The following is a 57,671-nucleotide window of genomic DNA, read 5'->3' on the forward strand; positions in this document are numbered from 1 at the left end:
GCACTGCAACGAATGTAACAGGTGCAACCGCTGTAAACAGTATTAAGCACTCACTGCCACGCTTTATCGATTGTACTAATTAACATACCAAATACCCTCAACAGCTAGCGGCTAGCACTGCAACGAATGTAACAGGTGCAACCGCTGTAAACAGTATTAAGCACTCACTGCCACGCTTTATCGATTGTACTGATAACATATCAAACGCCCTTAAGAGCTAGCGGTTATGACAGTAAGCGGTACTGCGGTCTAACTGCGACCAAATGCACTGTGCTAGTCGTTCTTTCTAAAAATCCGCCCTCACAGTAGCTTAGATAAAACTTCCACATACGAATAAAGTCGTCGCCGTAGCCAAGCGCTTTTATTTGCGGCAATGCCGCATCGAAGTTATTGTGCCAATCTTTTAGGGTTTTAGCATAATCTAGCCCCATATCGTCCACCGACCAAGTGACAAAGTCGGTATGCTTAGTCAGCTCATTGGTCATACGGGTCACCGAAGGCAAGCAACCTCCCGGGAAGATATAGCGCTGAATAAAATCAGCCCCTTTACGGTAGCTATCGTAACGCTGATCAGCAATGGTAATCGCTTGAATAAGTAAACGCCCATTCGGTTTAAGTAAGCTTTGTAGCTTTTTAAAGAAACCGGGCAAATATTCATGCCCTACGGCTTCAATCATTTCAATAGAAACCACTCGGTCAAATTCACCCGTTAAAATACGATAATCATCTTTAAGTAAGCTAACACTATCCTCTAGCCCCTCTTGCTCAACACGGTTTTTCGCATACTCAAACTGTGCATCGGAGATGGTGGTGGTCGTCACCTTGACCCCATAATGCTTAGCAGCATAGATAGCCAATGCTCCCCAACCGGTTCCGACCTCCAGTAAAGTTTGCCCTGGCGTTAAATCTAAGCGCTCACAAATGGTCTTAAGCTTATGTTGCTGCGCTTCATCAAGTGTTGCACCGCTATGAGGATATAAGGCACTGGAATACAACATCTCTTGGTCGAGAAACTGCTGGTACATCTCATTACCTAAATCATAATGGGCAAGAATATTACGCTTTGACCCCGCTTCAGTATTACGATTAACCAGATGCGATAAGCGGCTAAATGGCGCGGTCAACCATGATAACTTTTGCTCTAATTTATCCAGTAGAGGCAAATTTCGAGCAAATAGCTGCACGACTTTCGTTAAATCAGGGCTAGACCAGTGATCTTGAATATAAGCTTCACCAGCGCCAATGGACCCCGACAATAACACTTGGCGATAAAAACGGGGTTTATGCACCACTATCGTGGCATGTAAGTCAGACTCTTTGCGGCCAAACTCATAACTGTTTTCACCATCGATAAGACTTAAGTGGCCCTCAGCTAAACCTGGCAGCACATTGAGGAGTAACTTTCTTGCGAGGCTATCAGGCAAGCGCTCAGTAGCCAGATTGTGTTTAGTGGTTATATTTTCCATTATGATTTCTCCGCTGGCTTATCTGGGTGGCCAATAAATGGCACGCGCTTAATAAACAGTTTTAGTGCTTGCCAATAGATCCCCTGAACGATTTTTAAGGTCATAAAAGGAAACTTAAGCAGCATTGCCTTTAAATTTTGAGCGCTCATCTCTCGCTTAAATAAGCATAAATTGGCATCGAACAGTTTCTGCGTATTACGGTTTTCAATCCCGACTCTAACGTCTGAAGCTGGCGCCTTAATCCGCCATATATATTTCATATTCAAGTCCATAAAGGGCGAGACATGAAACGCTTTATCTGTTGGCTCAGGCTTTTCAAGGTCAATCAAATAGTAATGGCGTTCATTCCAAGGTGTATTGCTCACCTCAGCGAGTAAGTATTTCGCTTTAGTATCCCTGTAACAGAAAAAGCAATTTATCGGGCTAAAGTAGAAACCGAAGTGACGAACTTGGCCGACAAATACCACCCTATTACAAGCCTGATTAGCACCAAGCTCTGATGTCTTAAGCAATACTCGGGTTTTTAAATCCGGTTGCTCTGCCACCATCTGATTCAAGTAGTCAGTTTGCTTAAACCTTAGCGGCGCAAAATGCTTAGATGAAAATACCCAGCTCATGCTTTCTAATTGGTTTAATTCATCAAGATCGATACCAAGCATCGCCATCGGATAATTAAATCCATGATGACTTGGTTGGTAACGTCGGTGCATGACATTGCCTGTATAGACACCGCTGACCAATGTCTTTAGCGCATGGCTCATAAACGCATCCCAAAGTGTTCACATACATCAAATGCACTGTGTACACCGTCCTCATGAAAACCGTTGTACCAATATGCCCCCGCAAAATGGGTATGGTTAACACCTGAAATCAGTTCTCGCTGAGATTGAGCTCGCATGCTCTGCTCATTAAAAACCGGGTGCGCATAATTAAAAGTACGCAGTACCTTATCTGGTGAGATCAACTCTGATTGATTTAATGTCACGCAAAATGTCGGAGCCGATGCTGGCAAACGCTGCAAAATGTTCATATTGTAGGTTACAGATGCTTGGCGCTGAGTATTACCGTCTAAGCGATAGTTCCAGCTTGCCCATGCAGCGCTTCGCTCAGGCATGAGCTTTTCATCTGTGTGCAAGACGACTTCATTATTCTGATAAGCCAATTGGCTTAGCACTTGCTGCTCATCGCCAGTAGCATCTTCAAGCATGTTTAAGGCCTGGTCGCTATGACAGGCCAAAACCACCTCATCAAACTCCTGCCACTCACCTTGATCAATTTTTAACTCAACTCCCTTGTTAGTTCGCTTTATCGCTGTGACAGGGCTATTTAAATGAATCGACTCTTTAAAGGGGGCGATTAGATCAGGGATATAGCTGCGAGAGCCCCCTTCAAGCACATACCATTGCGGTCTGTCGGCAATATTTAATAAACCGTGATGTTGAAAAAACTGAATAAAGAAACGCAGTGAAAAAGCGCGCATATCGTCAATACTGGATGACCAGATAGCCGCGCCCATCGGCAAAATATAATGCTCACTAAAGAAGTCGCTAAACCCCTTCGCATCTAATAGCTCACCTAATGTTTGATATTCATAGCTATCGTCGGCAAAAGCTTGTTTACAGAGCTTATTAAATCTTAAAATCTCTAAAATAAATGACCAGAACTTAGGCCTAAATAAGTTACGCTTTTGAGCAAATAAAGAGCTCAAGGTATTACCGTTGTACTCCAGTCCAGTATTGGCATTATGTACACTGAAACTCATCTCTGTGGCCAGCGCGTTAACATTTATCCTTGCCAAAAGTTGCTCAAACCTTGGGTAAGTGCGGTCGTTAAACACGATGAACCCTGTATCAATAGCATACTGCTTTCCCGCGACTTCAACATCGACCGTAGCAGTGTGGCCGCCAATATAGTCATTCGCTTCAAATACTGTGACGTCGTGCTTTTTAGATAAAATATGCGCGCAGGTGAGCCCCGAGATCCCGGTACCTACAATCGCTATTGTTTTACGCTGCTTATTATTTTCTACGATATTCATTAGCGTACCTTTTTAGCGGCTGTTGGCTTATCTGCTTGTTGTTCTGCATTCTGAGACTTCGCATTTGTAGATTCTGTATTCATAGACTCTGTATTTTCAAGCTCTGTATTTATAGACGGTGTACTTTTAGCTTGGGCCGTCAAAGGTTCAGGCGAAGCCGAATGTGGGGGACGATTTAATCTCTCCCATAGGCTTCTTGGGAGTAACGAGATGAGCTTTAGAAGTAAGGTGAATTTTTTCGGAAAATGAATTTCTCGCGCTCCTTTTTCTAGCCCGCTGCGAATCGCCTGTGATGCTTGCTCTGGCGTTTGCTGCATCGGCATTGAAAAATTGTTTTTATCCGTTAGCGGGGTTTTAACAAAGCCGGGGCAAATAACGCTCACACCGATATTGTGTGGCTTTAGGTCGATAGCAAGAGTCGCTGCTAAATATTGCACGGCGGCTTTAGATGCACCATAAGCTTCAGCGCGCGAAAAAGGCAAATACACAGCACTTGAGCCCATTAAAGCCAACCTGCCGCCCTTTGCAATCATTGAGGTAAATGCCGATAAGCAATAACCCATGGCAATCAGATTAGTACGGATCACTCGTTCAAAAAGCTCACCGTCAAAATTGAGTGCGTCATCTATGTATTCACAACTACCCGCGTTTAAAATAACTAAGTCTAGCGGGCGCGATAGTTGCGACTTCACTTTAATCGCTTGTGCTGCAACCTGTTCATTGTCTGTTATGTCAAATATAAGCTTTTCAGCCCCATGTAGCTGAGATAACGCCTGCTGATTACGTCCACAAGCAAATACCTTCCAGCCATCGGCTAAGTAGTCTTTTGCTAACTGCAAACCAATGCCAGAGCTTGCTCCAGTAATCAGCACGCTTTTTTGATCCTTGGGTGAGATTGTGGCCGCGTTCATGTTGAAGCCCTAGCCTTAATCATCTTCACTGCACTGCCGAGCAAAGGAATGTGCTCGTATAACATCGCGCCCACATCGAAGAAGTCCTGATGCTGAGTAATTTTGCGCTCAAGCCCAAGTAAACTGACCCCTTCGACTGAGATCTCTGCGCCGCCATTAAGTTTAGGGTGTACAAACTTCATGGTCCATATGAGCGTTGCAGCTCCCTTGGCATGTATCACCTGATGGATATCAAAGTGGATGAAATCGATATTCTGATAAAGTTTACCGAAATACTCGGTAAGCGCTGCAAGACCAGACACATGGTGCAGCGGATCGCTAAACTGAATATCTTCACTATAGACTTGTGCTAACTGATGCAAATTATCTTTATTAAGCACCTGATACAAAGCAATAAAGTTATCAACGAGTACTTTCTCATCGGCAAGCTGGTCACTGACATCACAAGGTGTCTTATCTGAGGTGAACACTTCAATATTGGACATCATCCAAAAATCTCCTTATCTAAATCCACAGTGCCAGTGTTAACGAATTCTTTGCTTGTAGAACGCTTCATTACGGATAACTCGGCGATAGCTCTATTTCTAGCAAACTTGTGCTCGACTATGGGTGGAACATAAACGGGTGGAACATAAAAGCTACTATCAAAAAGCTGCGCAGGTGATGGCATTTTAAGCTTATGAATTAATTTCAAATCTACGCCATCTAGCTCAGGTAAATACTTACGGATGAAAGCGCCTGTTGGATCAAACTTTTCGCACTGAGAAATAGGATTAAACACCCTAAAATAGGGCTGAGCATCACACCCGGTCCCCGCAGACCATTGCCAGCCGCCGTTATTCGCCGCTAAATCACCATCGATCAACTTTTGTTTAAAATACCCCTCCCCCCAACGCCAATCGATAAGCAGATGCTTGGTTAAAAAACTCGCAGTGACCATACGTAAGCGATTATGCATCCAGCCCGTTTGATTGAGTTGCCGCATAGCCGCATCAACCAGTGGGTAACCGGTGCGCCCATCACACCAGGCTTGAAATTCTTGCGGATTATTACGCCAAGCAATGTTATTGGCGAGAAGGTTGAAATTGCCCTGCTTGGATAGTCTTGGAAAAGCCACCAGCAGATGACGGTAAAACTCACGCCAAATGAGTTCATTGAGCCAACATCGAGCGGGGCTTTCATCGTGAACGAGGGCATCTGGAAAATGGCTTAGCAATACTTGCACACATTGGCGCGGGCTAAGCACGCCTATCGCCAGATATGCAGAGATTTGACTGGTTCCATCAAGCGCGGGAAAGTCTCGGGTCTTTTGGTAGTCGACCAACTTGTGGTTTGCAAATTGACGTAACTGCTCTTGAGCCGCTTCCTCACCCGCTGTCCATGCTTGGCTCGACTGTTTTTCACAATGCAAGTTTAAGTGATTAGGTTTAGGTAGCGCTGCCGATACCGCTTGTGGCTTAGCTAAAGTCGTTATCTGATTTTGTGCCGCAATTTGACGCCACTTTTTTGCGAACGGGGTAAAAACCTTATACATCGCCCCCGATAGATTAAGCACACTAAGAGGTGCCAGCAGGCAATGCTGCTGGTAAAGCTCAATATTAATCCCGGATACTGCGACAGCATGATCTCGTTGCTGCTCGTTAAATTCTGGCTCACTGCTGGCAAAGACTTTTTCAATCTGCCAATCATTGATGTATCTGCCTAACCATTGAGGGATCTCATCGAAAGTCTCTAGATGACAAACATCGAGAGGGATCCCGAGCTTGGCAAGCTCTACAGCAAGCAAGTTAAGCTGCCTTTCAATAAAGTCTAATTGGATCGGTGCGACATCATGGGCTTGCCACTGCGTTGGTGTAGCTAAAAATAACGCTCTGACACTGGCACCGCGACTGCTTGCATACTCACAAGCAGCCATTAAGGCTTGGTTATCTTGTAAACGCAGGTCATTTCTAAACCAAATCAAGGCGTGACCAAATGGTTGCTGATGCTCACTCATTAGTCTCTCCTGTGCTCAAATATCATCTCTAATAGGCATAGCGTAATTTTAGCTCTTGAGGGTGCGGGTTTAGATAGACTTGGTTTTCAATATAAGGCGTTGGAAACTCTCTTAGATAATGATTAATAAGCGTCATCGGCACCAAAATAGGTTGTAAGCCTTGGTTATATTTAAGGATGGATTCGCTCAGCTCAGACTTTTGAGCACTCGATAAATGCTTCTTGAAGTAACCTTGGATATGCTGCAGCGCACTCGTGTGATTTTTACGGGTCGCTCTGATCTTTAAGATCTGCATAAAGCCAGTAAAGTAATCGTTGGCGATTTGCTCAAGGTCGCCAGTCAAATCGGCTAGTAAAGGCCCGAGTTCTCTATATAGTTTGGGATTATGTGCCATTAGCATATATTTATAACGAGCATGAAAATCGAGGAGGTTACTTTTGGTAAAGCCTGATACTTTTAAGCAATGCCAGTCATGATAGGCATAAACGCGAGTAAAGAAGTTTTCACGGATCCGTAAATCATGCAGCCGCCCCTCCTCTTCAACAGGCAATAAAGGGTATCGCTCCATTAATTTTCTAGCGTAAACACCAATGCCAGATTTCCAGCCATTATTCGTCCCATATTTATATTCAGTCACCCGCTCCATACCACAAGTCGGTGACTTAGCGCACAGGATATAACCGCCCAAAAAATCCAATTGTTCAACTTTTTTCTCGCTAAATGCGTTCAATTTGTCAGTCACATCCACCGAACCATCAGCGCTTTTTACAAAGATGACGTCACCGTCTTTTTCAAGGCGAATCGATTTTCTTGGCGCCCCCATGCCAATCGCCATTTCAGGGCAAACTGGCACGTAATGAAAATGCTCAGCAATCTCTTTACGACAATAACTCGACGCTTTATGACCACCATCGAAACGTACTTTCTCTCCGAGTAAACAGGCACTAATTCCGATTTGGATTTTATCTGGATTAAATTGGCTCATGGTCAAACTCCTCTATTAAGAAGTACTTACGTTTCCAACTTACACAAAGATCACTTTTGCTACAATTTATATTAATAAGGACACATAAAAAACGCCAGCTATTATGCTGGCGTTTCAAGTACTTACTTAACTAGTAATCTTAACTAACAATATGCTTAACGGCTCTTTTGCGCAAAACGCTCCAAGCCCCATACCAATAAAATACCGGCAAACATGGCGATAACGGCATAAATCACCAACGAAGGTTGACCGGTAAGGTGTTCATACTGCATTGGCGAAATGATACGCTCATCAAGCGGCACCATTTGGCCTTTTGAGTTTTCGCGAAAAGTCAGCACCTCTTTCCAAGGCCAAATTTTACCTAAGGTACCCAGCATCAAGCCCGTTAAAAATACCAACGTGGCGTCATGATACTTTCTCAGCAGCGCTGACAATACGTGACTAAAACTGAGTATGCCGATTGCCGCACCTGCGGCAAAGGTCGCCATAATCGCAATGTCAAAGTTCTTCACCGCGCCAATCACTGGCGTATATAACCCCAGGAGTAACAATATAAAGCTGCCTGAAATCCCAGGCAAAATCATTGCGGTAATCGCAATACAGCCACCAAGAAAGACATTCAGATAAGTCATTTCAAGCGCTATAGGGTTTAGCATGGTAATACCCCACGCAAAAACAACGCCTAAAACAAATAATACTAAACGTCCTATGGTGATCCCCCGTACCTGCTTAAGCATGTGCACAACTGAGATAACGATAAGACCAAAGAAAAACGACCACACAGGAATTGGATGAGTATCTAGCAGATAAGTGATCAATTTAGCCAAGGTAAGGATACTGGTTAAGATCCCGCCAAAAACACACACTAAAAACGGACCATTAATATGCATGAAAGCGGCTTTTACACCTTGCTCTTTTATTACAGTCAATAAAGAGGGTCTAATCTTCTTTATACTTTCTAATAGCGGATCGAGGATCCCGGTAATAAAGGCAATAGTGCCGCCTGAAACACCAGGAACCACATCGGCGGCTCCCATTGCCATCCCTTTAAGGTAGGTCTTTAAATAATTCACTTTATTCCTTAATTCACACAAAACTTTTTGTCGGCAAAATTATACGTCCCATTTCCATAAAAAAGGAAATGAAGTTTACTTTTCTAAAGCTAAATTAACCTACGGCTGGCATTTATTGTTAATTCAATGTTAACCTCATCCGACCAGTAAGAACCACGTAAGATATACAAGGACAAGCAACTGATGAGCAACATCAATACTAATAACAAGCCCACTAAAGTCATGTCTCTCTATAACCGTGTCACTCGGTTGCCATTTGGCAATAAAATATTCTCGCTAATGGTGAGCCGTATGGCTCCTTATTTTGGCACAGTAAAGCCCATCATCAGTGAATTAAATGTGAATCGCTGTGTCTGTCAGATAAAAAAGCGCAAAGCAGTACACAATCATATCCAAACTGTACACGTTATTGCGATCTGTAACGGACTTGAGATGGCAATGGGCGTGATGGCTGAGGCTTCTATTCCACATCACTTAAGATGGATCCCAAAGGGGATGAGCGTGGACTACACCGCTAAGGCTGGCAGCGATATAACTTGTATTGCACAGGTGAAGCCTGAGCAATGGACTCCAGGTGATATGTTAGTCCCTGTCACCGCCTATGACACAGATGGGGTTGTCGTCGTGCAAGGTACTATCAAACTTTGGATCTCAGAAAAACCTGCGAAAAACTAACCTAAAAAAGCAAAAGTTCTCGACCGATACAAATAGCACTTGTCGGTCGCTGTTTTCCTGCTATCATTTCGAATAATACAGAAACATAGTCATTGTTTTTAAGCTGCGTTAACTAAAATACTTAATCTACACGCTGAATTTAAACGCTAAAAATAGCCACTCTAGATCGACTCTGCATATAGCCACTGACTATAGCCACTAAATTTTGACACTGAATATGGACACTGAATATGGACACTGAAATTGCCGCCAAAGCCCTAAAAGAGCTGGGTCACCCAACGCGCTTGACCCTATTTAGATGTCTTGTCAAAGCGGGCCATAAAGGGCTGCCGGTAGGCCAGCTACAAGAATTGTTACAGATCCCAAACTCTACCTTGTCTCATCACCTTTCAAGTTTAATGTCTGCAGGCTTGGTCAAGCAACATAGAGAGGGGCGTGTACTGCATTGCATTCCACAATTTGACTGCTTAGATGGCCTAATACAATTCTTGCAAGAAGAGTGCTGCACTGACGAGTCTTGTTAACTGGCTTTGTAATCAACAGCCTCAATGACCGTAAACTAGAGTGACAATTTAACTCAACAATCGTCCTGCCAATAGAAGCAAATGAACTCGATGACAAAAGTAGGCATAACACGTGGCACAATAGACAGTTGGGATGATACTAAGGGCTTTGGCTTTATCCAAATCCCAGGGCAAAAACTGCAAGTATTTTTACACATCTCAGCCCTCGTCAATAACAGCCCACGGCCACAAGCGGGCAATCGAGTCCAGTTTCACCAGAGCAAAGATAGACAAGGCAAATTACAAGCCCAGCGAGTGCAATTGCTGAGTACAGGCGAGGTCAAACCTAGCCGAAAGTTCACCAGTTCACGCAGTCGCTTCAGCATTGGAGTCGCCCTAAGCTTTATCTGTATCTTGAGCTTCGGTTACTCACAACAACATATCCCACTCTGGCTTTTGCTCTATTTTATCATTACAAGTCTTGTGACGTTTATCGCCTACGGCTGGGATAAGCGTTCAGCACGTAAAAATCGATGGCGCGTCAGCGAATTTAAACTACACCTATTAAGCTTATTAGGCGGCTGGCCAGGAGCACTACTGGCTCAACAATGGCTCAGGCACAAGTCATCTAAAGGTCGGTTTAAGTTTATCTTATGGCTTACTATCAGCTTAAATCTCGGGCTGATTTACCTTGTTTATTCAAAGACATTAACAGCACTATTGACTTAAGTGAGTAAACTTAAGGTTTGCATCCCAATTAAGCTCTGCTTAACCACGATTTTCTGCACGGATTTACCTCTAGAGAGGGATTCGTTATCATGAGTGTCTAATCAAACCAAAGTGATTCAAAAATGAAAGTTATTTTAGCTGTTGTGATTATTGCCTGTGTTGTTTTCTACTTTTTCTCCTCTATGAACAACCAAAAGGCGTCCAAAGAGAATATCGCTATCGGCAGTGCTTTCTTAGCCGATAACAAACTAAAAGATGACGTAACAACCACAGCTTCAGGCCTGCAATATCAAGTGCTTGAACCAGGTACTGGCACTGTGCACCCGAAAGCAAGCGATACTGTAACCGTACATTATCATGGCACCTTGATTGACGGCACTGTTTTCGACAGCTCAGTAGATCGTGGAGAGCCCATTGCCTTTCCACTTAACCGTGTAATCAAAGGCTGGACCGAAGGCGTACAGTTGATGGTGGTTGGTGAGAAAGCGCGTTTCTTTATACCAAGTGAATTGGCATACGGTAACCGCAGTGCAGGCAAAATCGCAGGAGGTTCAACCCTAATTTTTGATGTTGAGCTAATCAGTATCGATTAATCGAACTGGCTATTTGTCCGAGAAAACAAAGCCCGAATAGTTAGCTATTCGGGCTTTCTGTTTGAAATTAATTTGAAACGTTACGCTTCGTGGCCAAATGGGTCGTCGATTGAGTGCGCTGGCTTTGTGAACCACACAGGGCCTTGCTCTGTCATATACTCTTGTATAAATAGATGGTCTTCATGGCGCACGCCAAACTTACCCGGTACACATAACCCTTGCGACATAAAAAAGACGCCTCATTACTTATAACGAGGCGTCTTTGATGACTCTTTGATAATCTAGCTTAGCAATTTACGCTTCGTAGCCAAATGGGTCGTCAATTGAGTGAGCTGGCTTTGTAAACCAAACTGGGCCATTCTCAGTCATATAGAAGTGGTCTTCATGACGTACCCCAAACTCGCCTGGTACACACAGCATTGGCTCGTTACTGAAACACATACCGGCTGCAAGTGGAGTGTGATCGTTCAGTACCAAATAAGGCCATTCATGAATATCTAAACCAACCCCATGACCAGTACGGTGTGGCAGACCCGGTACATCATAACCAGGGCCAAAACCAGCAGCTTCTAGTACATCACGCGCTGCGCGGTCAACGCTGGCACAGGTTGCACCTATTTGCGCAGCTTCAAACCCAGCTATTTGTGAGTCTTGCTCAAACTGCCACAACTCACGTTGACGTGGGCTAGGCTCACCATATACGTAGGTTCGAGTAATATCTGAGTTGTAGCCATGTAGCTGACAACCTGTATCAATCAATACCGTATCATTAAGCTCTAGCGCCTTTGGTGATTTAACGCCATGCGGGTAAGCACTGTCTTCACCGAAAAGCACGATACAGAAGTAAGAGCCCGCAGGAATGCCAACCTTAATATGTGCAGCATTGATAAAGGCTTCCACTTCGCTAGTGGTGATACCTTCATGCAAAATACGCGCTACCGCTTTATGCACTTCCATTGTCATATCTTTAGCGCGTTGTAGCAGGCTTATTTCTACAGCCGACTTGATCATGCGACAACCCGCTGTTACAGGCTTAGCATTAACATAGTTATATTGAGGATGCTCTTGGCGTACGCCATCGAAAATAAAGAAGGCTGCTGACTCATCAATGCCAATATCGCCCGATGTGATCCCCATGTTCGCCAGTACATTACCGAACAATGCAAACGGGCTTTCATCTTCTTGCCAAGTATTAACTTTACCGCCAATGACCATGTAACCATTTAAGGTATCAACTTCAAACGCTGGTGCAATATATTCAAGCGATCCCTTAGCTGGAAGAATCGCCCCCACCATACGCTCGCTGGCATACCAACGTGTACCGGTGTAATAGTAAAGGTTAGTGCCTGCATTAAGGTAAATAGCGGCAATTCCTTGCTCGTTCATAATAGCTTGCGCTTTAGCGATACGAGCTTGGTACTCTTCACGACTTATAGCCTCAACACCTTGAGTCATATTCGTTAATTTTGCTAATTCCTGCTCTGCGGTAGAACCGCCAACACCTAAGGTCATATGCTTACCCTTCACTTAATTATTTATATTTAAACCTAAACAAGGCTCATTCATTTGAACCAATGACAATGACACACTTTTATGACCCACTTTCTAGCATAAAATATACAAAGCGTCAGTAATAAATAGGACAAAATGCAAATAATTATCGATCCCAGTAATCAGTTTTGATCGCAATTAGGAGGACTAATTTTGAGGAACATGGAGGAACTTAATTAAGTAGCTATATTAAAGAGCTATATTAAAGGACTGTATTAAAGGACTAATAAATGAAGATAGTGAAATAATAGCGTGACACCAAAAATGCTGCCACATCCATTCACAGACAGTAGCGTCTGATTCATCTAAACACTATTTAGCCAGCATCACTTTTAAACCACGACAAACAATAGTCTCGCGGTCATCAACACGATTAACTTTCACTTGTGCCATAGGGATCGCTAAAGCCATCTCTTTTATAGAAGCCAAGCAACCTTGATAGTAGTGGGGGTTGCTCATCAAATTCCCCGCAAGATGGATCCGTGATGGGTTAAATAGATTTACAACCCAAGCTAAGCTGGTGCCAATATAACCACCAGCTCGAGTGAGATCTTCATTACGTACTATATTGCGACGTTTGATTGCCGCGCCGCTCGATAGCTGCTCCAGACTAAACTCTCCCGACTCGGTCATCAAACGACAATGCCCCAATTCACCAGCCATTCCAGAGGCACCAGTAAAAGGTACGCCATTAATCGCAATAGACATACCAATACCCATATCGCACATAACGAGTAGCTCACATACTTGCTTAGGGTCTATCAGCGCCTGTAAGCCAGCATCGCAGTCATTGGCAATCAGTATACGCGCAGCTTTAGTCATTAACTTATCGGCATTTAAGCCCTTAAGCCCGGGTAACGACTGACATGAAACTAATTGCTGCTCCTGTACTAACCCTGGAAGCGCAATGCCTAGCGCGTAGTCATTTAAGCCATAATCTTGCTCTAGCTCTATGATCTGAGTATTTAAACTATCTATGTTAAAGCTATCTGCCACAGCGATTTTGTACTGCTCGATTCGGCCTTGAATTTTTATCTCAAATAAGGCTTTCGACCCACTAATATCGATTGTTAATGTTTGCACTCAGCCCCCAATGACACGGTTATACCACGACTAATACCCATCCCCACGAACAAATAAAATTCTAACATAATAAAGACTTACAACCCTACACTGGGGTTTAGAATAAACGTTAACCGCGTTAATATTGAGCAATTACTCTATAGTTATCGACACGATTTCCCAAGATTGCTCAAGCTCAATTCAGCACTTATTGATCAAATACAGCTTTTACTCGGCACCACTTCCACCAAGCGATAAGGACTAGCAGTGCGGCTATCAAAGGCAAACAGCTGACCAGTAACACGCTCCAACCTAGCTTATGGATCACTAAGCCCGCACTGAGTGATGCCAGCGCCTGCGCACCAAATACAAACGTGTCGTTAAATGCTTGCACCTTGTAGCGCTCACTCTTGCTATAACAGCGTGGGAGTAAGGCTGTACCGGCTACAAATAGGAAGTTCCAGCCTATACCAAGTAGTACTAGCGCAGCCCAGTAGTTAAGTAGATCCCGCCCCATAATCGCTGTCACTATGGTGATAAGGTAAGCGCAAAGACCCAATAACATCATCTTAGATACCCCTAAACGGGCAATGAGTATGCCGCTAAATAACGAAGGTAAATACATCGCGATAATATGACTTTGGATCACCCATTTTGTATCGGCGAGGGAGTGATGCTCAACATGATGCATATGCAGCGGCGTTGCCGTCATAACAAAACTCATCATGGCATAGCCTAGGGTCGCCCCCGCAATGGCAACCCAGATCTGTGATTGGCTTAATATGTTCATTAACGGTCTAGCATCAACTTTTTCAGTCTTATTTTCTAAGGCTTGTTCGAGTTTAGGCTCTCGGTAGAAACTTAAAATTAGCGCTGCAATGAGGCTAACGACGGTTAGGCACAAAAACGCACCAACATAGGCCTGTTGCCAGACGGTTGCTCCCCACACAGCCAGTTCGGGTCCTATAACTGCCGCAGCAAGGCCGCCAAGTAACACTCTAGATGCTGCTTTCGCAGCCATAACCTCACTGACCGACTCCATAGCCGCAAATCGATACTGCTGCACCACAGCACCTGCAGCCCCAAGTAATGTGCCGCTAACGCAGAACAAAATGAAATTATGCTGAGATGTCGCTAATGCCGCAAGCAGCCCAGACATTGCCGCAACTAAGGCGCCACAGATAAAAACCGGCTTACGCCCAAAACACTGCATCAACTTAGAGACAGGCAGCACAGACAAGGCGAGTCCTATCACCATCGAGGCGATGGGCAGGGTCGCCAACTCAGGTGATGGCGCAATTTCAGCGCCAATCAAGCCACCGAGCAGCATCATCATAGGCGTGGCACTCATGGCAAATGCCTGTGCTAGCATTAATATCCAAACATTAAATGGCATAAAATAGGTATTCCTTAATGCTGCAAAGTGTAAATATTGCGCTGTGTTTATAACCAATTTTTATATTAAGCCATAGTGACATGAACACTTGGCTTAATAAACAATTCGTCCAATTAGCTTCACACAGATACTGACTCCCGCAGATAAATTTACAGCTCTTAACCTCCCAAGCAAAAGCGCTTTATGGTAATCTCCGCGCTAAATTCGTACAAAAATAAACAGCCTATAGCCAGTACAACACGGCTTTTACGCTGATAACGGAGTTTGAATGTCAAATACTATTGCAGCACGCCTCAGCGCGATTCGCACTGAAATGGCTAAATCTAATCTGGACGCTTTTATTATTCCACGCGCCGACGAGTACTTGGGCGAGTACGTGCCAGAGCATAATGAGCGCATGTTGTGGGCCAGCGGTTTTACCGGTTCAGCTGGCGCGATTATCATACTTAAAGACAGCGCGGCAATCTTTGTCGATGGCCGTTATACCGTGCAAGTACGCCAGCAAGTAGACGCCGATTTATTTGAGTATTTAAGCCTTCACGATACGCCACAGGCGCAGTGGCTAATCGAGCAGCTTGGCACGAACGCTAACGTCGGCTTCGATGCCCGCCTGCATACTCTAGCCTGGTTTAACCACACCCATAGCGAGCTTGCTAAAGCGCAAATAAAGCTCACTCAGGTCCAGCAGAACCCAATTGATCTGCACTGGACTGACAGACCATCTCCAGCAAGCCACCCTATCATGCTATTTAGCGCGCAAAGCGCTGGTCGCAGCAGCCTAGAGAAACGCAAAACCATTGGCGCTGAGATCAAAAAACAGGGCGCCGACATTGCCATTATTTCAGCCTTAGATTCTTTCTGCTGGCTACTCAACATTCGCGGCAAAGATATCCCATGCCTACCTGTGGTGTTAGGAACGGCATTACTGCACGCCAATGGCGATATGCTGTTATTTACTGACACAAACAAGCTACCAGAAAACATCCTCGAGCATGTGGGTGAAGGGGTTAGCTTTAAAAATGAGTCAGAATTGGCAGCTGAACTTGCCACACTAAGCGGCACTAAAGTGCTGGCAAGCCCAGAGAGCTGTAACGCTTGGCTGCAACTTACAACTCAGGCGGCGGGCGCACAGCTTATCGCTGGGATCGATCCGGTCGCCTTACCTAAAGCGCAGAAAAACGAGGCTGAGCTTGCAGGCATGAAAGCCTGTCATATCCGTGATGGTGTGGCAGTAAGCCGTTTTCTTGCTTGGTTAGATCGCGAAGTTGCCGCTAATCGCCTATACGATGAAGCCGTACTTGCAGATAAACTGGAAAGCTTTCGCTTAAGCGATCCCTTATACCAGGAGCCGAGTTTCGATACGATTTCAGCCACAGGCGCCAATGCCGCCATGTGTCACTATAACCACAATAATGGCACCCCAGCTCAGATGACAATGAACAGCATCTATCTTGTCGACTCTGGTGCTCAGTATTTAGATGGCACCACAGATGTGACTCGCACCATTGCCATTGGAGATATTACCGATGAGCAGAGGAAGATGGTCACTTTAGTATTAAAAGGTCACATTGCAATTGACCAAGCTAAGTTCCCTAAAGGCACTAGCGGTATGCAACTAGACTCCTTTGCTCGCCAATATTTATGGCAGCATGGCTTTGACTTTGACCATGGTACCGGTCACGGCGTAGGTCACTATTTAAGTGTGCATGAAGGTCCGCAAGGCATCGCTAAGGGGCGCTCAAACGTTGCCCTACTCGAAGGCATGGTGTTATCAAATGAACCAGGCTATTACCGCGCCAATGAGTTCGGTATTCGATTAGAGAACTTAATCGCTGTGCGTCCATGCCAAACACTAACCAATAGCGAACGGGAAATGCTTGAATTTGAAGCCATGACCTTTATCCCTATGGACTCGCGACTCATCGACAAACAGTATTTAACCGAGTCTGAAGTCAACTGGTTTAATCAATATCATCAACAAGTTAAAGATAAACTATCGCCTTTTATGCAAGGTGATGATTTAACTTGGCTAAATAAAGTGACCACGGCTATCTAATCATTTTATCTGTTCGAACTAACAAGCAGCGTTTAGGCGCTGCTTTTTTTATGCCACTCCCTAGGCCTACAACTAAAAAGTGCAGGTTTTAACCTAAAAGTTTGCTATACTCCGCCACCGCCATTTTAATGGTATAGATAGCTGCTAGCGTTACCTGTTAGCAATTGAATTGTTGAACATAGGACTCCTCAATCATGAGATTTGAATCTTTTAGTTTTGCTCCCGAGATTTTGCGTGCAATCTCTGAATGTGGTTATGAAAAAATGACACCAATTCAGCAGCAAGCGATCCCTGCCGTTCGTCGCGGACAAGACGTACTTGCTAGTGCCCAAACAGGTACGGGTAAAACGGCCGCTTTTGCGCTGCCAATCTTGCAAAAAATGCTCGATAACCCAAGCACGACCGCTCGCTCAAATGCTCGCGCATTAATTTTAACCCCAACGCGCGAACTTGCTGCGCAAATCGCTGACAATATTAACGATTACGCTAAGTACATCGACATGAAAATCGTCACCATTTTAGGTGGCGTAAAAATGGACAGTCAGGCGACTAAACTAAAGCGCGGCGCAGATATTATTATCGCAACACCTGGCCGCCTACTTGAGCATATCGTTGCCTGTAACCTAAGCTTATCTAACGTCGACTTTTTAGTCTTAGATGAAGCCGACCGTATGCTAGATATGGGCTTTAGTGCCGATATCCAAAAAATTCTACAAGCGGTCAATAAGAAGCGTCAGAACCTATTGTTCTCGGCAACCTTCTCTACCGCAGTAAAGCAGCTGGCAAACACTATGATGGTTAAGCCAAATATCATTGCAGCCGACAAGCAAAACACTACCGCGGTTACTGTTAGCCAAGTAGTTTACCCTGTTGAGCAGCGCCGTAAGCGCGAACTATTGTCTGAGCTAATTGGTAAAAAGAACTGGCAACAAGTGCTCGTCTTTACTGCCACTCGCGACGCTGCCGACAAACTTGAAAAAGAGCTTAACCTTGATGGTATTCCAACTGCGGTTGTTCACGGTGAAAAGGCACAAGGTAGCCGTCGTCGTGCACTACGTGAGTTTAAAGAAGGTAAGATGCGCGTGTTAGTGGCAACTGAAGTTGCAGCTCGTGGCCTTGATATTCAAGGCTTAGAGTACGTAGTTAACTACGACCTGCCTTTCCTTGCAGAAGATTATGTTCACCGTATTGGCCGTACAGGTCGTGCTGGTAAATCAGGCGTTGCTATCTCTTTTGTGAGCCGTGAAGAAGAGCGCACTCTTGCCGATATTGAAAAGTTAATTGGCCAGCAACTGCGCCGCATTAGCATTCCTGGCTATGAAGTGGGTAGCCGCGATCTATTGATCAAACAACTACAGAAACGCCGCAGTTTTGCTAAAAAACAGCAGCGTGTCGATAACGCTGGCGCACAGGTTATTGCAGAGAAAAACATGCAAGGCCGCCGCGTAAAGGTAAAAAATGCATCACCAGCAAAAATAAAGAAGATAAAATAATCGCAGTACGGACATCGAATTATTTTATAAACAAAAAAGGCACCTAATGGTGCCTTTTTTGCGCTAAATGCATATTCCTTCAGCATTGAAATTAAAGTGACACTTTCAAGGTCTGGTAGCTACGTACCATCTTTAGCCTACGAAAAGGAACAATCATGCTAAAAAACACCTTTGCAGCTATTAGTCTACTACTGCTCTGTTTACCTACTTTTGCTAAGCCTATTGCCAGCGACGAGCTCAATGTAACGCCTCTGATGAATGGCCAAACGATCCCGGCAGCTAGCCTTAAAGATCTTAATGATCGCAACAGTGATCTTGCCAAGCTCACCCAAGGTAAACCAAGTGTGATATTTTTCTATCGCGGTGGTTGGTGCCCATTTTGTAACTCACAAATGGGGCAACTCAAAGCGATTGAACCTAAGCTGGTTGAGATGGGATTTCAACTGATTGGGATCTCGCCAGATACTCCAGCTAAACTTAAAGAGTCGATGACGGAACATGAGTTAAAATACACTTTATTATCTGATGCAGACTTACATGCCAGTAAAGCATTTGGTCTGGCTTATTTTACTAGCAAGAAAGTCACCAATCGTTATTTAAGCAAGTTGAAACTTGAAAATAAGCTATGGCAAACACCACAGGGTGAGCAACGTTTAGTATTACCTGTACCAGCCATCTATATAACCGATAGTGATGGTTTAATACACTTTCAATACGTGAACCCCAATTTTAGAGTCCGTCCGGCACCAGAGTTAATCATGACTGCGGCCAGTTTAATTCCATAATGGATAATAACGGCTCGCTAAACGCCGATAGCGATCGAAAAAATACGTTTAGCGAGCAAGTAAATTTCATACTTACAACGCCATTAGGTATAATCCTCTCGCCGTCTCACTTATCACATCACCACGGCGGAGAAACAATGTCAGATATCACCTATAACCAAGCTGTTTTAGAGTTCGCCATCGCAGGACTAGACGCACTGTCTGAAGCTAGCGCTAAAAGTAGTAGCGTAAGAACGCCTACAGCTGAGAGTCACTTCCTTTGCAGCTGGATGGTAACCGCATTAAAGCAACGCACTTATTCAAAATTGGTCGCCAATGATTTAACCCTGTGGATCCGTCAGGCTCGCAGCATGGGGGCGGGTGCCGAATTAAAAACATTGCTAGAAAAAATTAAAGCTCAATACAGCTACATTAGTGACAAGCAATCGGGTTTAGGCCAGTCGCTTAAGGCCATGCTAGCTGAGCTAGAAAGCCAAGAGTGGTTAATCATTACCGATCAAGAGGTGACCCAAAAGCTCAAACTTGATAGTGATGGCTGTAACAGCTTAATTATCTCAGATGAGCAGATGGCTCAACGCATTCAAGGTGATGAGTTAATCAAACCTCTTACCTTATACGTGCGTGCAGATGAAGCCACATTCGCTAAAGCAGCTTACCAACACGGTTTATTGTTGAGCCCAGGTGATAAAAAAGCCTCATTGATTAAGCACCATAAAGCTTATCAAATTTGGCCTAAAAACCTGCAACCTGCGCTGACGATTTTACAGCCGATTTAATCTCACCTTAGCGATAAAAAAGGCCTGCAATTGCAGGCCTTCTTATGTTGAGTAGCATTATAAATACTTAGAAAGTGACTCTGACATCCGCGCTACAAGTTGATGTTCCTGCATCACAGGCTTTATAGGTATAGGTTCCGCCACCTTTAGTCGTAATTCTGTCGGTATAGGTCGCTGCACTAGAGGCGGTATCGATTTGAGTACCGTTGCGGTAAACATCAACATTGTTACCCGCTGCGCCACTAAAGTTCAGCTCTACAATCTTAACGCCTCTTTGCTTGTAGTGATTAGTGGTTACGGTCAGTCCATCACCCGTCCCCGGATCGCCCCCCGGATCGCCCCCGCCATCACCGCCTGCACAACCATTTGCAGTCAGGTATGTATCTGCAGCCTCTGCATTAATAATACCGTGTCCAAAGTAGACATCGTGGCCGCTAGCGCCAGAATCCCTAGCACTCGCGTTGAGTGCCGCACGGATCTCTTCACCTGTACACTGATTATGATTAGACCAAACCCGTGCTGCGATACCTGATACTGCAGGCGTCGCCATTGAGGTCCCACTCATAAAGCCGTAATCAGATGTGCCAATTGAGAGCTCAGCACTCGCCGCCCCTACGACCAATGCTCGGTCCTCAAATGCTGCGCCAACCGCTGGAATTGACGTAGCGTTTGTATCACCTAACGTGCCATAAAGCATGCCAGGTTCATTGTTGATGATAATCGCACCGACACCACCCGAGGTTTCGCAATTGAGCACCTTGTCATGGAATGAGATAACGCCGCGATCGATAACACATACTTTCCCATTCGCACCTGAATCGATTGCTTCGGCGGTGCCCATGAAGTAAGTACTGCCATTTATAGAACCCGCGTTCTCCATTGCTGAGCTGGCTAGCGGATTGCCATCAACACTCATATTTGAAGCCGTCGCCATCCCCGCGGGGTACGTCGAGAGGGTATCGACACCACCTGCAGCAATTTCGACACAGATACTGGTGTCGGTGCGCTGCTTTTTACCTCGGCCTGTCGTACAACTTGGAAATTGCGAGAAGTCAGCAATCGCGTCATTAGCATCATTGGCGCCCACCATCATGACTGATGGATAGCCCGCGGGATAAGATCTAACACTATTACCGTCGTTACCTGCAGCAGCGACCACTAAACCACCTGCATCACTGAATGATTGGAATGCATTAGACTCGGTAGAGTTGGAGCCTCCACCACCTAAACTCATACTAATAATGTTAGCGCCGGCTTGGCTACATAGATTTGCTGCATGGGCAAGATCAGATGAATACCCCCAGCCATCAGCGTTAAACACTTTGATGATGTGCATATCGACACCCGGTGCCATGCCCACTACGCCAATACTGTTATCTGCAGCACCAATTGTTCCGGCTACATGAGTACCATGTGGCCCACCATTTTGGTCCCAGCTATCTGTGCCGCTATCGTTATCACCATCAATATTATTCCAAACAAAATCAGGGTTACTTCTATCTAAGCCTGAGTCAATAACGCAGACCTTCATACCAGCACTAGCATTAAAACTAATATCGTTGACGTTTGATTGCTTAACCGCATATGGCGTAACTTGCTGCGTCATCACTAAATGACATTAAGAAACGGGGCTGATCCACTTCGACTAATCTAACATGCGGGTTATTTAATAGGCCTTTAACCTGAGCTAAATCCTTGCCTGAAAATGTCGCAGCAATAAAGCCATTGCCCTCTAGGTTTAGCTCTCCCCCCACTTTCTTAGCTAAAGCTTTAATCACGCCTTTCTTATCATTATCGACCTGAATAACATATCGCTCACTTGCCATAGCACCTGCAGACATGCCAAGAGATAAAGCGATTAACGCCGTAGCTACTTTTGTTAATTTCATATTTTTGCTCCAAAATTCAAACATTAGACCGAGCACTGCGACCCACTCTGCTTTTAGTTTTATAAACTTTTTTATTATTTCTTTTTGGTGAAAACAACTAAATCACAAAATAAAACCTAGCACACGCCCGCGCCGATAATAATTCGTTAACAAGCGCTATAGTGATAACTTAAAGTAGGACTGAATAATAGTTCAAAAGTATGAGGTGGGGGGAGGAGGCTGATAGGTCACATAATTTCACTTAATTATTTGACCCTTAAGCTACAATAGCCCAGCACACAAACCCGTTAGCTCAATCCATTTAATAAGCACAAAAAACGAATTTATATGCACAAATAATTTATGCGTTTTTTAAAATGCTACGAGTAAAAACGACTAAATCAGTCTAAACCTAATGACTCATCCTCTACCTCAATAGCTCTCAATATGACTGACTTCCCGTTATGGTTTCGACTCATGGCACGCTGGATGGATAAATTAGCGAGTAGATCTACTGACAGCATAGACTGGAGACATACCTAAGCTTTTTAGCGCTTAATGGACGCAAAATTACGTGCTAGCATAGCCGTAAACCTTTCGATCGAAATAAACATTATGAGCAGCAACACAAACCCGCACTATGAAACCTTAACTCAACACTTTCAAAGCATTAGCCATTTTGAGCATCTAAGTGCGTTAGGTGATTGGGATCAGGCCGCCATGATGCCAATGGGAGGGGGTGACGCTCGCGGCGCGGCAATGGCCGAACTTGCCAAACATATTCACTCATTAAAAACAGCGCCAATGTTAGCTCACACTATTGAGGAAGCTGAGCAGTTGCCACTCACTGTGCAGCAGCAAGCTAACTTGCGTGAAATTCGCTATCAGTACTTACAAGCTAACGTGGTTCCCGGAGACTTAGTCGAAGCCAAAACTAAGGCGGCTTATCACTGTGAACAAGCCTGGCGTGAGCAACGTCGTAATAACGACTGGCAAGGCTTTAAGCCTAATCTTGAAAGCCTTATGGAGTTAGCCAAAGAGGAAGCCAATATTCGCGCCGAAGCACAGAATGTTAGCCCTTACGATGCGCTCCTCGATAAATTTGAACCCGGAATGACCACCGCTAGCCTCGAACAAATCTTTGGTCAATTAACGTCATGGTTACCAGGCTTAATTCAAACGATTCAAGATAAGCAAAAGTCACAACCCCGTTTTACTATTCCGACTGCCAGTGCTGATAACCAAGCTAAGCTCGGCAGAGAGGTAATGAATATTCTCGGCTTTGACTTTAACCATGGCAGGCTCGATATCAGTAGCCATCCTTTTTGTGGTGGCGTCGCCAGTGACGTGCGCCTAACGACTCGCTACGATGAGGCTGACTTTACCAGCGGATTGATGGGTATAGTGCATGAAACGGGTCACGCTAAATACGAGCAAGGCTTACCACTAGCCTGGCGCGGCCAACCTGCTGGACTTGCGCGCTCAATGGCACTGCATGAAAGCCAAAGTCTATTCTGTGAGATGCAATTAGGCCGTGGCCCTGCGTTTCTAAAGCTTATTCAGCCACACTTAACAACACTACTTGGCTGCGAGCTAAGCCACCAGCAACTGACAAACATCTACTCACGAGTCAAACCGGGACACATCCGAGTCGATGCCGACGAAGTGACCTACCCTTGTCATATTTTGCTGCGCTTTGAAGCAGAAAAGGCCCTGGTCACAGGTCAGCTTGCGGTCGCAGACTTACCCGACTTCTGGTCTGCTCAAATGCAGGCGTTGTTGGGGATAAACACTGACGGTGATTATAAGAATGGTTGTATGCAGGATATTCATTGGGCTGTAGGCGAGCTTGGCTATTTCCCGAGTTACACACTAGGCGCTATGTACGCGGCCCAATTTAAAGGCGCAATGGAACAAAGTATCGGTAACTTAGAGGCCTTAATTGACGCAGGAAAACTCGCAGATGTCACCGGCTGGTTACATGACAATGTTTGGTCGCAAGGTAGTCTTTTAGAGACCAACGACTTGATGCGTCAAGCAACGGGTGAAACCCTTAATCCTGCACACTTTAAGAAGCACTTAGAACAACGCTACCTTTAAGCTAGTTATAAATTACAGGCTACCGCCATTCTTCCAGCGCTTGTGTTCAAGGTGCTGGAAGTAAGGGCAACTAACAGGACACGGTATGAAGTTACGTCAGATCCAACCTCTAGATTGGGGCAATATTCTAGCAATCCAACTTGAGTGCTACCCGCAAATCGAGCCTGAATCACTCGATGTTTTGCAAAGTAAGTGGCGCCACTCTCCAGAGAGTTGCTTTGTCATTGAGTCACAATCGCAAGTGATAGGTTACTGTTTATCACACCCTTGGATACTCGATACTCCGCCCTCTTTAGAGCAAGTATTATCAGAGATAGAAGCTGAAAATACCCTGTATTTGCATGATATTGCTCTTTCATCTAAGGCTCAAGGTAAAGGAGCGGGTCGACTCGCTCTAACGGCCCTTGTTAATTTTGCGAAGCTACAGCAATACGCAACGATCTCTTTGGTAGCCGTTCAGGGCGCACACCATTACTGGGCGAAACAGGGCTTTCAGAGCAAGCCTATCGAAAAGGATCTTTCTAGCTATACCGAGGATGCCTGCTATATGGTTTATACCTTATAGCCGAGATTTGGTATCATAAGGGCAATTTCATTAGAGAAGCTAAAAATGGCAACCAGAATCACCTATAAATTTAAGAACCAAGCAAAAGAGATTAACTTTGCTTACGACAAGTTTCATGACATCTACGAAGCAGTAGCTGCAGCAGAAGGCGTTGATTTAACACAATACCTGATGATGGAGCAGCAAGTTGCTATGACCTCAAAAGGCTCCTCTGCTGTTAAAGACTTTCGCGCTAAAGAGTTCGCACGCTTTGGCTTTAGTGACATCTACTACCATAAAGATGAACCGAAAAAGTCATAACGTGTGAGCCAGTAACTGTTTATCACCATCCAATAAACCTAATAAAAGTGATATAAATGACGACTTCTTATATGCCCAATAATGAACACGCCAACTTTCCACGCGCGAGCTTTATTAAGCGCTGTGGTGCCAGTGTTTATGATCTTCTTCTCGCTGTTGCCGTTTATATGGTTGCGGGCGCGATTGGTTTCGGTATTTTTACCGGCTTAACTGCCAGTGGCCTAATCGATATGGCGGGGTTTGAGCACGTCTCAGACTTGCTTAATGAAACTGCACTATATAAAGGCATTTATCAGTTTTGGATTGTGCTATGTGTGGGTCTGTTTTATATCAGCTTTTGGAGCAAGGGGGGACAAACATTAGGGATGAGGGCTTGGCGCCTTAAAATCCAGCATCCTAATGGGCAAAACCTTAGCATGGTGACTGCGGCCGCTAGACTTGTTTGGTCACTACTTGGAATTGGTAACTTATGGATCCTTATCAATGGCGATAAGCTTGCCTTGCAAGATATGATGACTCGCTCAGAAGTTGTCGAATTGTCTAAAGAAGCAAACCAAATGCGTAACTGGCACGGCGTGTAATACACAGCTTAATGATAGGCGCTAATCAGTATTTGTCGGCTACGCCTTATACCAATCAGCACGAAATGGCTAATGGTTGCTAAACGTCGAGTGCTAATGCTAAGTGCCAGTAACAAGTACTAGTAGCAGTGCTGAACGTTAGCACAGGTACTTACAGCATACTCTCTAAAGCCTTTGATAATCGCCCACAAAAAAAGCCAATCACACCCCTTTAAAATCGGTGTTGATTGGCTTTTTTAATGGCGCTTTATCAGCTTATACTCTGTAGAGCATCAGCTTCCTAAAACGGTTGTCAGCGTGATTGATTACGCTAATTTAAAATCGCTACTTCCTGATAAAGTAGAGCGCTCCAATACTGAAAATCAATGCAGGCATAGCGGCACTAATAAACGCCGGCAAGCCATAAACTATACTCAATGGGCCGAAAATCTCACTACAGATATAGAAGCTAAACCCGGCTACAACGCCTAGCAATACCCGTGCGCCCATCGTTACCGTTCTCAGTGGACCAAATACAAATGAAAGCGCCACTAACATCATCACGGCGACCGTGACAGGCTGCAGCAACTTACGCCACAGGGCCAACTCATAACGTTCTGACGCCTGATTATTGCTCTTTAGATAATCCAAGTAATCAAGTAAACCTTCAATTGACAAAGATTCAGGCTTAACCGACACCACACTGAGTTTTTCCGGTGTTAGCGACGAAATCCACTTATCTTCCTCTAAGTTAGTTAGCACTACCTGATTATTGTTAATTGTGGTTCTTCTGACATCATATAACTGCCAATAATTCTTCTTATATTCAGCTGAGTCCGCATGCACTGTACTGGTTAAGTTAGTGGTATCATCAAATTCATACAAGGTGATATTACGCAAACTATCGCTATCGACAACCCCTGCAATGTTAACAAACAGGTCACCATCTTTAGCCCAAATGCCCCGATTAGAATCGATTAAACTGCCACCGGATATATTGGTTCGCTTGATCTCTTTAGCGCGCAACTCCGCTACAGGAGCAACCCACTCTGTGAGCATCATTACGATGATCATCAATGGGATAGCCGTCTTCATCGCCGACATGGTTATTTGTAGGCGCGAAAGTCCTGATGACTGCATCACCACCAGCTCAGAGTTTGACGCGAGCATTCCCATACCAATCAAAGCGCCGAGCAAAACGGCCATAGGGAAAAACAGTTCAATATCTCTTGGGATCAAAAATAACACGTAAACACCAGCATCCATCATGGTGTAAGTGCCTCGTCCCACAAGGCGAAGTTGGTCGACCCACTTAATAATACCTGACAAACCTGTGAGTACTAATAATGCCAATGAAGAGGTACTAATCAGTACGCGAGCAATATAGATATCTAAGATCTTCATGCTTTGGCCGCCTTTTTACGCTTAAACAGGCCAGTAACCTTCGCCCCTAACGGCCGCTCTTTACCGAGCAGTAATATGCCAATCACCAGGGCGGAAGCATGGATCCACCACATGCCTAAATACTGAGGGATTACGCCATCTTCTAAGGATTTACGGCCAGCAACCATCAAACCAAAGTAACCAAGATATAACAAAATAGCCGGGAACATCTTAGCAAACTTACCCTGACGATTATTCACACGCGCCATTGGCACTGCAATTAAGGTCATCAATGGGATCGCCAGCGGAATTGCTAGTCGCCAGTGAAATTCAGCTGTCGCTTCTGGGCTATCTATATCCATAAGCTGACCAATTGGCATGGCCGATAACTTACGGCGCCGCTCATCAACCTCTTGTTCTTTAATCTGCATTTGATAGCCACCAAACTCGACGACTTGGTAATCGACACGTTTCGGACTGCCTTGATACTGCACGCCATCTTCTAGCTGCAAACGCTGGCCACCCGTTCCGTCTTCAACCACTTTACCAGAGCGCGCAACGACAACATTGGCGACGCCAGTTTCATCGTCCGGTTCTGGCAACTGAGCCACAAACACTTTATCTAACTTGTTATCACGACCAATGCGCTCAACAAACAGTACCGCTCGTCCATTTGGACTCGTTTGGAAACGTCCTTGGGTTAATGCCGCCAGTCCCGCTTCGGATTTGGCATGTTCAAGCACTTGGTTTTGCTGCTCCTCAGCCCAAGGCGCAACATAAATTGATAGGAACGCGGTAAACACCATATTCATCACAGCAAGCAATAGTGTGACTCGGGTGATATACCACTCACTGATCCCTACCCCATGAAAAATAACCATCTCATTTTCGGCATACATACGTCCATGGGCTAATAAAATGCCCAAAAATAGACTCAGCGGTAAAACCAAAACAGTAAGAAACGGCAAGTTAAGACCCAGTAAGGTCATAACTAACGAGGCAGGAAATTCGCCGTCAGAGGCATCAGCAAGCACGCGGACAAAGTGTTGGCTAATAAAAATAGCTAACAACACCAAAAGTACCGCTATTTGCGCTTTAAAAACTTCTCGAATCAGGTATCTAAATACAATCACAGTGAGGATCCGGTCTCCAAACGTTCATTTATGCTGGTATCAATACAACTTTCATGTAGACTGTCTACTTTTAGTAGTTTTGTTACCAACAAGTACATAACATGGCCAGGGAAAACACCTGAAAAGAAAATTATAGGGTGCGCCATATTCGAGCCCTTTTGGGCACAAGCAGACATTATCTAATAAATAATAAAATTTGTCTTTAAGAATCTAGGAGAGCTCATGGAGTTTAGCGTAAAGAGCGGTAGTCCAGAGAAACAACGCTCAGCTTGTATCGTCGTAGGTGTATACGAACCAAGACGCTTGTCCGGTATCGCCGAACAGTTAGATAAAATCAGTGAAGGCTATATCAGCAACTTACTTCGTCGTGGTGATTTGGAAGGAAAGCCAGGACAAATGTTGTTGCTTCATCACGTACCGAATGTACTAAGCGAACGCGTTTTGCTCGTCGGATGCGGTAAAGAGCGCGAACTTGATGAACGTCAATACAAACAAATCATTACGAAAACAATCAACACTTTAAATGAAACGGGTTCAATGGAGGCTGTATGCTTCCTTACCGAGTTACATGTAAAAGGACGCGATACATACTGGAAAGTACGTGAAGCCGTTGAAACCACACAAAATAGCCTATATTGCTTTGACGCGCTAAAAACCCGTAAGGGTGAAACTCGCCGTCCACTGCGTAAACTAGTATTCAACGTACCCACTCGCCGCGAGCTGACGGTTGGTGAGCGTGCTATTGAACACGGTATGGCCGTTTCAGCAGGTATGCACCTTTGTCGCGACGTAGCGAACATGCCACCAAATATCTGTAACCCTGCTTACCTTGCTTCACAGGCTCGCCAGATTGCCGAAAACACTGAAAACCTAACAGTGACAACTATCGGTGAAGAGCAAATGGAAGCGCTAGGCATGAATTCATACCTAGCGGTTGGCCGTGGTAGCGATAATGAGTCAGTAATGACCATTATGGAATACAAGGGCGCCATTGATAATACAGAAAAGCCAATCGTGTTAATCGGTAAGGGACTAACTTTCGACTCTGGTGGTATTTCACTTAAACCTGGCGAAGCCATGGATGAAATGAAGTATGACATGGGTGGTGCTGCCGGTGTTATTGGCGCCATGAAAGCCCTGTGTGATATGCAGCTGCCTATCAATGTCATTGGTATTTTGGCTGGTTGTGAAAACATGCCATCAAGCAATGCTTATCGTCCAGGTGACATCCTTACCACTATGTCTGGCCAAACCGTTGAAGTGCTAAACACTGATGCCGAAGGCCGCTTAGTATTATGTGACGTGCTCACCTATGTTGAGCGCTTCGATCCTGAGCTTGTGGTCGATACTGCAACATTAACTGGCGCTTGTGTTATCGCACTAGGTAAACACGCATCAGGCCTGTTTTCTGGTCACAATCCACTCGCGCATGAGTTATTAAATGCTGGCGAGCAAAGTGGCGACCGCGCATGGCGCATGCCGTTATGGGATGAGTACCAGGAGCACTTGGAAAGCCCATTTGCTGATATGACTAACTTAGGTGGCCGCGCGGCAGGTTCAATCACTGCAGCTTGCTTCTTGTCTCGCTTTGCCAAGAAGTATAACTGGGCCCACTTAGATGTGGCTGGTACAGCTTGGAACAGCGGTGCCAACAAAGGGTCTACGGGTCGTCCAGTTCCGCTATTGACTCAGTTCTTGCTTAACCGAGCAGGCATAGAGCAAGGCGAATAACCCCACGCGAACACTTACATTAAGGCTAAACACGGTTTTCACTCTATAATCCAGCCGGTTTAGCCTTTTTTATTTCAAGCTTAAGCCCTACGTGAATAAACATCCCTGCAAGCTCGTCATGAGCAAAGAAACTCCTTTTGCTGAAAATATCTTCAAAATGAGAGCTGCCTGACATAATTATTATCACAAGATATCGACAATTAATGAATTGAGCTTACAATACGCAAAAATTCACAGCCTCAGTTTTTAAGCTACTTAATCTCGCGCAAAACACTGACACCAGCCACTTAATCTTAACTAAGACTCTACTGCGAACTCCCCTCGTTAGTAGTCGCTGCCTGTGCATCAACATTTTATTTATTACTGCCGTAATCCAACATAGGCTGCAATATGCGTAACGCATTTCTGGTATTTTTTCTGTTTGTTTTTTCTTTACCCGTCATAGCGGATCAAGAAAATAAAGACTCGCACTTGCCCAATGCAGAGCAAGTGATCAGAGTCGGCTACCCAGTAGCTGACTGGCAGCCTTTTACTTACATTGGTAAAGATGGAAATGCGATCGGTTTGCTGCCGTCAATTTTACAAGAGATCACTAAGAACAGCGGCTACCGCACAGAGGTCGTGACTTATCCTAACTACCAACAAGTGACTCAAGCACTGCGTAATCGTGAGATTGATATCATTATGGGGGCGTCAAAGACTCCTGAGAGAATGACTTGGCTAAGTTTTAGCTCGCCGCTTATGTTGGTACCGATTGCAGGGATCACTTATCAAGAAAATACCAATAGCCTTTTTGAGTTAAAAGGCCTGCGCATCGCGACCGAAAAAGGCTTTGCGATTAATGAGCAACTCAGAAATGGCCTTAATAGTGTCAAAGTCATCAACTACACCGATAGCCTATCTGCTTATAAAGCGGTGCTCAATGGTAGTTCAGATGCCTACATAAGTAATGCGATCACTCTTGATTACTTACTTACCCACCAATATACACCGAAAAAATTAAATATTCGCCTGCTTAACGACATGCCTCTTGAAAGTTTGCACTTCGCGGGACTCATCGAAAATAACAAGTTGATCGAACGATTAAATGATGGCTTAAAACAGATCCCTACAGAGGCCTTCGACAAACTCTATGAAGCCTGGCTGACCAGCTCTCAAGTTAAATATATTTATCAGCATCAAGGCTTAAACCTTACCGAATCAGAGAGCAATGCTATCAGAGATAAAAAGGTCATTAAGGTGCTTTACTCTGCTGACAGTTACCCATTTACCTTCACCAATGACGCTGGAGAAATGGATGGAATGGGCGCCGATATCTTAAAAGCGATATCCAACAAACTAAATCTAAAAATTGAAGCCACTGAATTCAATGGTCAAAATATTGAAAAGTACCTTGCTGAAAATGAGTTTGAACTCATTCCAGCCTTTACCTGCGTGCAAGGAAAACATCCATTTACGCAGTGCACAACAGCTTATATACAAGATCCTTGGATTGCGGTTGCCGCAACGAACCTGGCTACTGGTCAGCTAGAAACGACTAAAAGACTGGGGGTTTTAAGCAGGCATGAGCAGCAAATTGACACTAAAAAAGATTTTCCCTATGCCAATGTAACCAGGTTTAACACCACTAAACACCTGCTTAATGCCGTTATTAACGGTAAAGTTCAGGTCGGTATTTTGCCGCTATCGAAGGCGAGCAGAGTCATTAGCGCGCGTTACTTAGGGAAAATTCAGATCCTAACAACCCCGATAGAGCAGCAGAGCCGCCCCGTCAGCTTTGCAGTGAATAAAATTAACCCCGCTCTATTATCTGTTATTGATAAGACAAAACACGCTATTGATAAGGATGAATTACAGGCTATTACTCATAAATGGAATAATGTCAGTATCGATAGTGACTTCTCCTTTGAAAAAATACCCAACTGGCTATTGCTAGTACTGGGTGGCATTTTTACGCTTTTTTTAGTCATAGCCTATTCAAACAGAAAGTTAAAAGCTGAAATAGCTCAGAGACAGAGTATCGAAAAAGAGCTACGACTGGTGAATAACAACTTTGGTGGCGTCGTTGCACAACTAATACGCTATGGCGATGATATTGAAGATATTTCTTGGAGCTTTATCAGTGGTAATATCGAAAAATACTTTGGTCTAACCCCTAATCAACTCTATCAAGCGCCGCATCTGCTTATGGAATTTTTAGCCATGCACGCAGACGAGCATGGGTTCTTAACTGATATTGAAGAGTCCCGATTCCGAGATTCACTTTATACAACAATGAAGCTTAATATTGACGGTAAGATCTCTTGGTATCAGCTCACGGGCACCTGTACAAAAGAGGATAGAAATAAGCATTGGACCTACACTTTAGTCGATATCACGGTCATTAAAGAGAAACAGGCTGAACTGGACGAAGCTCGATTGATTGCTGAGTCTGCAACGGTAGCTAAATCACGTTTTCTGGCCATGATGAGCCATGAAATTCGTACGCCAATCAGTGGCATTTTAAGTCTATTAGAGCTCATGGCTCCGCATCTAAACAGCAACGAACTTTATGGGATCCATAAAAACCTCACCCATTCAGGTAGCAACTTGCTCAATATTGTTAATGACGTTTTAGATTTTTCGAAAATCGAGGCTGGGAAATTAGAACTAAGCCCAGATGTATGTCAGTTAAGCAGTTTTATCGGTGAGTTAGTCCAACCACATATTGCCCATATTGAGCGAAAAGGCCTTAAATTCAAGCTTTGGCTTGACCCAAAACTGTCCTATTCGTTAACTCTTGATAATTTGCGGCTTAAACAGGTATTGAACAACCTGCTCAATAACGCATCGAAATTTACCACAGAAGGTGAGATCTGGTTGTCCGTCGGGCTGTTGAGCGCAACCGACAAAGAGCAAACCATCACTTTCGCTGTAACAGATAGTGGCATAGGGATCCGAGAGGAAGATATTAGCAAATTATTTTTGCCATTTGAGCAAGTTGACCTCAGCAGTGAGCGACGCTTTAATGGCACAGGCTTAGGCTTATCTATCTGCGAGCAACTGGTTAAACTCATGGGTGGAGAAATATCGGTAACCAGCACCAACGGCCAAGGCAGTACTTTTCGCTTTAATCTGACCTTGCCAACCGTAGCAGTTGAAATCCCCACTATCGTCAACAAGCGTTGCGGCATCATTGTCACTGATGAAAGTAACTACAATCTATTTAGTGAATACTTAATCAATTGGCATTGCACCACTTTTAATCTATTAGGCACAGATAATAAAACGGGGCTTGCAAGCTATGTCGCCACGCAAAAGCTCGAAGTATTACTGCTATGCGAAGCATGGTGTGAACAGCAATCGATGACCCCTAGCTGGATTAACCACAATATACCCGGCGTACAAGTCATCTTACTTAAAAACAAGAGTATGCTGTCGCCAACACCGGCAACACTAGGTTGGGCACTGTCAGTCAACCCTTTGATCCCTTTGCACTTGCTGCACCTTATGACTAAGCCAGAGTTCTTTAAAAACCAATATATCGGCATGAAGGGAGACATAAAGTTAGCCCTGACCCGTGAACAAGCCATTGCACAAAATAAGCTTATTCTGGTCGCAGAAGATCATCCAATCAATCAAGATGTCATTAGGATGCAACTCAGTAAACTGGGTTACTTTGCAGATATCTTTGATAATGGCCAGCAGGCATTAACAGCTTACCAGCAGACGAAATACATGCTATTGCTTACCGATTGCCATATGCCCGAACTCGATGGTTACGGCTTAGTAAGCGCTATCCGCGACAATGAAAGGCAAAAACAGTTGCCTCGTCTACCCGTAATCGCTCTCACTGCTAATGCCATGTCCAGTGAAAGAAACCGTTGCCATCAGCTTGGTTTCGATGACTATTTAATTAAGCCGGTCACATTACAACAGCTACAAACGGTACTGAGCAGCCACATTAAAGCCGCTGCAGACAATGTAGCTCATCTTGAGAATGCCGAGAACGTTGATAATGCCACTTATCAGCCTTGCGTAGCGACAGAGGAAACAGTCCAACTGATTATCGATATTGCTGCACTTGAAGCTAATTTCGGCGACTTAGCGATATGTATCAGCTTACTCAATAAGTTTGTCACCACCAGTGTTCAAGATATTGCAGCACTCAACCAGGCTGTCGTAGGCCGAGATTTTATCGCTACCGCACATCACGCCCACAAGCTAAAAGGCGCAGCTGGCGTCATTGAGTGTGAACGTTTAGCCACATGTTGCAGTGAAATCGAAAAAGCAGCCTCGACTCAAGATATCGACACGGTGCAACGACAACTTGCACAATTGAAACAGCTAATGAGCCAGATCTCGACTCAGGTAAAGCGATTAACATGAAAATCCTACTGATTGAAGATCACCAGTTTCAGCGTGAAGCTATGCTAATGCAGCTAGAGCTGATTAATATGCCTCACATTGCGCAGATTAAAACCGCCGCTTCAGGTGTTGAAGCATTACAAATAATGGCAAGTTTTAAGCCCGATATCTTACTGTGTGACTTAAAAATGCCAGAAATGGACGGTATCACTTTTTTAAGTCATATCAGTGAGCTGTCTTTTACTGGCAGCATTATTATCACTAGTGCCAGTAACCAGATCGTACTCGATACCGTAAAGAAAATGTGTATGAACTATCACCTTAAAGTGATTGGTGCCATCAGTAAGCCGGTGAAAATGAATACACTAAAAGAGCTACTCGACTTGGCCAATGTTGAGCGGCTTAGCAGCGCCATGACGCCGATTCATAGCTCATCGGTATTAGACAAAGTGTTTACTGAACAGGAGCTCGAACATGCATTAGAGCAGGGTTGGATTAAGCCTTATTTTCAACCTCTGGTCACATTAGATACCGGTGAATGGCGAAGTAGTGAAGCGCTGATCCGTTTTGTACACCCTATCTTAGGTGTATTACCGCCAGCATGTTTTTTACCCTTATTGAGCAAAATGCAAAAAGATGCGCAATTAGCCCTATTAAGCATCAACTATGTGCTACAGCATCAACATGAGCTAGGCGAACGCCCCGTTGCAGTTAATATTACACCTACCACTCTGACGCATAATCATTTTGTTGACCAAGTGCTCTCTTTAGCAGAACAGCAACCTAACCTTTGCAAACAACTCTATTTTGAGATCACTGAAACTGACGCCTTAGAAAATACGGGCAGAGCATTAGAGGCAGCGTCGCGTCTCGCGATGCACGGCTTTAGTTTATCAATTGACGACTTCGGTACGGGTTACTCATCATTATCACTGTTAGACACCTTACCATTTGACTCTCTCAAGATAGACATGAGCTTTATTCGAACAATGGAAACGAGTAATACCGCCGCAGCGATTGTAGAAGCCTGTCTATTGTTAAGCCGTCGTTTATCGCTAGAGTCTGTTGCCGAGGGAGTAGAAACATTGCCTCTGTGGCAGCGCTTGCAATCATTAGGTTGCACCTTAGCCCAAGGTTATTATATCGCTATGCCAATGCCTGTAGAGCAATTACACGACTGGCATGAGAGCTGGAAAATCAAAGCAAATAGCATTTCCAGCAAGGCTTAACCTCAGCACAAGAAAGCCAGCGACTTAGCGCTTTAATTCAATCAAGGCGAATGATGGCTGTTCCCCTGGTAAAGTCATTAACGCAAAGGTTATTAATACAGAAGCCATTCAATACAGAAGTCGCCAGCAAAAAAAAACGGCTGAGTCTAAATAGACTCAGCCGTTTTCATATGTTCCATATGCAAATAGATTTACGCTGATCGCTTATGCTTAAGCGTTAACCTCTAGAGTCTCAGTGGTCTCTTCTTCAATTCGCGTAACCAAAAGCTGGTCGACCTTATAACTATCAACATCAACCACTTCAAACTTAAAGCCTGCATGATTAACCGAGTCGGTGCACTTTGGAATTTTGCGCAGCATAAACATCATAAAACCCGCGATAGTCTCGTAGTTATGATTTTGAGGGAACTCCTCAATATCCAGTGCTCGCATCACATCGGTAATCGGCGTCACGCCATCCATCAGCCACGAACGCTCATCGCGAGCAATAATCTGCTCTTCACATTCAGGCAAAGACCACGCGCCCATCACTGCATCTTGCAGATCCTTCGCAGTGACTACGCCCACAACTAAGGAGTATTCATTCATCACTACCGCAAAGTCTGCTCGGCTATTCTTAAAATAATCCATCGACTCAGACAAGCTTAAAGTGTCAGGAATGATAAAGCAGTTACTCACAAGGCTTTTATCTTTAAGGCTGATTTTTTCACCATTAATCAAGCAGATAAGTAGCTTTTTCGCATTGACGATGCCCACCACAGTATCTAACTGCTCGTTACAAACAAGAAAGTTAGAATGAGGCTGCTGTGCTATCTTATGCTTAATTTCATCTTCACTATCTTGCAGAAGAAAATAAGCTAAGCTTTCACGTGCTGTCATCGCTGCCGTGACGGGAATGGTTTGCATTTCAAACACTTTTTCCATCATCAGCTGATCGCCTTTATCTAGCACCCCCGCTTCTGCACCCGCATCCATCACCGCATAAATGTCATCTGAAGTCACCGCATCATTACGCGCCGTTTGCACTTGAAACACACGGAATACGAAGTTAGCAGAGCCGTTGAAGAACCACACCAGCGGTTTAAGCACCACGATGCAGACCATCATAGGGCTAACAAAGGTCATCGCCACTTTTTCAGGAAAGGCCATCGCTAAGCGCTTAGGGATAAGATCGGCAATTAAAATAAATAAGCTGGTCACAATCACAAATGACAGTAGAAAACTCATTTTGTCTAACCAAGGTCCACTCAACCAAGACGATAGGAATGCGTGAATATGAGGCGTAAACGCTGACTCACCCACGATACCACCCATAATCGCCACGGCATTTAAACCTATCTGCACCACAGTAAAGAAATTACCTGGCTGCTCTTGCAGCAACAGGACTTTATTGGCGCGAATATCACCTTCAGCCGCAAGCTGACGCAGACGAATTTTACGCCCTGCCGCCAAGGCTATTTCCGACATAGAAAAAAAACAACTCACCCCAATCAGGAGTAATATAATTACAGCATTATCAAAGAAGCTCATTTAGCACCTTTATCAAAACTAAAAACAGACTTATCCCTTTACTGCATATCATTATTTCTTCTTGGCAGTATTTATCTTTCTCCAAGTAGAACTTTGTATAATGACCAACCACTATTGGCGCGATCGCGGAGTATATCCGCAATACAGACAACTCACCAGCTAATAAATTAGACAATGTGAGCGTCTATTTTTTTATCACTGAAACAAAAAATATTGGCTTAACTTAAGCCTATGTTTGTACGAAAAATAACCACGTAATTATAACTAACTATATGGTCTAAACCTGCCGATATAATTTCTCAAGCAACACCAGCATTACGTTAAAGTTGAGTAAAGTGAGGTACTCAAACCTGCATTTATAAAGATTAAGGATAATCGATGAAGTTTATTGGATGGCTAGTACACACTTTACAATGGTTAGCAGTAGCGTTACCCCCCACATTGGTAGGCGCTTTTATTGGCATAGGTACCAGCCTGCAATTAGGTCAATTCAAGCTTATATGCTGGCACTATGGCTGCAGTAGGCTTTCTTATTGGCGCTTTTTGGGCTGAGCATATACGGAAACTGTCGGCCTATCATTTTTTATCGGGCGCCTTGCTGGTGCGAGAGACATTCCCAAAAGCAAATAGGTTATTTTACTTTCCAAATTGTTTTTTAGCAGCAAAGTCCTTGGCACTGCGCTTACTCTGGCTGCGACGGTTGGCTGTTTTATCCCGAGGTGCCCTTTTACTCTGACCCGACGCAGGCTTATCTGTCACCTCAAACCCTTCGAGCGATTCAAGTTTCATTTCTCGCTTAGTTAATAGCTCAATCGCCTTCAAGTTATCGGACTCGCTATGACACACTAACGAGATAGCCACCCCATTGTCACCCGCTCTAGCAGTACGACCAATACGATGCACGTATACAGGTGCGCTAGCGGGTAAGTCGACATTAATCACTACAGGCAGCGCATCGATATGAATGCCGCGAGACAGTAAATCAGTTGTCACTAACACTTGCAGTTTACGCGTTTTAAAATCTTCCAATGTTTGCTGCCGCTGAAGCTGCTCTTTATCACCATGCAAGGCCGCCGCATTAATACCTGCTTTAACGAGCCTTTTTGCTAACTTATCGGCATCATCTCGGGCATTAACAAAAGCTAATACCTGTGACCATTGATGCATTTGGTTCAATGCAATCAACGCTCTCGCTTTATCGCCCTTGTTGACAAGGAACAGTAACTCTTTAATGTCACTCGTTACACTGTTCACAGCTTGGGCAGCCAACTTTTTCGGAGCATGTAGTAACTTCAACGCCTTGTCATTTAATTCAGGGGCTAACGTCGCTGAAAATAATAAGGTTTGTCGCTTTGCAGGAATACATTCAATAATGCGTTCGATATCAGGCCAAAAGCCCATTTCCATCAGCCTATCGGCCTCATCTAGCACCAACTGCTTTACACTTTCCAATGTAATAAGTTGCTGGCGTAGAAAATCGAGTAAACGTCCTGGTGTTGCCACAATAAGCTGAGGCTGTAGCTCAAGCTCTTCAAGCTGCTTGGCCTTATCAACACCACCACATAATACCGTCAACCGAATATTAACTGAGATATACTTAAGCGCCTCACCGACTTGCAACGCAAGCTCTCGGGTAGGCACCAGAATCAGCGCCTTTACTTTACCGTTTTCAACGCCATCATTAGTGATGATTTGCAATAAAGGTAAACCGAACGCATAGGTTTTACCGCTGCCCGTTTGTGCCAATGCTAAGAGGTCTTTTCCCGCTAATATTTCAGGAATAGCAAGTCTTTGGATTTCAGTGGCTACAGAAACACTGCTTGGCAGTTTAGATAGGGTTTCAACGCTGAGGTTAAGGTCGGAAAAATTCATAGTATCGGCTAATATCGGCAAGTGCATGGAGTGTAACCACAGCGACGTGATTAGTAAAATTAACTCTTTACCCCATCACCAGCCCACTCTCGATGCAAACGTGGCAACTAACCACACCGATTAACTGGGTGCATCAATAAATAAATCAGTGATTAGAGGCTGATCTCTGAGCGACTTTTAGTGTAAAATCCTCTCTTTCGTCAGCCAAAAAGCTAAGACAATAGCGCCAACAACCCACTATGCCGATAACCCACTATGTCTTTTAGTCAGTCGCAAGCCCTGTTTTACATGATGCCAAAGGACGCAAAACCTGCATCTAATGCGCCTAAATCTGCGCAGGACCAAGTGTACTTACTCGCTTGCCAATTGGCAGAGCGGGCTTTTGCTACTCAAGAGTTGGTTTATATCCATTGCCAAGATCAACAGCAAGCTTATGCTATTGACGAGCTGCTTTGGCAATTTGAGCCGCAATCATTTGTGCCCCACAACCTAAAAGGTGAAGGCCCAATCGGCGGTGCTCCGGTAGAAATCGGCTTTGATAGGCTTGGTGCCAACAAAAAACGTCATCTTCTGCTTAATCTTGCAGACCAAGTACCGCAATTTGCGGTAAACTTTGGACAGATTATCGATTTCGTTGCCAATGACGATAGCCACAAAGCGATTGCTCGCGATCGCTATCGGCAGTATCGCGCTCTTGGGATAGCATTAACGACCCAAGATCTAGCAGCACAACCAATTAATTTTTAGTTTGAGATAAACACGCCTCATGGAAAAAACATATAACCCGCAGTCTATCGAACAGTCTCTTTACCAAAACTGGGAAGAGAAAGGTTACTTCAAGCCACACGGCGACGAGTCTCAAGGCAACTATTGCATCATGATCCCGCCACCAAATGTGACGGGTAGTTTGCATATGGGTCACGCCTTCCAAGATACCATCATGGATACGTTAACCCGTTACCAGCGTATGAAGGGTAAGAACACCCTTTGGCAGGTCGGTACAGACCACGCCGGTATTGCCACTCAAATGTTAGTTGAGCGTAAAGTGGCAGCCGAAGAAGGCTTAAACCGCCATGATTTGGGTCGTGAAAACTTTATCGATCGTATCTGGGATTGGAAAGAGCAATCTGGCGGCACCATCACTAAGCAGCTACGTCGCCTTGGCGCATCTGTTGATTGGGACCGTGAACGTTTTACTATGGACGAAGGCATGTCTGAAGCGGTACAAGAAGTATTTGTACGCCTTTACGAAGATGACCTAATCTACCGCGGTAAGCGCCTAGTGAACTGGGATCCGACCCTGCACACCGCTATCTCTGATTTAGAAGTTGAGAACAAAGAAAAGCAAGGCAGCATGTGGCATTTCCGCTACCCACTTGCCGATGGCGCTTTGACTAGCGATGGTAAAGACTACCTAGAAGTAGCAACCACACGTCCTGAAACCATGCTGGGGGACAGTGCAGTAGCGGTTCATCCAGACGATGAGCGTTATCAATCGCTAATTGGCAAATTCATTTTACTGCCAATCGTCAATCGTCTTATCCCTATTGTCGCAGACGATTATGTTGATATCGAGTTCGGTACAGGTTGTGTGAAAATCACTCCTGCGCACGACTTTAACGACTATGAAGTCGGTAAGCGACATGAATTGCCGATGTACAACATCTTAACCATTGATGCGGCAATTCGCTCAAGCGCTGAAGTGGTTAACACCGACGGCACTGCAAACAACGAACTAGATAATAGCCTACCTGAGCGTTATGTCGGTCTTGATCGCTTTAAAGCGCGCAGCGCGATTGTTGCAGAGTTTGAAACATTAGGTCTACTGGGCAAAATCGATCCACACGGATTGAAAGTCCCTTACGGTGACCGCTCTGGTGTGGTAATCGAGCCATTACTAACAGATCAATGGTACGTTGCTGTTGCTCCTATGGCTAAAACTGCCATGGAAGCGGTTGAAAACGGCGACATCAAGTTTGTACCACAGCAGTATGAGAACATGTACAACTCTTGGATGCGTGACATTCAAGACTGGTGTATTTCACGTCAGCTTTGGTGGGGTCACCGTATCCCAGCTTGGTACGACGAAGCAGGCAAAGTGTATGTTGGCCGCGATGAAGCAGAAGTCCGTGCTAAGCACAGCCTTGATGACTCAGTAGTACTTCGCCAAGACGCCGACGTACTGGATACCTGGTTCAGTTCAGCATTGTGGACGTTCTCTACACTAGGCTGGCCAAAAGATACCGCTGAGCTTAAAGCCTTCCACCCAACTGATGTGTTGGTTACTGGTTTTGACATCATTTTCTTCTGGGTTGCCCGTATGATCATGATGACCATGCATTTCATCAAAGATGAAAACGGCAAACCACAAGTGCCGTTCAAGACGGTATATGTGACAGGCCTTATCCGTGATGAAGCCGGTAACAAGATGTCTAAGTCTAAGGGTAACGTACTTGATCCATTAGACATGATTGACGGTATCGACCTTGAGTCACTAGTGACTAAGCGTACTGGCAACATGATGCAGCCACAACTTGCCGCTAAGATTGAAAAGAGCACGCGTAAAGAGTTTAGCGAAGGTATCGAGCCGCATGGTACTGACGCACTGCGCTTTACACTAGCGTCTATGGCATCAACGGGCCGTGACATCAACTGGGACATGAAGCGCCTAGATGGTTACCGCAGTTTCTGTAACAAGATCTGGAACGCATCACGTTACGTATTGATGAACACCGAAGTGCAAGCTGAAGGCGCGAGCGATGATGCTGTTGGCGAAGCGCTAGATTGTGGCCAAATTCTGGTTGATGGCAAGCCAGGCGCAATGGAGCTATCGATTGCCGATCGCTGGATTATCGGTCTGTTCAATGAAACCGTTAAAGCCTACGACGAGCACATGGCTAACTACCGTTTCGATCTTGCCGCTAACACCATTTACGAGTTCACTTGGAACCAGTTCTGTGACTGGTACTTAGAGTTAACGAAACCTGTTATGCAAAGTGGCACCGATGCACAGCTTCGCGGTACGCGCCATACTTTGGTTAACGTACTAGAGCAGATGCAGCGTCTAATGCACCCAATCATGCCATACCTAACTGAGACTATCTGGCAGCGCGTTAAGCCACTAGCCGGTGTTGAGGGTGACACATTGATGTTGGCTGCCTTCCCTGAGTATCAAGCTGACAAAGTCGATGCTGCTGCGATGGAAGATTTAGAGTGGGTTAAGCAAGTGATTGTTGCGGTACGTAACATCCGCGCAGAACTTAACATCGCGCCATCTAAGCCGCTTAATGCATTGCTACGTGGCGTGAGCTACAAAGACAGAGCACGTCTTGAAGCGAACCAGATATTCTTCACTACACTGGCAAAACTTGAGACTATCACCATTATGTCTGAAGATGATGTTGCGCCGATGTCGACTACTCAGCTTGTAGGCAACATGGAGCTATTGATCCCAATGGCAGGTCTTATCGACGTGGCTAAAGAAGTGGCGCGTATCGATAAATTACTCGAGAAAGCGGCCGCTGAATTTGCGCGTATCGAAGGTAAGTTATCTAACCAAGGTTTCGTGGCCAAAGCCCCTGCTGCCGTGATTGAAAAAGAGCGTGCTAAGCAAGCCGAATACCAACGTGATATGGACAAGCTAACTGAACAGAAAGCTGAACTGGCTAAGCTAGAAGGCTAATTCGAAAAGCTACAAATAGCGTAAAAAAAGAAAAAGGGCTGTCATCGACAGCCCTTTTTGTTAGCTAAAATCTAATACTTCAACAAAATCACACTCGGTAGTAAGCAATCTCTTGCTGCATAGATTCAGCAAGCTGGGCAAGCTCATGGGTCGCGGCCTGCGTTTGCTCTGCACCTGCTGCTGTTTGATCTGATATATCGCTAATATTAATAATATTGCGACTAATCTCTTCGGTCACTAAGCTCTGCTCTTCTGATGCGGTCGCTATCTGCGTATTCAAAGCACTAATTTGCTCGATGCTCACCATAATTAACTGTAGCGCGTCACCCGCTTGTTGTGATTTATCCACGCTTAACTTAGCTTGCTCTGTACCGCGCTCCATCATCAACATCGAGTCGCGTGCGCCCTGTTGTAGATGTTGGATCATCTTTTGAATTTCCTCAGTCGAGTCCTGAGTTCGTTTAGCCAGCGAACGTACCTCATCAGCGACAACAGCAAAACCTCGGCCCTGCTCTCCAGCACGTGCCGCTTCAATTGCCGCGTTTAAGGCAAGTAAGTTAGTTTGCTGCGAGATCCCTTGAATAACATCAACAACTGAGCCGATTTCATCAGATGACTTAGACAACAATTGCATCGCTTCTGTCGCCCCATCCATCTCTGTTGATAACGTCTCGATCACCGCAATACTTTCACTCACAACGGTTTGCCCATGATGAGCCGCGTCATTTGCTTCTGTTGACGTCATAGCTGCAGCTTCGGCACTTTGCGCAACTTCTCGCACCGTTGCAGAGAACTGATGAATCGCGGCAGCGATTTGCTGAGTTTGCTGTTGCTGGTCAATCACATTACGCTGAGTCTGAGTCGATACCACAGAGTTCTCTTCCGCTGCACTGGCTAAGCGAGCTGTCGACTCATGGGTATTTTGTACAGCATGCTGAAAGCGTGCCGCAATTTGATTCACATAGGTAGCAATATGCGAAAACTCATCATCCCCACCAAGCTCTATGCGCTTGGTTAAATCGCCATTAGCAATATCAATGGCAGTGGTTTCTAGCTCCGTCATCGCCTTGCCCATACGACGAACAATAAGTGATGAGCTAATCGTTATAACCAAGATACAAACCGTCGAGAAAACCGCCACCAGCAAGAGATAAATACGCATGTCTTCATTAAAACGATTGAAGCTATCTCGCCCCTCTACAACCTGCATATCTAAGAAAGACTGCGCCTCAGCGGTAATGTTCTTAAACAGTGGGTTAATCTGTGTCAGCAACACCCGGTTTGCCGCTTCATACTCGCCTCGCTCTAAGGCATCTATTGTTGGGTTAAACCCCTGCGCGACCACTTTATCGAGCTGAGTCTTTAAACGGCTAGCTTGCAGCCGTTCTTCATTATCTAATTTCGCGCCTAAGATTTCATTATCGATAATATTATACAGCAGCTCGATAGCCGCCTGTGCCTGGCTAACATGCAGCCTCAGAGGATGGTTATGCATTTCAGAAAACGGGCTACTTGGATCGTGCTGAAACGCTAATAACAGTTCACTGCGCGCAGTGGCGAGTTCATTCAGTACCTTACCCGCGCGAATACTATGCTGCATGCCTTCGGCATACAGCTTTCCTATCGAATCGCCCGCATCTTGCATACCAGAAATCCCCTTATACCCTAGGAATAGGAAAGAGATCACGGTCAAAAATACAATCAGTTTTAGTTGAAAACGTACTGATTTAAATGCTGAGACAACATTCGCTTGCGAGTGATTCGATTGGCGAAGGTCTTCTCGGTCTAGCTGTTCGATTAATACAGACATACAGTTCCCTAGTCTCCGGGGTTGCCTTACTGAAATATAAGAAATGCTCGATTTAACTACCTACTCATTGCTTCTAACAATATCGAGTCGGCAAGCAGCATAGAGTAAAAGCGACAATTTAATACCTGAAAATCAATCGATTGTATAAATAGTTGATATGGGTCACAGCGAAAACGAGTCGTAGAATTGGCGGTAAAGCTAATAGTGAGAAACGCTAATTTAGTCACCACTAAATTTACAACAAATGTCAATTTGATGACAACGCCAAAAAACCGCCTTAAACATTGTTTTATATAACTATTTTAAAAATAACCATTGCTTTAAACATGAAACAAATTCAAGATGTAAACAAATTGCATAGAGTGTAAATAAAATGAAGCATTTGCTTGTATCGAGTTGTTTATTATTAGGCTTATCGGCCTGTGGCGGATCAGATGATTCAACCAGTGATAATGGCGGCGTAATACCGCCCTTAGCTCAAGCTCCCACTATTGAGCTCGGCGATACCGTAACGGCATGGAATGATTCGCTGATAAACCTCACCGCTGATGTCAATATTTATGCCACTGGCGCTAATACATTTAGCTGGCAGCAAGTATCAGGAGCCGAAGTCACATTACAAAACGCGACACTTGAAGGCGTAACTATTAATGCCAAAGAACTTATACAAGATAGCAGCATTACCCTCAGCCTTACGGTTACAGATAGCAGTAACCAAAGTGCTAGCGAGCAGATAACGATTCAGCTCAATGATAAAATCAGCGCGGCGATGAAAAGCGGCGATGCCAGTATTGCCGCCGCAATGTCACCACAAATAATCAAGCGCGCCTTGAGTCACATTCATCAGTATCGCTTAGACGGCGATACACTGCTAAAAAGCATCTACCAAAATGATAGCCTTCAATACGATCAAGGCCGTCACTCACAAATGATCCAGCTTGCAGGCGCAGAACATGCCTATCCGCAAAATAAGGCTTATGCCATTGTTACGGGTAATAAAGGCCTAACCTTCGCAGCTACCAATGACAAGTCTGGTCAACGCAATGCTGCATTCGGCACCGATATTATTTCGAGCATGCAGCAAGGTCATAACGCTAGTTTTGAACCTAGCTTTAAGCGCTTATTAGGCTGGATGCTCAAGCAGGATGAAACTGCACTGGCAAAGCCACAACAAGTACGTCTGTTTCTCATGAGCGGCAATACGGTCAGCCGCATCAATGGCTGGATTAGCGAACACTACCCTAATTGGCAGGTACAAACCTGTAGCGATGAAACCACGCTTAGCAGTTGCTTAGCCGAGGCGCAGTTGGTGATAACCGGCTCTTCAGAGCTATTTCCAATCAAAACTGTTGAGCCACTGATTGCTCAAATTCAACAGGCAACACAACCACTGCTCTATGTGCACCTACATAGCTGGAATAGTGTTCCCTTAACCCAAACCGTACTGAACCCTATGGGCTTTAGCATGCAAGGTTCTGGCGGGCCTGGTAACTATTTTGCTCAAGATAAAGCCGACTGGTCATCTGCCACCGCGATGCTCGACAGCTTCAGCGCGCTAGATAAAGAACAATTATGGTTAAGCCTATTCGATAGCCAACAAGTCGATTTTAACCTTGCCAATTGTGCAACGAGTTGCGATGCCAGATTTAACGATCATTATCGGCCAGCGCTCGGTACTATTCGCAGTAATATCCAAGCGATAGAAACCAGTAAACGTGATATTTTCAATCAGCCTGACTACTCTCTCTACAAGCTGCTTATCTTACTTGGTGATAACTATCGCCAAGCGATTCAATACCCGATGGATGTGACGACGACCGATAGCTTGAATTACCTTAAAGCCTATTACGCCGATCATAGCGTTTATAACTTCCGCGATATTAATGCTGTACCAAAGGACTTAGGCAACTTTAGTCGCACCGACTTTAGCCAAATCAGCGCTGTAGATCAGCATGTGAGTTTAAGCAGTAAAAAAGGTTTCCGCTCTGCTGGCGTTTACGCCCTACCGGGCCAAACTGTAAGCGTGACGCGAAGTGATAACAGTCAAGTCCGCACCTGGGTATTTATCAATACTCTGCGCTCAGGTTCAACTCATGAGTTTGCCAGCAACGGCTACAACCGCCCTAAATTATTGCAATCGACCCATATTGAAGTTAAGGCCGGTGAAACCATTAAGTTTACCAGTCCTTATGGCGGACCGATGCAGGTGCGTTTTGACCAAACTGACTTAGCCACTGAATTTAGCTTTAAGCAAGTAGGCCTTCATCCATACTGGCGCACAGGCATGGACGGCAGCAAGTTCATGCAAGATTTAGCGGCAAATCAATATGATTGGAGTGAGCTGGCAACAGAGCATTTTGAGGTGCATTCCAAACTCGATAAGATGCAAAATACCCTAAGCCACGAGCCTCTGTGGAATACCCCAGAAAAAATGGCAACCGCCATCATGACCCAGGTCCATAACTACCCTCACTTGTTAGCGGGATTCAAAGGGCCGTTTATCGACGAGGTTGCAGAGATCAGTGAGTTTGCCACCAGCCAGGGCTGGCAAGTCGATACTATTGATACTGTAAAACATATGAATGCCGACCAAGCCACCTGCGGGGCGGGCTGCTCTGGCAACCCTTATGATGCGAGCTGGTCATTTAGCCCAACTGGCCATGGTGACATCCACGAACTTGGGCATGGGCTTGAAAAAGGCCGCCTGCGATTTGATGGACATGATGGCCATTCAACCACCAATCCTTACTCCTATTACACTAAGTCACGCGCCTATACCGAGCTAGGTAAATTACCTTCTTGCCAAGGTCTTAACATTGATGATGAGTTTGCAGTATTGCAACAAAGCATGAATCAAGCCGACCCATTCGCTTATATGCAAGAGGCTAAGCTAACAAGCTGGTCAAATGGCATGGCAACCATGCTGCAGATGATGGTTGCTGCGCAGAAATATGGCGCACTGGAAAATGGTTGGCATCTGCTCGCAAGACTACACATTTTATTGCGTGAATTTGAACGAGCTAAAGGCTCAGAAGAACTTTGGCTGCAAAAGCGCGCTTTACTCGGCTTTAGTCAATTTAACTTAGATGCCGCAAAGAACATCTCAAATAATGACTTCTTGATGGTGGCGATGAGCTACTCCACTCAGTTAGATTATCGTGAGCTTTATCAAATGTGGGGACTGGCGACGACACAAGCGGCCAAAGATCAAGTCGCTGGATTTAACTTTAGTGTTATCGACAGGAAAGTATATGTCTATAACCCTGGGGATTACTGCCTAAGCTTAGATCTTCAAGCTGTAGCGGTGGATGGTAAACAGGCTTGGCCACTTTAACCCGGTATTTTCAGCGGCGAGTTAAGCGCTAAATTAAGTGTAAATGTGCTTATCGATTAAATAAGCAATCAAATGATCAAAGCCACCAAGATACGGTGGCTTTAGTTTATCCCTCCTTGGTGCGTTTACAAGCCCTATAATATAGATTAAGTTGTGAACAGTTATCATAAAAAATGTACTGAACAAATCATCGAGTTATCGCCATGCATAAGCCATTTGTTATGCGAAAAAATATGCTATTCGATAAAGACTAAAAGGACATTACAACATGGACACCAACAAGCTATTACTTATCATCATTGCGATTCTATTGCCGCCATTGGCAGTATTTTTAAAAAATGGTGCGGGTAAAGACTTATTAATCAACATTATTCTCTGCCTGCTTTTCTTCGTTCCTGGTTTATTACACGCTCTGTGGGTCGTCACTAAGTCGTAATCTAACGAGTAGTTACCTAGCGAGTATTAGCAGCTTGGTATTACTTGGTTAGTTTTAGTTGCTTAGTCTTAGTCGCTTAGTTTTAAAAAGACTGTCCTTCACTATATGCTTGCTAAGTAACCCCAGCTACTGACTCGCCTATAAATGCACAAAGCCTAGTCTCTAATGAGCTAGGCTTTTTGTTTTCCAAAAAGCCAAACATTGGCTGCATTTTACTTATTCTGCGTCAACATCGCCGTCTGCTCTAACTGTTGCTTAACGAGCTCTATCATCGCCTTAGCCGCAAAAGAGAGAGTTTGCTGCTTATGCCAAAACAGGGACAATTCCCACCTAAGATCATTTGCCGCAAGGGGCACATTAACCACAGCATCAACTCGATAGCGCTCGGCAATAATCTGCGGTAACACCATAATTCCCGTACCGGCCGCAACCAGAGCTATGCCAAAGTCAGCATGGCTGACTCGAGTAATTTCAGCGGGGACAAAACCCGCCTTATCGCAGGCCTCTAAGATCAGCTCATAGAGTGCATATTCAGGTTCAAACATCACCTGCGCTAAAGATTGCAGATCTTTAAGCTGTAGCTCTTGATAACCGGCTAACGCGTGGGTTTTCGGCACCACGACGACCATAGGATCATTACGGATCCTTAATCCATCAAATTCACCATCAAATTCAATGATCCCTGTTGCCAACTCAATTTCATTTTTTTGTAAGGCTAGTGTTTGCTCAATGCCGCCACGAACCAGTAATTGCATATCAACTTTCGGATATTGCTGCCTAAACTTTGCTATAACAGGGGCAAATAGCTCGGCGCTACCAAGCGGAGCTAAGCCTAACTTTAAGCTGCCGCCGGTTAAATTACGCAACGCATCGAGCTCATTAAGCAGCTCTTGGCGACCAGCCAGCAATTGCTGCGCATGTCGATAAACCACTTCACCTGCCGCCGTTAGCTTAATTTGTGTGCCACGCTTACCACGCTCTAACAACACCATATCGAGCTCTTCTTCTAGCATTTTTATTGCCTTAGAAAGCGCAGGTTGAGTTAGAAATGCTGTGCGGCTTGCTTTTGCAAATCCACCCGCATCCACGACTTGCATAAAATAGTGCAGGGTTTTAAGATCCATTTAGATAACCAAAATTGATAGATTCCATTCTTAATATTCATTTTTTCTATCAATTAAGCAAGCGTAAACTAAGCATCAATCCTCAAAGCCCTAGTTTGGAATTCACCATGGCAACTTTTGCCAAGCCCTGTCATAAAAATGCTAAGCATATCGCTTTAGCCGCCTCACAGATGATCGCACAAATCGTTGCTTTGTGTTTATTGGCCTGGGCCTGCCAAGTATTAGCACAGAAAATTAACTCCCCTATTCCCGGCAGCGTAATTGGTTTAGGGATTTTATTACTGCTACTTGCCAGTAAGATGGTGCCTGAAAAAAGCGTCAATATGGGAGCCACTTGGCTCATTGGCGATCTACTGCTGTTTTTTATTCCTCCCGTTGTGGCGGTCATTAAATATGAAGCCTTGCTTGAACATTATGGCTTGGTGCTTATCAGTTCCATGTTAGTCGCTAGCACCTGCGTGTTATTGGGCACGGCTTTTACTGTCGATAAATTATTCAAATTTGAACGAAGGCTGCGATTAAGAAAACACTTAGCCTCTTCAAAAGCGCAAGTCATACCGCTACGCCCTGTCGATTTACCCCATGAGAAAAGGAAGGCTGCGTGAATCATTCTGCTATAGGAATATTTTGCTTGGTCTTAACATTGGCGGGTTATTACGCCAGTAAAGCCCTCTATCGCCGTCAACGTAAAGTCTGGTTTGCGCCCATTATTGTCGCGCCTGTCGTTATTTTGTTAGTGGTTGTGTGTTTGAATATTAGTGTTAACGACTACTTCAGTTACACCCACTGGCTAGCTGCGATGCTCGCTCCTGCAACAATCGCTTTTGCGCTGCCAATTTACCGTGAACGCCTGTTAATTAAGCAGTATCCACTGACCTTAAGTTTAGGTGTTATAACGGGTTTATTACTCGGCTTGGGCTCCTCTTGGCTATTGGCCTACTTAACCAACATGCCAGCCGAGTTATCTCATAGCTTAATGGTACGCTCAGTCTCAACCCCCTTCGCTATCGAAGCCACTGGCGCCTTTGGTGGTGTGCCAGAACTCACCGCTATGCTGGTGCTACTGACAGGGATCATGGGCATGCTCATTTGTGAGCCTTTATTTAAAGTCGCTAACATTCGCAGCTCTGTTGCTAAAGGCGTCGCATTAGGTGCTTCCGCTCACGGAGCCGGCGCCGCTAAGGCGAGTGAATTAGGCCGTCAAGAAGGGGTTATCGCGAGCCTGACCATGATATTTACCGGGATTGCGATGGTATTAAGCGCCCCACTCTTTGCCCGATTACTCAGCTAATCGCAACAATACCTATTGAAGTACAACTTGATTCAAGCAATAAAACGACAACTTGAATCGAACCATATTTATGCTTTATTTAGCCTTCATTTAGCCTTGATGTGTAATTCCGGCCTCCATAGCCATATCAGCCGCAAGCTTATGGCTTACCTCGCTCCCTCACAATTATCGGCACTTCAGAGTACTTTCCCCATAAAACTCAATTTTGTTTAAAACATCCGTTACGACTCAATGTAATAACGCATTGGTGTTTGCAACCAAATTAGGTAAAGTGTCGCATGCAATTACAAGCTTGCAGCGTTTTGGCAAAGATTCACACGCTCTACAAACCCAAAACCAACACAATTAAGATATATACATAATAACGATTAAATAATTAAAACATTTGAAGGGATAGCTATGAGTGATTCGAACGATGCTTATGCAGATAACGACCTAAGGGAAGTTAAGCAGCTGGGTATGTGGGCCTCTATTGCCAGCTTAAGTTACATTTTCTGGATTGTCGGCGGCATGGAGCTCGTTGAGCGAATCGCCTATTACGGCGTTAAAGCCAGTGCTGGCCTCTACGCCAAAGCCCCAGTATCAGAAGGTGGCTTAGGCATTAGCCTCAGTGATTATGGTGTCATTATTGCTCTGTGGGCATTTATGCAGACCTTTGTACCTGTCTTTACCGGCGGGATCTCAGACCGTGTCGGCTATAAAGAAACAATTTTTGCCTCTACACTTATCAAAATTGCTGGCTACTTAGTCATGGCGTTTTTCCCAAGCTTTTATGGTTTCTTATTTGGTGCCATCTTGCTTGCTGCCGGTACTGGTATATTTAAGCCTGGGATCCAAGGCACATTAGTCTTATCCACGGGTAGACAAAACACCTCGATGGCATGGGGTATATTCTATCAGGTCGTTAATATTGGTGGCTTCCTCGGCCCACTGGTTGCTGTGCATATGCGTCAGCTATCTTGGGATAACGTATTTTATGCCTGCGCTGCAATCATCTCGTTTAACTTCCTGTTCTTATTTGCTTATAAAGAGCCCGGAAAAGAAGAGCGTTTAGAACGTAACCGTAAAATTAAATCGGGTGAGATTAAGCAAGAAGCGCTCTGGCGCGATGCTTTACACGAGCTAAAAAAGCCTATCGTTATCTACTATATGTTGGTATTTGCGGGTTTCTGGTTCCTGTTTAACTCACTGTTCGATGTTCTACCTATTCACATTTCTGAGTGGGTCGATACCAGTGTAATTGTGACCTCGCTATTTGGTCCAGAAGGGACCTCTAATGGCTTCTTCCAATTCTGGCTAGGGCTTGATAATACCGGAACTAAGGTGATGCCAGAGGGCATGCTAAACCTAAATGCCGGCATGATCATGACCAGCTGCTTCTTGGTCGCTGCTTTAACCGCTAAATACCGTATCACTACAGCTATGCTCGCTGGCTGCTTGTTGAGTATTTTGGCGTTCGTATTGATTGGCGCAACAAACGCGGCATGGATGATTGTGCTTGCGATTGCGATGTTCTCATTCGGTGAAATGATGATCAGCCCAAAGAAAAACGAGTTTATGGGTAACATTGCACCGGAAGGTAAAAAAGCCATGTACTTAGGCTTTGTTATGTTACCGCAGGGTATTGGCTGGACGCTTGAAGGTTACTTTGGTCCTAAACTCTACGAGATGTATGCATCGAAGGAGGTTTTTTCCCGCGAACTATTGGCCGAACGTGGCATGAGCGCTGCAGATATTAGCGCGATCCCACAGGGTGAAGCTTTTACAACTTTGGTTAGCTACACCGGCGAGAGTGCACAAGCACTGACAACGCTTTTATATAACACCCATGATATAGGTATGGCTTGGTATATCATTGCCGCAATCGGTAGCATCTCAGCGATTGGTATTTACCTTTACGGTAAGTGGTTGTTTAAGCTTCAGCAGCGTTAAGCAATGTACTGTTACTAAGTATGAAATAAAAAGCAGAGACAAAAAAAGCTGACCTCGGTCAGCTTTTTTTTTCGCTTTAAATTTCACATTATCGGAGATAGGTGATAATGGATAACTTATAACTTAAGCGGCTTGTTTTTCTGCAGCGGGCTCATATGCAGCAACTGCAACTGGACCAACTGGTAAAATAACGCGGCCAAACTCAGCATTTAATACTTGTGCCATAGCAAAGTAAATTGCGCTTAAACCACAGAAGATACCTTCGTAGCCAGCGATCGTGCCGATTAGCTCACTACCCGTGAAATCACGAGCTGCAAGTAGGAAGAACAAAATCGTTAATGATGCAAACACAACTTGCTTAGCACGTGGGTAACGTAGTGAGCCCACAAAAAGTGCTGCTGTGAACAGACCCCATAAACCTAAGTACCAACCCATAAAGCTAGCTGGGCTTGCTTCTGCTAGGCCCATTTTAGGCATAACGATTAAGCCAACCAAAGTTAACCAGAATAAACCGTAAGAAGTAAATGCAGTTGTACCAAACGTGTCACCACGCTTAAAGCACATGATACCAACGATAACTTGAGCGATACCGCCGTAGAAGATCCCCATTGCTAAGATCATTGAATCAATTGGGAAGAAACCTGCGTTATGGATGTTAAGTAAGACAGTTGTCATACCAAAGCCCATTAGGCCTAGTGGAGCTGGGTTAGCTAGTTGTGTCGACATTAAGTTCCCCTACAGGAAGTAGTCAAAAAATATATCCGCACCGCTAAATGCAAATATGAAATTAAGTTAATTTGAGCGCGCGCATTCTAGTCGAAGCGATGGGGCCGAGCAAATATGCTCGCAGGCGTAGGGGAAACGAGGGAAATCGAAACTAATACGGTATATTACTAATTAATCAATGTGTTATAAACAAAAATAGGACTTTAGTTCAAGCGTAAAACCAATGCGAGACACTGATCACGCAAACCAATAAAAATATGACATTGAACACACGGTTCAAGTTTAGCACATTAGCAACTGATGAAATTCGCAGAGTAAAAGTGCTGAAAAATTGCACCAGCTCACAAACTAAAAAAATGGTCTTATTTTTAGCAAAAAGACCCTAAGGGTTAAGATATTTGACAGGTTTGGGCTCAACATTCTCACTTTGCTCTCTACATGGCCTTTATATAGCCTTTTACTCAGCCTTTTACTCAGCCTTTTACTCAGCCCTTTATTCCACCCTTTTATAGCCCGCTCAAGCGGTATATTTAACAGAAGTCCTGCACCAGAGTGAGCGACATGAGTTAAGAGAAAAACCTATGGATAGCATATTTAGGCATTCTGAATTTCTGCTATCGATAAGTCTCGACTTTCACCAGCAGTTAATTGCGGGTCGAGCACGATGGCGCCGACGGATATTCGATGTAAACCTACAACGGGGTTTCGAAAGCGGCCAAACATGCGCTTGATTTGATGATAACGCCCTTCCATCAAAGTCACCAAAGCCGTGTGTGCATCTATGATCTCCAGCTTAGCGGGTAAGGTCGTGATACCTTCATATTCAAAGTACATCCCATTGGCAAAAGCTGGAATATAAGATTCATCAATGGGATTTTGCAGCGTCACTCGGTACAGCTTTCCGACCTTATGTTCTGGCGACATCAGCTTTTTAGACCAGCGACCATCATTAGTTAACAGCAACAAACCTGAAGTATTGAGATCTAAGCGACCAACAATATGCAGACTGCACTTATCTTCTCTAGCCAGCAAATCGATAACCGTTTTATGCTTATCATCAACGGTAGCACTGACCACGCCAACGGGCTTATATAGCATCACATAGCTCGGCCGGCTGGCTTGCAACACTTGACCATCAAGACAAACATGGGAGAACTCGTCGATAATCAAATCGATATCACGCGCTATCTCACCGTCCACCTGCACTTGCCCTTTAGCCAACAGCAACCTAACATGTTTTTTATTAATACCTGTTTTGACGCTAATAAACCTATCTAGCCGTGCACGTTTTGATTCCATAAAATTCTATTGCTCAGCAGTGATAGGCTGTACTTTATAGGCGCAGCGACGTGCCCCCTGGATAATGTGTTCCTCACGGCTCACCGTAGCGTCATGCTGCAGTAAGGTCTGAAATAACTGCAATTCTGAGCGGCAAAAATTAAGACATTTTGTTGCTGCAGCGCAGATCGGGCAATGGTTTTCAAGTAGCCAGTAACAGCCGTCGCTATGCTCAACCGTCGCCATATAACCTTCATTGGTACGTAACTGTGCCAAGACTTGTAGCTTAATGGCTAAGCTATCGGCACTGATTAACGCATCACGATAAAGCGCAAGTGACACCTGTTCACGATGGCTAATAAGCTGTTCTAAGCCACTGTCGCCAAAAACAGTTTTAACCGAATCAATTAGCTGAACGCTCAGCTCTTCATGTCTATCAGAGAAATGACTATTACTTTGCGGCGTTAGCGCCCAGAAACGTGTCGGTCGCCCACGAGTCGCTTTTCTATCATCAAAAACCACATCGCAACTTTCTTCAAGGCTTTGTAAATGCTGACGCACCCCCATTGTTGTCAGGCCTAGCTCACTAGCAATCGCTTTAGCCGTTAATTCACCTTGGGTTTTAAGCATCTGCAAAATTTTGTCACTGGTCTTCATCGTTATCTCTTTATGGCAGCTTTGTTCTTTTATCGCTCAAGGCACAAAGCGGTATGACTATGGCCATTATTACTCAACCATCAATTAAGTAAACTTTTTTCTTTACTTTATTTTGTAAACTGTTTACTTTACTTAAAACTTAAATAAACAAAAAGGTTTACTAAAATGGAATTAGTCATCATTAGTGCCAGCCAGAGAAGCCCATCGCAGAGTGCCAAAGTCGCCCGTTACCTGAGCGAACAGGTGACGGGTTTTAACAGAGTCAATCACATAGAGCTTTGCCAATACCAGTTACCTTTTTGGGATGGAAGTGCAGAAACCAAATCTGCCGATGGTAGCCGCTGGCCTTTAATTTCTCAGCAAGTAAAGAAAGCAGACGCCTTAGTATTAATTACACCCGAGTGGGGCGGCATGGCATCACCTTTGATGAAGAATTTTTTGTTGATGTGCGACCACCAAGATACCGCCCATAAACCCGCTTTATTGGTTGCTGTTGTCAGTGGGATAAGTGGTGCCTACCCTATTGCCGAGCTAAGAATGAATGCATTAAAAAACAATAAACTGGTGGCGACGCCTGATCATTTAATCGTTAGAAATGTCGAAGAACTCTTCAATACTGACGCGCCACTGTGCGATAGAGAATTACATTTACGGGAACGTATCGACTACAGTTTGCATATGCTCACTCAATACAGCGAAGCCTTAAAAGGAGTGCGGATTAACCATCAAAACAAGCCATTTCCAAAACAGCAGGAGTACCATTATGGCATGTGACCATCAAAGCAAGCCATTTGCAAAGCTGCAATCAATTTAGGACAACAATACAAGGAGTCAATTATGATGCGTTTAGAGCATTTAAATTTAGTGGTCAGAGATATTTCAAAGGCATTAGCGTTTTACCAAGCAATCTTTCCTCATTGGAAAGTTCGCGGCGGAGGAAAGTCTAGCTGGCATGGCGTAGAGCGCAACTGGGTGCACTTTGGTGATGATTATCAATATTTAACGTTTAACGATGACGGTATTGAAGACAACCGTGACTTAAGTGGGCATCAAGTTGGCTTGGCCCACTTTGCATATGTCACTGATGATCTTGATGGGGTGATTGAGCGCCTCAAAACGAGCGGCCATCTTGTAGATAAAGCGGGCGCAGAAGATCCCTATCGCCGTAATGTGTACTTTATCGATCCCGATGGTTACGAAGTTGAGTTTGTTGAATATCTCACGGATATTCCGGCTATGCGCAATCAATATGAATAATCGCCGCTGTCAGCAATAGCATCAACAATAGCGATTAATCGCCAACCTGAACGTCAGTGACAACTATAGCGCCTCAGCTAAAGCTGTAAACGATGAGCCTGATCAACTCATTGTTCTTATCCAGCGACTCGGTAGTACTCTAAGTAGCCGATGCAGTATTGCCCATGGCCAGCTTGGTACAAAGCTATTGGCTTTTTCAGCCTCGATAGCTGCAACCATAGCACTACAGCCCACGTCGGTATCAACAATAAAAGGCACCTTTTCGACGTGCTCGTTTATTTCACTGCGGATAAAACCAGGATGAATACAACTGACCTTAATTGCCGTATACATTACATCAATACGAATACCTTCAGTTAACGACGTAACAGCAGCTTTTGTCGCCGCATAAACGGTCATCGCTCGCCTAAAGCCACGCACAGCACTCACCGAGGATATGGTTACTAAGTGGCCAGCATTTTGTTCACGAAAAATAATCATCGCCGCTTCAGCTTGAGCAAGTAAAGCTACAAAATTAGTTTCCGCCGTTTGCTTATTGGCCTCGAAATGTCCTGTGCCAATGGCAGCGCCCTTACCCATTCCTGCGTTAAGAATGATCCTGTCTAACTGGCCAAATTCAGACTTGAACTCATTAAACACCTTAAACACATCTTGATGCTGATTAACATCAAGCGCTTTAACCGAAACGTTAATATTTGGATTTATCTGTAAGAGATCTTGCTTTAGCTTATCTAAACGCTCAACTCGTCGCGCGCACAAAGCCAAATCTCGCCCCATGTTTGCAAACTCCAGTGCCATGCCTCTACCTAAACCAGAGCTGGCGCCGGTGATCAATATTGTCTTACGCTTAGCCATCATCTGTTTCCATCCATAGCGGTATCGTTTTTAATTCACATGGTTAACATCTAACCTAATCTAATCTAAGCTACTGTTGAAGTAATAGAATGTAAACCTCAACTCGGCGATTAGAAAGCGACAGAACAGCAGGTTTATCCAAGCCAGATGCCCAGCGATAGTAAGCCGATATAAAATACCAGCCCCACAACAAAAGGCTTATCGGTCTCAGGCAGTCTCCCTAGCAATGCCTTTTCACGTTACGCCGCTGTACTGACTAAGCATAAAAAGTAAGCGCAAAACCTAGCAATTCAATATCAACCCAATCTCAACGAACATCAACCCAGTATGGTTAATGCCTTTGAACGCGCCATCTATCGCCTCTACTTGTCATCGAGCGATGGAGATAATCGCCCCATCGACAATGCAGGTTAAAGTCAGGTTGAGGACCGTTAATAACAATGGTAATCATTTTTTATTCACAAATTATCTGCAAATTATTTGAACTCGAGAAGTAAGACAATTTTGAAATCAATGACTTAAAATCTCGTAGATTGAAAAGCACTTACAAGGAGTAATTTAAGCGTGATTTAGTATTAGCAAA

At 44.6% G+C, this 57,671-nt stretch carries 45 protein-coding genes and 2 pseudogenes; 24 read left to right on the top strand and 23 right to left on the bottom strand.

What is annotated here, in order from left to right:
* Positions 1–224 precede the first annotated feature (224 nt).
* The 8 genes and pseudogenes from ACVBIK_RS04495 to ACVBIK_RS04530 all read right to left on the bottom strand — a co-directional run bounded on the left by ACVBIK_RS04495 (position 225) and on the right by ACVBIK_RS04530 (position 8,469).
* Positions 225–1,466, bottom strand: a complete 1,242-nt coding sequence (locus tag ACVBIK_RS04495; RefSeq protein WP_447160321.1) for a class I SAM-dependent methyltransferase — start codon at positions 1,464–1,466, stop codon at positions 225–227.
* A complete protein-coding gene (locus ACVBIK_RS04500) occupies positions 1,466–2,227 on the bottom strand; it encodes a DUF1365 domain-containing protein (protein WP_447164455.1) in 762 nt (253 codons plus the stop codon). Before ACVBIK_RS04500 ends, ACVBIK_RS04495 begins: the two co-directional genes overlap by 1 nt.
* Positions 2,224–3,504 carry an NAD(P)/FAD-dependent oxidoreductase gene (locus ACVBIK_RS04505; RefSeq protein WP_447160319.1) on the bottom strand — a complete coding sequence of 427 codons (1,281 nt, stop codon included), beginning with the start codon at positions 3,502–3,504 and terminating at the stop codon, positions 2,224–2,226. Before ACVBIK_RS04505 ends, ACVBIK_RS04500 begins: the two co-directional genes overlap by 4 nt.
* Positions 3,505–3,680: 176 nt before the next feature.
* Positions 3,681–4,415, bottom strand: a pseudogene (locus tag ACVBIK_RS04510) (SDR family NAD(P)-dependent oxidoreductase); the annotation flags it as partial.
* Positions 4,412–4,903 (bottom strand): nuclear transport factor 2 family protein, encoded by a 492-nt coding sequence (locus ACVBIK_RS04515; protein ID WP_447160318.1) that lies wholly within the window; start codon positions 4,901–4,903, stop codon positions 4,412–4,414. The pseudogene ACVBIK_RS04510 and the gene ACVBIK_RS04515, both read right to left, overlap by 4 nt.
* A complete protein-coding gene (gene phrB, locus ACVBIK_RS04520; RefSeq protein WP_447169190.1) occupies positions 4,900–6,411 on the bottom strand; it encodes a deoxyribodipyrimidine photo-lyase in 1,512 nt (503 codons plus the stop codon). Before phrB ends, ACVBIK_RS04515 begins: the two co-directional genes overlap by 4 nt.
* A 28-nt stretch (positions 6,412–6,439) precedes the next feature.
* Positions 6,440–7,396 (bottom strand): YbgA family protein, encoded by a 957-nt coding sequence (locus ACVBIK_RS04525; protein WP_447160316.1) that lies wholly within the window; start codon positions 7,394–7,396, stop codon positions 6,440–6,442.
* A gap of 155 nt (positions 7,397–7,551) precedes the next feature.
* Complete coding sequence (locus ACVBIK_RS04530) at positions 7,552–8,469, bottom strand: DUF368 domain-containing protein (RefSeq protein WP_447160315.1); 918 nt, start codon at positions 8,467–8,469, stop codon at positions 7,552–7,554.
* Between the two features lie 183 nt (positions 8,470–8,652).
* On the opposite strand from ACVBIK_RS04530, the gene ACVBIK_RS04535 reads away from it, so the two are divergent.
* From ACVBIK_RS04535 to ACVBIK_RS04550, 4 genes are all read left to right on the top strand, one after another.
* Complete coding sequence (locus ACVBIK_RS04535; RefSeq protein WP_447160314.1) at positions 8,653–9,144, top strand: hotdog fold domain-containing protein; 492 nt, start codon at positions 8,653–8,655, stop codon at positions 9,142–9,144.
* A 230-nt stretch (positions 9,145–9,374) separates the two neighbouring features.
* Positions 9,375–9,668 carry an ArsR/SmtB family transcription factor gene (locus ACVBIK_RS04540; protein WP_447160313.1) on the top strand — a complete coding sequence of 98 codons (294 nt, stop codon included), beginning with the start codon at positions 9,375–9,377 and terminating at the stop codon, positions 9,666–9,668.
* 81 nt (positions 9,669–9,749) lie between these two features.
* A complete protein-coding gene (locus ACVBIK_RS04545; protein WP_447169191.1) occupies positions 9,750–10,376 on the top strand; it encodes a DUF1294 domain-containing protein in 627 nt (208 codons plus the stop codon).
* Positions 10,377–10,498: 122 nt separating this feature from the next.
* Entirely contained in the window at positions 10,499–10,969 is a 471-nt protein-coding gene (locus ACVBIK_RS04550) for an FKBP-type peptidyl-prolyl cis-trans isomerase (RefSeq protein ID WP_447160311.1), read from the top strand.
* 80 nt (positions 10,970–11,049) lie between these two features.
* On the opposite strand, the gene ACVBIK_RS04555 is transcribed toward ACVBIK_RS04550, so the two are convergent.
* The 4 genes from ACVBIK_RS04555 to ACVBIK_RS04570 form a co-directional block, all read right to left on the bottom strand.
* On the bottom strand, positions 11,050–11,196 hold the full coding sequence (locus ACVBIK_RS04555) for a hypothetical protein (protein WP_447169228.1): 147 nt from the start codon (positions 11,194–11,196) through the stop codon (positions 11,050–11,052).
* 67 nt (positions 11,197–11,263) lie between these two features.
* The gene (locus ACVBIK_RS04560) at positions 11,264–12,481 is read right to left on the bottom strand and encodes a M24 family metallopeptidase (RefSeq protein WP_447169192.1); all 1,218 of its coding nucleotides are present in this window, start codon (positions 12,479–12,481) and stop codon (positions 11,264–11,266) included.
* Between the two features lie 351 nt (positions 12,482–12,832).
* Positions 12,833–13,603 (bottom strand): ROK family protein, encoded by a 771-nt coding sequence (locus ACVBIK_RS04565; RefSeq protein ID WP_447169193.1) that lies wholly within the window; start codon positions 13,601–13,603, stop codon positions 12,833–12,835.
* Positions 13,604–13,790: 187 nt separating this feature from the next.
* Positions 13,791–14,978: an MFS transporter gene (locus ACVBIK_RS04570; protein WP_447169194.1), complete on the bottom strand. Its 1,188-nt coding sequence runs from the start codon at positions 14,976–14,978 to the stop codon at positions 13,791–13,793.
* Between the two features lie 268 nt (positions 14,979–15,246).
* Here ACVBIK_RS04570 and ACVBIK_RS04575 point away from each other — a divergent pair, with 268 nt between their 5' ends.
* The 4 genes from ACVBIK_RS04575 (at position 15,247) to ACVBIK_RS04590 (ending at position 20,088) form a co-directional block, all read left to right on the top strand.
* Positions 15,247–17,034: an aminopeptidase P family protein gene (locus tag ACVBIK_RS04575; RefSeq protein ID WP_447169195.1), complete on the top strand. Its 1,788-nt coding sequence runs from the start codon at positions 15,247–15,249 to the stop codon at positions 17,032–17,034.
* A gap of 194 nt (positions 17,035–17,228) precedes the next feature.
* Positions 17,229–18,527 carry a DEAD/DEAH box helicase gene (locus tag ACVBIK_RS04580; protein WP_447169196.1) on the top strand — a complete coding sequence of 433 codons (1,299 nt, stop codon included), beginning with the start codon at positions 17,229–17,231 and terminating at the stop codon, positions 18,525–18,527.
* A gap of 155 nt (positions 18,528–18,682) precedes the next feature.
* Positions 18,683–19,312 carry a peroxiredoxin-like family protein gene (locus ACVBIK_RS04585; protein ID WP_447169197.1) on the top strand — a complete coding sequence of 210 codons (630 nt, stop codon included), beginning with the start codon at positions 18,683–18,685 and terminating at the stop codon, positions 19,310–19,312.
* Between the two features lie 137 nt (positions 19,313–19,449).
* Positions 19,450–20,088, top strand: a complete 639-nt coding sequence (locus ACVBIK_RS04590; protein WP_447169198.1) for a DUF2913 family protein — start codon at positions 19,450–19,452, stop codon at positions 20,086–20,088.
* Between the two features lie 67 nt (positions 20,089–20,155).
* On the opposite strand, the pseudogene ACVBIK_RS04595 reads toward ACVBIK_RS04590, so the two are convergent.
* Positions 20,156–21,977: pseudogene (locus ACVBIK_RS04595) on the bottom strand (S8 family serine peptidase).
* A 594-nt stretch (positions 21,978–22,571) separates the two neighbouring features.
* On the opposite strand from ACVBIK_RS04595, the gene ACVBIK_RS04600 reads away from it, so the two are divergent.
* The 4 genes from ACVBIK_RS04600 (at position 22,572) to ACVBIK_RS04615 (ending at position 25,502) form a co-directional block, all read left to right on the top strand.
* Complete coding sequence (locus ACVBIK_RS04600; RefSeq protein WP_447164463.1) at positions 22,572–24,056, top strand: carboxypeptidase M32; 1,485 nt, start codon at positions 22,572–22,574, stop codon at positions 24,054–24,056.
* Positions 24,057–24,141: 85 nt separating this feature from the next.
* Complete coding sequence (locus ACVBIK_RS04605; RefSeq protein WP_447169199.1) at positions 24,142–24,621, top strand: GNAT family N-acetyltransferase; 480 nt, start codon at positions 24,142–24,144, stop codon at positions 24,619–24,621.
* 45 nt (positions 24,622–24,666) lie between these two features.
* Entirely contained in the window at positions 24,667–24,921 is a 255-nt protein-coding gene (locus ACVBIK_RS04610; RefSeq protein ID WP_012276091.1) for a DUF2960 domain-containing protein, read from the top strand.
* Between the two features lie 71 nt (positions 24,922–24,992).
* The gene (locus ACVBIK_RS04615) at positions 24,993–25,502 is read left to right on the top strand and encodes an RDD family protein (protein WP_447160356.1); all 510 of its coding nucleotides are present in this window, start codon (positions 24,993–24,995) and stop codon (positions 25,500–25,502) included.
* A 324-nt stretch (positions 25,503–25,826) separates the two neighbouring features.
* Here ACVBIK_RS04615 and lptG read toward each other — a convergent pair whose 3' ends face one another.
* Positions 25,827–26,885 carry an LPS export ABC transporter permease LptG gene (gene lptG, locus ACVBIK_RS04620; RefSeq protein ID WP_447164465.1) on the bottom strand — a complete coding sequence of 353 codons (1,059 nt, stop codon included), beginning with the start codon at positions 26,883–26,885 and terminating at the stop codon, positions 25,827–25,829.
* The gene (gene lptF, locus ACVBIK_RS04625) at positions 26,882–27,997 is read right to left on the bottom strand and encodes an LPS export ABC transporter permease LptF (protein ID WP_447160300.1); all 1,116 of its coding nucleotides are present in this window, start codon (positions 27,995–27,997) and stop codon (positions 26,882–26,884) included. The genes lptG and lptF overlap by 4 nt, the downstream gene beginning before the upstream one ends.
* A gap of 222 nt (positions 27,998–28,219) precedes the next feature.
* On the opposite strand from lptF, the gene pepA reads away from it, so the two are divergent.
* The 3 genes from pepA (at position 28,220) to ACVBIK_RS04640 (ending at position 35,304) form a co-directional block, all read left to right on the top strand.
* Complete coding sequence (gene pepA / locus ACVBIK_RS04630) at positions 28,220–29,728, top strand: leucyl aminopeptidase (RefSeq protein ID WP_447160299.1); 1,509 nt, start codon at positions 28,220–28,222, stop codon at positions 29,726–29,728.
* Positions 29,729–30,118: 390 nt separating this feature from the next.
* The gene (locus tag ACVBIK_RS04635) at positions 30,119–34,096 is read left to right on the top strand and encodes a transporter substrate-binding domain-containing protein (protein WP_447169200.1); all 3,978 of its coding nucleotides are present in this window, start codon (positions 30,119–30,121) and stop codon (positions 34,094–34,096) included.
* Complete coding sequence (locus ACVBIK_RS04640; protein ID WP_447169201.1) at positions 34,093–35,304, top strand: EAL domain-containing response regulator; 1,212 nt, start codon at positions 34,093–34,095, stop codon at positions 35,302–35,304. The genes ACVBIK_RS04635 and ACVBIK_RS04640 overlap by 4 nt, the downstream gene beginning before the upstream one ends.
* A 210-nt stretch (positions 35,305–35,514) precedes the next feature.
* On the opposite strand, the gene ACVBIK_RS04645 is transcribed toward ACVBIK_RS04640, so the two are convergent.
* The gene (locus ACVBIK_RS04645) at positions 35,515–36,834 is read right to left on the bottom strand and encodes a hemolysin family protein (RefSeq protein ID WP_447160296.1); all 1,320 of its coding nucleotides are present in this window, start codon (positions 36,832–36,834) and stop codon (positions 35,515–35,517) included.
* Positions 36,835–37,470: 636 nt separating this feature from the next.
* Entirely contained in the window at positions 37,471–38,706 is a 1,236-nt protein-coding gene (locus tag ACVBIK_RS04650; RefSeq protein ID WP_447169202.1) for a DEAD/DEAH box helicase, read from the bottom strand.
* 255 nt (positions 38,707–38,961) lie between these two features.
* Here ACVBIK_RS04650 and ACVBIK_RS04655 point away from each other — a divergent pair, with 255 nt between their 5' ends.
* Both ACVBIK_RS04655 and ACVBIK_RS04660 read left to right on the top strand, forming a co-directional pair.
* On the top strand, positions 38,962–39,453 hold the full coding sequence (locus tag ACVBIK_RS04655) for a DNA polymerase III subunit chi (RefSeq protein ID WP_447160294.1): 492 nt from the start codon (positions 38,962–38,964) through the stop codon (positions 39,451–39,453).
* Between the two features lie 19 nt (positions 39,454–39,472).
* Positions 39,473–42,388 carry a valine--tRNA ligase gene (locus tag ACVBIK_RS04660; RefSeq protein WP_447164468.1) on the top strand — a complete coding sequence of 972 codons (2,916 nt, stop codon included), beginning with the start codon at positions 39,473–39,475 and terminating at the stop codon, positions 42,386–42,388.
* Between the two features lie 88 nt (positions 42,389–42,476).
* Here ACVBIK_RS04660 and ACVBIK_RS04665 read toward each other — a convergent pair whose 3' ends face one another.
* Positions 42,477–44,198, bottom strand: coding sequence for a methyl-accepting chemotaxis protein (locus ACVBIK_RS04665; RefSeq protein WP_447169203.1), 1,722 nt, complete (start codon positions 44,196–44,198; stop codon positions 42,477–42,479).
* Between the two features lie 373 nt (positions 44,199–44,571).
* Here ACVBIK_RS04665 and ACVBIK_RS04670 point away from each other — a divergent pair, with 373 nt between their 5' ends.
* Entirely contained in the window at positions 44,572–47,532 is a 2,961-nt protein-coding gene (locus tag ACVBIK_RS04670) for an ImpA family metalloprotease (protein WP_447169204.1), read from the top strand.
* 268 nt (positions 47,533–47,800) lie between these two features.
* Entirely contained in the window at positions 47,801–47,968 is a 168-nt protein-coding gene (locus tag ACVBIK_RS04675) for a YqaE/Pmp3 family membrane protein (protein WP_447160290.1), read from the top strand.
* 212 nt (positions 47,969–48,180) lie between these two features.
* Here ACVBIK_RS04675 and ACVBIK_RS04680 read toward each other — a convergent pair whose 3' ends face one another.
* Entirely contained in the window at positions 48,181–49,092 is a 912-nt protein-coding gene (locus ACVBIK_RS04680) for a LysR substrate-binding domain-containing protein (RefSeq protein ID WP_447160289.1), read from the bottom strand.
* Positions 49,093–49,199: 107 nt separating this feature from the next.
* On the opposite strand from ACVBIK_RS04680, the gene ACVBIK_RS04685 reads away from it, so the two are divergent.
* The 3 genes from ACVBIK_RS04685 to ACVBIK_RS04695 all read left to right on the top strand — a co-directional run bounded on the left by ACVBIK_RS04685 (position 49,200) and on the right by ACVBIK_RS04695 (position 52,315).
* Positions 49,200–49,697 (top strand): CidA/LrgA family protein, encoded by a 498-nt coding sequence (locus ACVBIK_RS04685; protein ID WP_447160288.1) that lies wholly within the window; start codon positions 49,200–49,202, stop codon positions 49,695–49,697.
* Positions 49,694–50,383 carry an LrgB family protein gene (locus ACVBIK_RS04690; RefSeq protein ID WP_447160287.1) on the top strand — a complete coding sequence of 230 codons (690 nt, stop codon included), beginning with the start codon at positions 49,694–49,696 and terminating at the stop codon, positions 50,381–50,383. Before ACVBIK_RS04685 ends, ACVBIK_RS04690 begins: the two co-directional genes overlap by 4 nt.
* A gap of 399 nt (positions 50,384–50,782) precedes the next feature.
* Positions 50,783–52,315, top strand: coding sequence for an MFS transporter (locus tag ACVBIK_RS04695; protein WP_447160286.1), 1,533 nt, complete (start codon positions 50,783–50,785; stop codon positions 52,313–52,315).
* Positions 52,316–52,438: 123 nt separating this feature from the next.
* Here ACVBIK_RS04695 and ACVBIK_RS04700 read toward each other — a convergent pair whose 3' ends face one another.
* From ACVBIK_RS04700 to ACVBIK_RS04710, 3 genes are all read right to left on the bottom strand, one after another.
* On the bottom strand, positions 52,439–53,041 hold the full coding sequence (locus ACVBIK_RS04700; protein ID WP_447160285.1) for an acetate uptake transporter: 603 nt from the start codon (positions 53,039–53,041) through the stop codon (positions 52,439–52,441).
* A gap of 594 nt (positions 53,042–53,635) precedes the next feature.
* On the bottom strand, positions 53,636–54,340 hold the full coding sequence (locus ACVBIK_RS04705) for a pseudouridine synthase (RefSeq protein WP_447160284.1): 705 nt from the start codon (positions 54,338–54,340) through the stop codon (positions 53,636–53,638).
* 6 nt (positions 54,341–54,346) lie between these two features.
* Positions 54,347–54,976 (bottom strand): helix-turn-helix transcriptional regulator, encoded by a 630-nt coding sequence (locus ACVBIK_RS04710; protein WP_447160283.1) that lies wholly within the window; start codon positions 54,974–54,976, stop codon positions 54,347–54,349.
* A gap of 165 nt (positions 54,977–55,141) precedes the next feature.
* On the opposite strand from ACVBIK_RS04710, the gene ACVBIK_RS04715 reads away from it, so the two are divergent.
* Both ACVBIK_RS04715 and ACVBIK_RS04720 read left to right on the top strand, forming a co-directional pair.
* Positions 55,142–55,750 carry an NADPH-dependent FMN reductase gene (locus ACVBIK_RS04715; protein ID WP_447160282.1) on the top strand — a complete coding sequence of 203 codons (609 nt, stop codon included), beginning with the start codon at positions 55,142–55,144 and terminating at the stop codon, positions 55,748–55,750.
* A 63-nt stretch (positions 55,751–55,813) separates the two neighbouring features.
* Positions 55,814–56,233: a VOC family protein gene (locus ACVBIK_RS04720; protein ID WP_447160281.1), complete on the top strand. Its 420-nt coding sequence runs from the start codon at positions 55,814–55,816 to the stop codon at positions 56,231–56,233.
* A 102-nt stretch (positions 56,234–56,335) separates the two neighbouring features.
* On the opposite strand, the gene ACVBIK_RS04725 is transcribed toward ACVBIK_RS04720, so the two are convergent.
* Positions 56,336–57,088: an SDR family oxidoreductase gene (locus ACVBIK_RS04725; RefSeq protein ID WP_447169205.1), complete on the bottom strand. Its 753-nt coding sequence runs from the start codon at positions 57,086–57,088 to the stop codon at positions 56,336–56,338.
* Positions 57,089–57,671 lie beyond the last annotated feature (583 nt).

It is taken from the genome of Shewanella sp. 125m-1, from assembly GCF_052977065.1.

Excerpts from the sequence above, each read along its gene's own strand:
- ACVBIK_RS04495 (WP_447160321.1), bottom strand. The coding sequence starts at position 1,466 with ATGGAAAATATAACCACTAAACACAATCTGGCTACTGAGCGCTTGCCT.
- ACVBIK_RS04500 (WP_447164455.1), bottom strand. The coding sequence starts at position 2,227 with ATGAGCCATGCGCTAAAGACATTGGTCAGCGGTGTCTATACAGGCAAT.
- ACVBIK_RS04505 (WP_447160319.1), bottom strand. The coding sequence starts at position 3,504 with ATGAATATCGTAGAAAATAATAAGCAGCGTAAAACAATAGCGATTGTA.
- ACVBIK_RS04515 (WP_447160318.1), bottom strand. The coding sequence starts at position 4,903 with ATGATGTCCAATATTGAAGTGTTCACCTCAGATAAGACACCTTGTGAT.
- phrB (WP_447169190.1), bottom strand. The coding sequence starts at position 6,411 with ATGAGTGAGCATCAGCAACCATTTGGTCACGCCTTGATTTGGTTTAGA.
- ACVBIK_RS04525 (WP_447160316.1), bottom strand. The coding sequence starts at position 7,396 with ATGAGCCAATTTAATCCAGATAAAATCCAAATCGGAATTAGTGCCTGT.
- ACVBIK_RS04535 (WP_447160314.1), top strand. The coding sequence starts at position 8,653 with ATGAGCAACATCAATACTAATAACAAGCCCACTAAAGTCATGTCTCTC.
- ACVBIK_RS04540 (WP_447160313.1), top strand. The coding sequence starts at position 9,375 with ATGGACACTGAAATTGCCGCCAAAGCCCTAAAAGAGCTGGGTCACCCA.
- ACVBIK_RS04545 (WP_447169191.1), top strand. The coding sequence starts at position 9,750 with ATGAACTCGATGACAAAAGTAGGCATAACACGTGGCACAATAGACAGT.
- ACVBIK_RS04550 (WP_447160311.1), top strand. The coding sequence starts at position 10,499 with ATGAAAGTTATTTTAGCTGTTGTGATTATTGCCTGTGTTGTTTTCTAC.
- ACVBIK_RS04555 (WP_447169228.1), bottom strand. The coding sequence starts at position 11,196 with ATGTCGCAAGGGTTATGTGTACCGGGTAAGTTTGGCGTGCGCCATGAA.
- ACVBIK_RS04560 (WP_447169192.1), bottom strand. The coding sequence starts at position 12,481 with ATGACCTTAGGTGTTGGCGGTTCTACCGCAGAGCAGGAATTAGCAAAA.
- ACVBIK_RS04570 (WP_447169194.1), bottom strand. The coding sequence starts at position 14,978 with ATGCCATTTAATGTTTGGATATTAATGCTAGCACAGGCATTTGCCATG.
- ACVBIK_RS04575 (WP_447169195.1), top strand. The coding sequence starts at position 15,247 with ATGTCAAATACTATTGCAGCACGCCTCAGCGCGATTCGCACTGAAATG.
- ACVBIK_RS04580 (WP_447169196.1), top strand. The coding sequence starts at position 17,229 with ATGAGATTTGAATCTTTTAGTTTTGCTCCCGAGATTTTGCGTGCAATC.
- ACVBIK_RS04585 (WP_447169197.1), top strand. The coding sequence starts at position 18,683 with ATGCTAAAAAACACCTTTGCAGCTATTAGTCTACTACTGCTCTGTTTA.
- ACVBIK_RS04590 (WP_447169198.1), top strand. The coding sequence starts at position 19,450 with ATGTCAGATATCACCTATAACCAAGCTGTTTTAGAGTTCGCCATCGCA.
- ACVBIK_RS04600 (WP_447164463.1), top strand. The coding sequence starts at position 22,572 with ATGAGCAGCAACACAAACCCGCACTATGAAACCTTAACTCAACACTTT.
- ACVBIK_RS04605 (WP_447169199.1), top strand. The coding sequence starts at position 24,142 with ATGAAGTTACGTCAGATCCAACCTCTAGATTGGGGCAATATTCTAGCA.
- ACVBIK_RS04610 (WP_012276091.1), top strand. The coding sequence starts at position 24,667 with ATGGCAACCAGAATCACCTATAAATTTAAGAACCAAGCAAAAGAGATT.
- ACVBIK_RS04615 (WP_447160356.1), top strand. The coding sequence starts at position 24,993 with ATGCCCAATAATGAACACGCCAACTTTCCACGCGCGAGCTTTATTAAG.
- lptG (WP_447164465.1), bottom strand. The coding sequence starts at position 26,885 with ATGAAGATCTTAGATATCTATATTGCTCGCGTACTGATTAGTACCTCT.
- pepA (WP_447160299.1), top strand. The coding sequence starts at position 28,220 with ATGGAGTTTAGCGTAAAGAGCGGTAGTCCAGAGAAACAACGCTCAGCT.
- ACVBIK_RS04635 (WP_447169200.1), top strand. The coding sequence starts at position 30,119 with ATGCGTAACGCATTTCTGGTATTTTTTCTGTTTGTTTTTTCTTTACCC.
- ACVBIK_RS04640 (WP_447169201.1), top strand. The coding sequence starts at position 34,093 with ATGAAAATCCTACTGATTGAAGATCACCAGTTTCAGCGTGAAGCTATG.
- ACVBIK_RS04645 (WP_447160296.1), bottom strand. The coding sequence starts at position 36,834 with ATGAGCTTCTTTGATAATGCTGTAATTATATTACTCCTGATTGGGGTG.
- ACVBIK_RS04650 (WP_447169202.1), bottom strand. The coding sequence starts at position 38,706 with ATGAATTTTTCCGACCTTAACCTCAGCGTTGAAACCCTATCTAAACTG.
- ACVBIK_RS04655 (WP_447160294.1), top strand. The coding sequence starts at position 38,962 with ATGTCTTTTAGTCAGTCGCAAGCCCTGTTTTACATGATGCCAAAGGAC.
- ACVBIK_RS04660 (WP_447164468.1), top strand. The coding sequence starts at position 39,473 with ATGGAAAAAACATATAACCCGCAGTCTATCGAACAGTCTCTTTACCAA.
- ACVBIK_RS04665 (WP_447169203.1), bottom strand. The coding sequence starts at position 44,198 with ATGTCTGTATTAATCGAACAGCTAGACCGAGAAGACCTTCGCCAATCG.
- ACVBIK_RS04670 (WP_447169204.1), top strand. The coding sequence starts at position 44,572 with ATGAAGCATTTGCTTGTATCGAGTTGTTTATTATTAGGCTTATCGGCC.
- ACVBIK_RS04675 (WP_447160290.1), top strand. The coding sequence starts at position 47,801 with ATGGACACCAACAAGCTATTACTTATCATCATTGCGATTCTATTGCCG.
- ACVBIK_RS04680 (WP_447160289.1), bottom strand. The coding sequence starts at position 49,092 with ATGGATCTTAAAACCCTGCACTATTTTATGCAAGTCGTGGATGCGGGT.
- ACVBIK_RS04685 (WP_447160288.1), top strand. The coding sequence starts at position 49,200 with ATGGCAACTTTTGCCAAGCCCTGTCATAAAAATGCTAAGCATATCGCT.
- ACVBIK_RS04695 (WP_447160286.1), top strand. The coding sequence starts at position 50,783 with ATGAGTGATTCGAACGATGCTTATGCAGATAACGACCTAAGGGAAGTT.
- ACVBIK_RS04700 (WP_447160285.1), bottom strand. The coding sequence starts at position 53,041 with ATGTCGACACAACTAGCTAACCCAGCTCCACTAGGCCTAATGGGCTTT.
- ACVBIK_RS04705 (WP_447160284.1), bottom strand. The coding sequence starts at position 54,340 with ATGGAATCAAAACGTGCACGGCTAGATAGGTTTATTAGCGTCAAAACA.
- ACVBIK_RS04710 (WP_447160283.1), bottom strand. The coding sequence starts at position 54,976 with ATGAAGACCAGTGACAAAATTTTGCAGATGCTTAAAACCCAAGGTGAA.
- ACVBIK_RS04715 (WP_447160282.1), top strand. The coding sequence starts at position 55,142 with ATGGAATTAGTCATCATTAGTGCCAGCCAGAGAAGCCCATCGCAGAGT.
- ACVBIK_RS04720 (WP_447160281.1), top strand. The coding sequence starts at position 55,814 with ATGATGCGTTTAGAGCATTTAAATTTAGTGGTCAGAGATATTTCAAAG.
- ACVBIK_RS04725 (WP_447169205.1), bottom strand. The coding sequence starts at position 57,088 with ATGGCTAAGCGTAAGACAATATTGATCACCGGCGCCAGCTCTGGTTTA.